Here is a 56,752-nt window from a genome sequence, read left to right as displayed (position 1 = left end):
CCGGCACGGGTCCTCCGGGGCGCCGCATCTGCTCGCGACGTCGGGCTGGATGACGGGCTCGGTGGTGAATGCCGGCGACGGTACACACGAGCACCCGACCCAAGCGTTACTCGACGCGTTCACGATGCGGCGGCACCTCGGCTCGCTGGAGGGCCGCCGGATCACGATCGTCGGCGACGTACTGCACTCCCGGGTCGCCCGGTCGAACGTGCTGCTGCTCTCGACCCTCGGTGCCGACGTGACCGTGGTCGCGCCGCCGACGCTGCTCCCGGTCGACATGACGAGCTGGCCGTGTGCCACGTCGTACGACCTCGACTCGGCGTTGCCGAAGAGCGACGCGGTGATGATGTTGCGGGTACAGCGGGAGCGGATGAACGAGGCGTTCTTCCCGAGTGCCCGGGAGTACACGCGTCGGTACGGCCTCGACGTTCACCGGATGGTGCAATTGCCGGAAGAGGCGATCGTGCTGCACCCCGGCCCGATGAACCGCGGCATGGAGATCAGCGCCGACGTCGCCGACTCCACCCGCTCGGTCATCGTCGAACAGGTCACCAACGGCGTGGCGATCCGCATGGCCGTCCTTTATCTGCTGCTGTCTGGTACCAACGAAACGACTGAGGAGCCCAGCGCATGACCGCGTACCTGATCACCGGGGCCAAGATTCTTGGCGGTGAGGCGGCGGATCTGCTCATCGACAACGGCGAGATCGTGGCCGTCGGCAACACCATCGACCAGCCCGAGGGCGTCGAGACCGTCGACGCCAAGGGCCTGATCGCGCTGCCCGGGCTGGTCGATCTGCACACGCACCTGCGCGAGCCGGGTCGTGAGGATGCGGAGACGGTCCTGACCGGCACCCGGGCCGCGGCGATCGGCGGGTTCACCGCCGTGTTCGCGATGGCCAACACCGACCCGGTCGCCGATACGGCCGGGGTCGTCGAGCAGGTCTGGCGCCTCGGACGCGAGAGCGGGTACGCCGACGTCCACCCGATCGGCGCGGTCACGGTCGGACGGCAGGGCACGCAGCTCGCCGAGCTGGGAGCCATGGCCGATTCGGCCGCTCGGGTGCGGGTGTTCTCCGACGACGGCGACTGCGTCTGGGACGCGGCTCTGATGCGCCGCGCCCTGGAGTACGTGAAGGCGTTCGGCGGTGTGATCGCCCAGCACGCGCAGGAGCCACGGCTGACCCAGGGCGCGCAGATGAACGAAGGCGCGCTCTCCGGCGTGCTCGGCCTGACCGGCTGGCCGAGTGTCGCGGAGGAGGCGATCATCGCCCGCGACATCCTGCTGAACGCGCACGTCGGTTCGAAGCTGCACATCTGCCACCTGTCCACCAAGGGCTCGGTCGAGATCGTCCGCGAGGCGAAGAAGCGCGGCCTCGAGGTGACGGCGGAGGTCACGCCGCATCACCTGTTGCTAACCGAGGACCTGGCCGCCTCCTACAACCCGGTCTACAAGGTGAACCCGCCGCTGCGGACGAGGGCGGACGTCGAGGCGGTTCGTGAAGGTCTGGCCGACGGCACGATCGACATCGTCGCCACGGACCACGCGCCGCATCCGGTCGAGGACAAGGACTGCGAGTGGAGCGCCGCCGCGTTCGGGATGACCGGTCTCGAGACCGCGCTCAGCGTGGTCCAGCACGCGATGGTCGACACCAAGCTGCTGACCTGGGCCGACCTCGCCGACCGGATGAGCTACCGGCCGGCCGCGATCGGCCAGATCACGGACCACGGCCGCCCGTTGGAGGCCGGTGCGCCGGCGAACGTCGTACTGGTCGATCCGACGGTCGAGCGGACCGTCGTGCCGAGTGAAACGGCGTCGCTGTCGCGGAACACGCCGTTCGCCGGGATGACGCTGCCGGGCAAGGTGGTCGCGACGTTCCTCCGCGGTACGCCGACCGTCCTCGACGGAAAGCTCTTCCGGTGAAGGGTTTCCTCGGCGTGGTCGGCACGCTGGTGATCCTGGCGCTCGCCTACCTCGGCATGTGGCGGGGCTGGCGGAACCGCAAGTCCCGGCAGGCCGATCTGGCGCCGCTGCCGGCGGTGCCCGAGGACAAGACGCGCGGCGTGGAAGGCGTGTACGTCGCCACCACGTCGGCCGGCGACTGGATGGACCGGATCGCCGTGCACGAACTGGGAGTCCGCAGTACCGCGGACCTGGCCGTCAGTGAGGCCGGCCTGATCTTCCATCGGCAGGGAGCGGCGGATGTGTTCATCCCGGCGGGCCATCTGACCGGCGTCCGGACCGACCGCGGGATCGCCGGCAAGGTGACCGCGGAGAAGTCCGGCCTGGTCGTGGTCACCTGGAACCACGACGGCCGCGAGCTGGACACGGGCTTCCGCCCGCGCCGCAAGGCCGACACCGCCCCCCTGACCGAATCCATCGCGACTCTGATCGGAGCCGAGCAAAGATGAGTCACCCAGCCCTGCTGGTCCTCGAAGACGGCCGGTCGTTCGCCGGCACGTCGTACGGGGCCACCGGAGAAACATTCGGCGAGGCGGTGTTCACCACCGGGATGACCGGATACCAGGAGACGCTGACCGACCCGTCCTACCACCGCCAGATCGTCACCCAGACCGCGCCGCACATCGGCAACACCGGGGTGAACGACGAGGACGACGAATCGACCAGGATCTGGGTCGCGGGGTACGTCGTCCGCGACCCTGCCCGCGTCCCGTCGAACTGGCGGTCCCGCCGCAGCCTCGACGACCAGCTCAAGGGCCAGGGGATCGTCGGGATCTCGGGGATCGACACCCGCGCGCTGACCCGGCACCTGCGCGAGCGCGGCGCCATGCGGGCCGGGATCTCCACCGAGGTCCTCGATCCGGCGGCCCTGCTCGAGAAGGTGTTGCAGCAGCCGCCGATGACCGGCGCCGACCTCGCGGACGAGGTCACGACGGCCTCGACGTACGTCGTTCCGGCCGAAGGGGAGAAGCGGTTCACCGTCGTCGCGCTCGATCTCGGGATCAAGTCGATGACACCGAAGCGGATGGCCGAGCGGGGCATCGAGGTGCACGTGATGCCGGCGACGGCCTCGCTCGACGAGGTGCTCGCGGTCGATCCGGACGGCATCTTCATGAGCAACGGGCCGGGCGACCCGGAGACCACCGAGCACCCGACCGAGCTGCTGAAGGCGCTGCTGGAGCGCGAGACGCCGTACTTCGGGATCTGCTTCGGCAACCAGGTGTTCGGGCGCGCGCTCGGGCTGGGGACGTTCAAGCTGAAGTACGGGCACCGCGGGATCAACCAGCCGGTGCTCGACCGGGCCACCGGCAAGGTCGAGATCACCGCGCAGAACCACGGGTTCGCCGTGGATGCACCACTTGAGGGGACGGTCGAGACGCCGTACGGGACGGCCGAGGTGTCGCACGTCTCGCTGAACGACAACGTGGTCGAAGGGCTCCGGCTCACCAAGGACGGCAGGGTGCTCGCCTTCTCGGTGCAGTACCACCCGGAGGCAGCCGCCGGGCCGCATGACTCGGCGTACCTGTTCGACCGATTCGTCGAACTGATGGAGGGGAGGGTCTGATGCCACGCCGTACAGATATCGAGTCGGTCCTGGTGATCGGCTCCGGGCCGATCGTCATCGGCCAGGCCTGCGAGTTCGACTACTCCGGCACCCAGGCCTGCCGGGTGCTGCGCGAGGAGGGGTTCCGGGTCGTCCTGGTCAACTCCAACCCGGCCACGATCATGACGGACCCGGAGTTCGCCGACGCGACGTACGTCGAGCCGATCACGCCGGAGTACGTCGAGAAGGTGATCGAGAAGGAGCGCCCGAACGCGCTGCTCGCGACGCTCGGCGGCCAGACCGCGCTGAACGCGGCGATCGCCCTGCACGACAACGGCGTCCTGGAGAAGTACGGCGTCGAGCTGATCGGCGCGTCCGTCGACGCGATCCAGCGCGGCGAGAACCGGGAGTCCTTCAAGCACATCGTCGAGAAGCTCGGCGCGGAGGTCGCGACCTCGCGGATCTGCCACACGATCGACGACGTTCTCGGTGCGGCCGGCGAGCTGGGGTATCCGCTGGTGGTCCGGCCGTCGTTCACGATGGGCGGCGTCGGCTCCGGGATGGCGTACGACGAAGCCGAGCTGCGCCGGATCGCCGGCGCCGGACTGCATGCCAGCCCGACCACCGAGGTACTGATCGAGGAGTCGATCCTCGGGTGGAAGGAGTACGAGCTGGAGGTGATGCGCGACAAGGCCGACAACGTCGTGATCGTCTGCTCGATCGAGAACGTCGACCCGATGGGCGTGCACACCGGCGACTCGGTCACGGTCGCGCCGGCGATGACGCTGACCGACCGCGAGTACCAGGTCATGCGCGACCTTGCCATCGGCATCATTCGCGAGGTCGGCGTCGACACCGGCGGCTGCAACATCCAGTTCGCGGTGAACCCCGAGGACGGCCGGCTGATCGTGATCGAGATGAACCCGCGGGTCTCCCGGTCGTCCGCGCTGGCGTCGAAGGCGACCGGCTTCCCGATCGCGAAGATCGCGGCGAAGGTTGCCATCGGCTACACCCTCGACGAGATCCCGAACGACATCACCAAGCAGACCCCGGCCAGCTTCGAGCCGACGCTGGACTACGTGGTGGTGAAGGTGCCGCGGTTCGCGTTCGAGAAGTTCCCGGCCGCGGACGCCACCCTCACCACGCACATGAAGAGCGTCGGCGAGGCGATGGCGATCGGGCGCAACTACACCGAGGCGCTGCAGAAGGCGCTGCGCTCGCTGGAGAAGCCCGAGGCCCGGTTCTCCTGGGCCGGCGATCCGTCGACCGACCTGGAGTCGTTGCTGGAGGCAATCAAGACGCCGCAGGACGGCCGACTGCGGATCATCATGGACGCGATCCGCGCGGGTGCCACGCCCGAGCAGATCTTCGCGAACACCCGGATCGATCCGTGGTTCGTGGACCAGATGTACTTGATCCACGAGACGGCGCTGCAGGTTGCGGCCGCGCCGCGGTTGACGCCCGACGTGATCAAGCTGGCGAAGCGGCACGGGTTCTCGGATCTGCAGCTGGCCGAGATCCGCGGGTTGACCGAGGACGTCGTCCGGGGAGTCCGGCAGGCGCTCGGGATTCGTCCGGTGTTCAAGACGGTCGACACCTGTGCGGCCGAGTTCAAGGCCGAGACGCCGTACCACTACTCGTCGTACGACGAGGAGAGCGAAGTCGCGCCGCGGACCGAGCCGGCCGTGCTGATCCTCGGCTCGGGGCCGAACCGGATCGGGCAGGGGATCGAGTTCGACTACTCCTGTGTGCACGCGTCGATGGCGCTGCGCGAGGCCGGCTACTGCACGGTGATGATCAACTGCAACCCGGAGACGGTCTCGACCGACTACGACACCTCCGACCGGCTGTACTTCGAGCCGCTCACCTGCGAGGACGTGCTCGAGATCGTGTACGCCGAGATGCAGGCCGGTCCCGTGGCCGGGGTGATCGTGCAGCTCGGTGGACAGACGCCGCTCGGGTTGGCGCAGCGGCTCGCGGATGCCGGCGTACCGATCGTCGGTACGTCGCCTGCCGCCATCCACCTGGCCGAGGAGCGGGGTGCGTTCGGCAAGGTGCTCGCGGATGCGGGATTGCCGGCGCCGAAGCACGGTACGGCGTTGTCGGCCGAACAGGCGCACGTGATCGCCGAGGAGATCGGGTTCCCGGTGCTCGTGCGTCCGTCGTACGTGCTCGGCGGCCGCGGGATGGAGATCGTGTACAGCTCGGCCGAGCTGTCGGCCGCCCTGGAGCGGTTGGGTGGCGGTGAGGCGTTCGAGCACCCGGTGCTGGTCGACCGGTTCCTCGACGACGCGGTCGAGATCGACGTGGACGGGTTGTTCGACGGCGAGGAGCTGTTCCTCGGTGGCGTGATGGAACACATCGAGGAGGCCGGGGTGCACTCGGGCGACTCGTCGTGTGCGCTGCCGCCGATCACGCTCGGGAACGCGGACATCGAGAACATCCGGCGGTCGACCGAGGCGATCGCTCGGGGCGTCGGCGTACGCGGTCTGCTGAACGTGCAGTACGCGCTGGCCGGGGACGTGCTCTACGTGCTGGAGGCGAATCCGCGGGCGTCCCGGACGGTTCCGTTCGTGTCGAAGGCGACCGCTACTCCGCTGGCGAAGGCTGCGGCCCGGGTGATGCTGGGTTCCTCGATCGCCTCGCTCCGTGCCGAGGGCATGCTGCCGGCGGTCGGCGATGGCGGCACCCTGCCGAACTCGACGCCGATCGCGGTGAAGGAAGCGGTGATGCCGTTCAACCGGTTCCGGACCGTCGACGGACGCTCGGTCGACACCGTGCTCGGGCCGGAGATGAAGTCGACCGGCGAGGTGATGGGCATCGACGACACCTTCGGTACGGCGTTCGCCAAGTCGCAGGCCGGGGCATCGCAGCCGCTGCCGGGATCCGGCAAGGTCTTCGTGTCGGTCGCGAACCGGGACAAGCGGCACATGATCTTCCCGGTGAAGCGGCTGGCGGATCTCGGCTTCCAGATCTACGCGACCGAGGGGACGGCGGATGTCCTGCGGCGCAACGGGGTCGAGGCGGTCACGGTCCGCAAGAGCAGCCAGGGTCCGGGTCCGAACGGTGAGCCGACGATCGTGCAGATGGTTCAGGACGGTGAGCTGAACCTGATCGTCAACACACCGATCGGGATCACGCAGGGCGGGTCGCCGCGACTGGACGGGTACGAGATCCGGAGTGCGGCGGTGGCGCGCAACATCCCGTGCATCACCACGGTCCAGGGGCTGGCGGCCGCCGTCCAGGGGATCGAGGCGCAGCGGGCCGGAGATATCGGGGTCCGGTCCCTGCAGGACTGGGTGTCCAGGATCCGCGGTGTATAGGCGGGTCGTCCGGCCGGTTCTGTATCGCCTGGGCAAAGGCGATGCAGAGATCGCACATGAGCAGACGCTGGCCGGGATGCGCCTCCTCGGGCGCATCCCCGGCGGTCGTGCGCTGGGGTCGAAGCTGTTCGGGTCGGCGTCACCGCGTTCGGTCTTCGGGTTGCGGTTTCCTGCACCGGTAGGGCTTGCGGCCGGGATGGACAAGAACGGGATCGCTTTGCGCGCCTGGCCGGCGATCGGGTTCGGGTTCGTCGAGGTCGGGACTGTGACCGCGCATCCGCAACCAGGCAACCCTCGCCCCCGGTTGTTCCGGCTGGTCGAGGCCGAGGCCGTGATCAACCGGATGGGGTTCAACAACCTCGGCTCGGCGGAGTTGGCCGCGCGGCTGGCGGCGTACGGAGATCTCGGTTATCCACTGGGGGTTTCGATCGGGAAGTCCAAGATCACCCCGCTCGAGGATGCGGTCGAGGACTATGTGACCTCGCTGCGACGGCTCTACCGGTACGGCGACTACTTCGCGGTCAACGTGTCATCGCCGAACACTCCGGGACTGCGGTCGCTGCAGGACGCCGGCCAGCTTCGCGAGCTGCTGACCGCCCTGCACACCGAGGCGGCCGGTCTGACCGTTGGCGGGCTGACGCCGAAACCGATCCTCGTGAAGATCGCGCCGGACCTCACGACGTCGGCGATCGACGAGTTGCTGCAGGTCTGCACCGACGTCGGCATCGCCGGCGTCATCGCCACCAACACCACCATCACCCGGCCGGGTGTCGAGTCTCATCCGCTGGCCGCCGAGACCGGCGGCCTGTCGGGGCGGCCGCTGGGAGAGCTCGCGGCGAAGACCGTCGCCCATATCCACAACGAGACCGGGGGAGCGCTGCCGGTCATCGGGGTCGGCGGGATCGTCGATCCCGCTGACGCCACCCGGCTGTTCGACGCGGGCGCCAGCCTCGTGCAGGTGTACACCGGGCTGATCTACCGCGGCCCGGGTCTGATCCGGACCATCAACAGGAGCTTGCCATGAGCAACGAAACCTTGGGGAGCGAGATGCGCAACATGCCGTTCGGGACACGACTGCGGGCGGCCATGGACGCCCGCGGACCACTCTGTGTCGGGATCGACCCGCACCAGCACCTGCTGGACTTGTGGGGAGTGCCGGACACCGCCGAGGGACTGGCGTCGTTCACGTACGGCGTCGTGGACGCTCTGGCCGATCGGGTCGCGGTGTTCAAGCCGCAGTCGGCGTTCTTCGAGCGCTTCGGGTCGGCGGGGATCGCCGTCCTCGAGGAGGCGACGATCCGGCTGCGCGAAGCCGGGGCGCTGGTGATCATCGATGCGAAGCGCGGTGACATCGGATCCACGATGGCCGGGTATGCGTCGGCGTACCTGGCGGAGAAGGGGCCGCTGGCGTGCGATGCGCTGACGGTCAGTCCTTATCTCGGATTCGGGTCGCTGCAACCGGCCGTTGATCAAGCCCGTGAGGCGGGTGCGGGATTGTTTGTACTCGCGTTGACGTCGAATCCGGAAGGTCCGCAGTTCCAGTCGGCACGGACCGTGGACGGCCCGACTGTGGCCGGTGCGGTGCTCGATGGTCTGCTCGAGCTGAACACGGCCGACCTGGGCGATGCCGACGGGCTGGGCTCGTTCGGTGCGGTGGTCGGCGCGACGATCTCGTCGACCTCGGAGAACTTGGAGATCCGCGGTCCGCTGCTGGCGCCGGGGCTCGGTGCGCAGGGCGGTACTGCGGAGGGGTTGACCGCGGTCTTCGGGTCGGCAGTGCGCAACGTCGTACCGTCGAGCTCGCGCGAGATCCTCGGCGCCGGGCCGGATCCGGCCGGACTGCGGAGTGCGGCCGATCGGGCCAATGATGGGTTCCGCGCGGTCCTGGGGTACTGACAGAGCGGGTAATTCGCGATAGAATTTGATTTACCAAATGGCGCGATGAATTTCGCGCCGTTTGGTGTTTTTTCTTGCTTTTCGCATTTCCGGGATGCGATCTTTGTCGGCATGTCCGGGATCGAGTTGTGTCGGCGGTTCTATGTCGAGGTGGTCCGGCCGTTGGTCGACGTTCCGCACAGCGCGGCGTTGATGGGGCGCGGGTCGGAGGTGTTGGGATTCGACGACGAGATGTCGACGGATCACAACTGTGAGGCGAGAGTGCTGCTGTTCGTGGCCGAGGGGGTCGAGGTGCAACTCGACGTACCGGATCGGTTCGAGGGGCGGGCATCGTTCGTCGAGGTGCATACGGTCCGGCAGTATTTCCTCGATCAGCTGGGATTCGATCCCGCGGCGGACATCGAGGCGCGGGACTGGTTTACGTTTCCGGAGCAGAATCTGCGGCAGATGACCGCGGGAGCGGTGTTCCACGATGAGCTGGGATTGCAGGCGATCCGGGATCGGTTGGCGTATTACCCGCCCGATGTCTGGCGTTATCTGATGATCTCCGGGTGGTGGCAGGTCCACCCGGAGATGAACCTGGTCGGCCGGGCCGGGTACGTCGGGGACGAGCTGGGGTCGGCGTTGATCGGTGCGCAGCTCGTGCAGGATCTGATCGGGCTGTGCTTCCTGATGGAGCGGCAGTATGCGCCGTACCGGAAGTGGTTCGGTTCGGCGTTCGGCCGGTTGTCGTGTGGTCCGTCGCTCGAGCCGCTGCTGCGTGAGGTGCTGCGGGCCGAGACGTGGCAGGAGCGCGAGGAGGCGCTGATGGCGTCGTACCGGGCGGTGATTGACGTCTACCACCGGCTGGAGATCGCCGCACCGGTGGAGGTTGGCGTCGAGCAGATGTGCGGGCGCCCGTTCAAGGTGGTCTGGGGTGACTTCATCGGAGCGCTGACCGCCGAGATCTCGGACCCTGAGGTGCGACGGATCTTCGAGCGCTGGCCTGTTGGTGGGATTGAGCGAGTGCGGGACGCGTTCTGGGCCGTTGGCGACCGGCGTCGGGTCTTGAGCTACTTCGACTCGCTGTAAAGGCTAGTCAGGAGGCCGAAGTCGCGGTACGACGACGCCGTAGATCACAGCGTGGTTCCAGTCGGGTCGTGCGATGTTGTTCACGGCGTGCCTGGCGGTTGGTTGACCCCGGCGTTCCGGAAAGGTGTCGGCGACGGGGAGCGACGGTCTTCCCGCGCGACACAGTAAGGAACCGAATGCGTAAGGTGGCGGCCATCGCGGCGGCAGTGATCATGGGTGCCGGCGTCCTGACGGCCTGTTCGGGCGGCGACTACTGCGGCGACCTGAAGAACTACGTCGACGCGTCGAAGGACCTCGACATCAAGAACTCCGACGCCGTCGGCACGATGCTCGACCAGGCGAAGAAGGTGTCGAAGTCGGCGCCGGACGACCTGAAGGACGACTGGAAGGTCGTCATCGACTACGCCGAGAAGGCGAAGGACGCCAACGGCGACACGACGAAGCTGACCGCGCTCGCCACGAGCGACGGAGCGAAGATCCTGCCGGCCATGCAGGCGATCACCAAGCAGGCGAAGGACACCTGCAAGATCGACGTCCCCGGCGCCGGCAGCTGACTCTTCCGACGCGACGGCGGGCCATCCGCCGTCGCGTCGGCCGTCCGGTGGCGGAATGTATTCGTTTCGGATCGGTTGGTGACGGCCGGTAGTGTCGGCCTCGTGAAGCGCACACTCGCCCTGGCCCTGACCGTGATCGCCGGCACCGCCACGCTGACCGCCTGCACCGATGAACAGGCCTACTGCGTCGATCTCGCCAAGTACGCCGCGAGCGCGGTGAACGTGGATCCGCAAAAGGCCGCGGACTACGTGAAGATTCTCGACGACGCGAAGAAGCTGCAGGATTCCGCGCCACCGGACGTGAAGGACGACTGGGGTGTTGTGGTCGCGTTCGCGGAGAAGGCCAAGAAGGCCGGCTCGGACCGGGTCCAGTTGGCCGAGCTGAGCAAGCAGACCGGCGCCGTGATGACGGCGTACAAGGCGATTTCCACCCACGCCAAGGACTCGTGCAAGGTCGACGTACCCGCGCTCAACTGACCGTGAGAGCGTCTATCACACAGCACGTTCCGCCTCTTCGCCGCGCTGACGGCCTGAGCCACCCGCACCCGTGTTAGGTTCCCTAGCGAAGCCATACAACGGGACAGGTGAGACGGTGCCACTTCCTTCTTTGACCCCGGAGCAGCGAGCGGCGGCTCTGGACAAGGCCGCGGCGGCGCGGCGTGAACGAGCCGAGATCAAGAACCGGATCCGGCATTCGGGAGCGTCTCCGACGGAGGTGCTCCACGAGGGGCAGACGAACGACGTGATCGGCAAGATGCGGGTGAGCGCGCTGCTGCAGTGCATTCCCGGTGTCGGCAAGGTCCGCGCCCAGCAGATCATGGACCGGGCGGGGATCTCGGAGACGCGGCGGGTGCGCGGCCTGGGGACGAACCAGATCGCCGCGCTCGAGCGCGAATTCGCCGAGTGAGCGCAACCGGGACCGTGAGCCGAACCGAAACCCGGCCTGGCTCGTTGGACACTGGTGTGACGATGACCATGGACCCAGAGCGCTCGACCCCCTCCGCGGACACGACCCCGACCGGCGATCACGGCCCTGCGCGGCTGACCGTGCTGGCCGGGCCGACGGCTGTGGGCAAGGGCACGGTCGCGGCCGATATCCGCGAGCGCTTCCCGGACATCTGGATCTCGGTGTCGGCGACGACCCGCAAGGCGCGGCCGACCGAGGTCGAGGGTGTGCACTACCTGTTCGTGTCCGACGACGAGTTCGACCGGATGATCGCCGACGGCGAGTTGCTGGAGTGGGCCGTCGTCCACAAGGCCGCCCGGTACGGTACGCCGAAGCAGCCGGTGCTCGACAAGCTCGCCGAGGGCCGGCCCGCGCTGCTCGAGATCGACCTGCAGGGCGCCCGCCAGGTCCGCGAGACGATGCCGGAGGCGCAGTTCGTCTTCCTGGCCCCGCCGAGCTGGGACGAGCTGGTCCGCCGGCTGGTCGGCCGCGGGACCGAATCCGCCGAGGAGCGGGAGCGTCGGCTGGAGACCGCGACGCTCGAGCTGGCGGCCGAGAAGGAGTTCGACGTGACGATCGTGAACGCCTCGGTTCGGGAGGCAGCCGATCAGTTGGTAAAGTTGATTCGATCACCCCATATCTCTGGAAAGAGCTGAACTTGTCTGGCAACCAGCCTGTCGCGATCGGCATCACCTCCCCGCCGATCGACGACCTGCTCACCCACACCGACTCCAAGTACAAGCTCGTCCTGTACTCGGCCAAGCGTGCGCGGCAGATCAACGCCTACTACTCCCAGCTCGGCGAGGGCCTGCTGGAGTACGTCGGACCGCTGGTCGAGACGCACGTCCAGGAGAAGCCGCTCTCGATCGCGATGCGCGAGATCAACGAGGGCGTACTGACCTGCACCGACATCGACCCCGAGGCCGAGGCGGAAGCCGCCGCTGCCGCGGAGAAGAAGTCCGAGTAACTTACTCGGCCTGACCGCCGGGAACGGAGCCACCAGATGTCCGCAACCGGTGAAAACCAGACCCCCGGGCCTTCGCAGGCCGCGGGGGCTTCTGTGGTTCCCGCTCCCGGCAAGCACCGGCCGAATGTCGTCCTCGGGGTCGGCGGCGGGATCGCGGCGTACAAGGTCTGTGATCTGCTCCGGCGGCTGACCGAGTCCGGGCACAGCGTCCGGGTGGTGCCGACGGCAGCTGCGCTCGAGTTCGTTGGCGCGGCGACCTGGGCCGCGTTGTCCGGGCAGCCGGTGACGGCCGACCCGTTCGACAACGTGGAACAGGTGCCGCACGTCCGGATCGGCAAGGCGGCGGAGCTCGTCGTTGTTGCTCCCGCGACGGCCAACCTGATCGCGAAGGCCGCGCACGGACTGGCAGACGACCTGCTCACCAACACCCTGCTGACCGCGCGCTGCCCGATCCTGTTCGCGGCCGCGATGCACACCGAGATGTGGGAGCACCCGGCCACCCAGGCGAACGTCGCTACCCTCCGGTCCCGCGGCATCACCGTTCTCGAGCCTGCTGTCGGCCGACTGACCGGCGCGGACACGGGCCGCGGTCGCTTGCCCGAGCCGTCCGAGATCTTCGCGATCAGCCAGCTGATGCTCGCCGACGAGGCCTCCCGTGCCGCGGGCCAGGCGGTCGCCGACCTGACCGGCAAGGACGTCCTGATCAGCGCCGGCGGGACGCGCGAACACCTAGACCCGGTGCGGTATCTCGGCAACTCCTCCTCCGGCAAGCAGGGCTACGCCCTGGCCCGGATCGCGGCCGCGCGCGGCGCCAAGGTCACGCTGGTCGCCGCCAACTCCGAGCTGCCCGACCCGGCCGGTGTCCAGGTCGTCCCGGTGACGAGCACCCGCGAGCTGTACGACGAGATCACCGGCCGCGCGGGTGGTGCGGACGCGATCGTGATGGCCGCGGCCCCGGCCGACTTCCGGCCCGCCGACGTCGCCGAGCACAAGATCAAGAAGACCGCCGACGGCTCGGTCCCCGCCGTCAATCTGGTGCAGAACCCGGACATCCTGCAGACGATCTCCCACGACCGCGCCCGCCCCGACCAGGTCATCGTCGGCTTCGCCGCGGAAACCGGCGACGCCAACCACAGCGTCCTGGAGCTGGGCCGCGCCAAGCTCGAACGCAAAGGCTGCGACCTCCTCGTCGTGAACGACGTCTCCGGCGGCAAAGTCTTCGGCAGCGACAACAACGAAGCAGTAATCCTCGACCGCGCCGGCACCGCCCTCCCCGTCCCCGCAGGCTCCAAAGACGCCCTGGCAGGAGTCATCTGGAACCTGGTAGCGACCCACTGGTAACCCCCCGCGCACTACGCAGCCGCCAAGTTCGTCGCGCCGCTCCTCACCGCGCTACGCAGCCGCTAAGTTCGTCGCGCCGCTCCTCACCGCACCTGCTCCGCGCGCTGCCCACCCACCCCGGCTCATCGCCTTCCCCACCTGCCGGCCACGCCGGCGAACCGCGGCTACCGCCGCGAACCGGGGCTACCGCCGCGAACCGGGGCTACCGCCGCGATCAACAACGTGAGCTGGTCACGCCTGCACGAACCACCGAGCCAACCGCCCACGGGGGCAATCTCATGGGATAACCCGCCCGCTTGTCCGTTCGCCCCTCGAAATGCGGTGGGAGAACGGACCATTTCATGGGGTATCCCATGACATGGTTATCCACAGGTCGCTGGATCGCAGGTGCGGGTGGCGGGCTGGGGCGTGGATGCTCGACCTGTGAACCCACGGTTGAAGCTGGTTGCGGAACAACAAGGTGGCGTGTTCGCCCGGCATCAGGCCGTCGCGAGCGGCTACACCCCAGGCCAGATCCGCCGTCGGCTCGGCGATGGACGATGGGTTCGGATCCGGTACGGGCAGTACGCCGAGCGGCTCGACCTGAGTGTTCTGCCGTCGTGGGAACGGGCCGAACAAGAACACCGCCGCCTTGTCCATGCGGTAATGAATTCCTGGCATGAGGACACGCTCGCGGTCAGTCACCAGTCTGCGCTGGCCTTGCACCGTATGCCGCTGTGGGGTCTGGACCTCAGAGAGGCTCACGTCAGCCGCAGAGACGGTCGGTCCGGCGGGCTGATCGCCGGCGCACGCCACCATCTCGGCGCCCTCTCCGAGCTCGATCTCACCGAGGTCGATGGATTGGTCACGACCACAGTTGCTCGCGCCGTCTTCGAGACCGCCTGTACGGCGTCGTACGAGGCAGCTGTGGTCACTGTCGACGCGGCGTTGCGCGCTGGTGCCCTGGAGCCGGAGGAGTTGGACCGCCTGCTCGGCGTGATCGAGTTCTGGCCCGGGAGCGCAACGGCTCGCGCCGCGGTGAACTTCGGAGATGGACGGTCAGAGTCGGTCGCGGAGTCACGGCTTCGCGTTGTGATGATGAACCATGGTCTGCCGGTGCCGGTCCCGCAGGCGGAGTTCCGGGACGCAGACGGGTTCATCGCTCGAGTGGATTTCTTCTTCAGGGAGTACGACACCGTTGTCGAATTCGACGGCCGGTTGAAGTACGCCGACGGCTCGGCCGAGCTGTTAGTACAGGAAAAGGTCCGTGAGGATCGGCTCCGAGCACTCGGTCTCCAGGTCGTTCGTGCCGAGTGGGCCGACCTCGACCGCCCGCAGCGTGTCATAGCTGCCATCCGCAGGGCCTTCAACCGAGCCCGACCCGCTGCCTGATCCGCAGCACCTCACCCCCCAGCCCTACACCTGCCCCGTCCCACCAACCTGCCCTCCGCTCGCCGGCAGTCCGGCCGGCGGATCGGCAGCCTGTCCGCCGGACCCGCCGATCTGTCCGCCAGCCACGAACCATCTCAGGGGATATCCGGCTCTTGTGTCGGATGTGTGGGTTGATTGGTCGCCGCTGCGCGGCGGCTGGTCCTGTTGCCGCCTGCGGCGGGGGCGCGGATGGTGGATTCGCCGGCTCGTGTGGTTTTGCGCGAGGCAGCTGTGGTGGCGCGGTCTCCGGGCTGCGTGATCGTGCCAGTCGCGGTGGCGTGCGTCAAGGGCGCCTTCGGCGTCGCTGCGCGATCTTCGACCCTTGACCCACACCACCGCGACCAGGGAAGGATCGCAGCTATTCCGGAGCCGCTCACCCGAGTGGTCGCACGCGCGGGGTCTGGTCACGGGGGTGGACTGTGGTGTGGCTGACGCTCGGGGTCCGTGCGGGGTGGGTGTGATGACGGGGTGGACTGTGGTGAGGGTGGGCTGGGTCTTTGCGGAAGTAAATCTGCGGATAGCGACCAGGAAGTTCCGGAAAGACGGCGGCGGTCGTGGTCGGCGGCGGGCGTGGTGGGCGTATCGAGTCGTGGCGAGTGGTTCGGGCCGGGTTTTCGAGTCGTGGATATCGGCGAATCTCGCCGCCGATTCCTGACCCGGATCCACGACTCGATCACCTGAACCCGGCTCACAGCTCCCCAAGGGGTTCGGAGACCGCGATGACCACATCGCCGGCACCCGCTGTCGCCACACCTCGCTCGCGCACACCACCTGAGCGCACGACAGCCATCCGCGGCGCCCGCCGAAGGCGGCAAACGGACCAGGCGCCGCGAAGCGGTGACCAATCAACTCACACATCCAACACAAGAGCCGGATATCCCCTGGCGTGGTGGGTTCTCTGTTGGTGTACCAGGGGAGAACCCACAACTCAGAGGGATATCCCGCCACTTGGTCGCTTCTCCGGTGAAATTACGGAGGGAGAAGGGGCCATCTCATGGGGTATCCCATGAGATGGCGTCGGGGAGAGGAGGTCAGGGGTTGTCCGCTGCGGGGGTTAGGTTCTGGGGGTGGAGATTGGTTGGCGGGGTGTGGTTGGGCGGCGGATGCGGCGGCATTGGTTGGGGGAGCCGGGGGGTTCGGCGGTTGAGGTTGTGCGGGCTCTGTGTGGGGCGCATGCGCAGGTCTTGGCGGCGGGGGAGTTGTCGGTAGCGCTGCGGCTCAGCGGGGCTACGAGGGAGACCGTGCAGCGGGCTGACGGGCTGGTGAAGACGTTCGGGCCGCGGGGGACTGTGCATTTGTTGCCGCTTGATGATCTGTCGTTGTGGAGCGGTGCGCTGTCCGCGTTACCCACGGGTGCGAAGCCGCCGCAGGTGATGCGGATGACTCCGGAGCAGACGGCTGACGTGATCGCGGCGATCGGGGATGCACTGGCGCACGACGACCTGACCATCGACGAGCTGAGTGTCGAGGTCGTGCGAAGGACGGGGTCGTGGGCCGGCGATCTGGTCATGCCTGCGTTTCAGGGGTACTGGCCGCGGTGGCGGCAGGCGATCTCGGTCGCTGCCAACGCGGGTGTCCTCTGCTACGGACCGACTCGCGGCCGCAAGACGACGTACTCGAATCCGCATCGCCTCAAGCCGTTCGAACCGCTGCCCGGCGAGAGGGCACTCACCGAACTCCTGCATCGGTACCTGTACGCCTACGGCCCCGCGACGCCGCAGCACTTCGCCCGTTGGCTCAAGACCACGCCCACCTTCGTCAAGCCGTACTTCGACGACCTCCCGCAGGTAGAGCTGGCCGGCCAGACCGCGTGGATCGCACCTGGCGACGACGACTTCCCCGACGACACGATCGAAAGCGTCCGTCTGCTCCCGTACTTCGATGCGTACGGCGTGGGCAGCTACCCTCGCGAACTGCTCTTCCCCGGCAAGGCCTTCGCCCGAGCGACCGCCCGCGGCCAGGCCGGCAACTACCCACTGCTCCTGGTCGACGGCATCGTGGCCGGGGTGTGGCACCAGAAGAAGGCAGGTCGCGTGCTGCACGTCACGGTCGAGGCGATCACCACTCTCAACCGCCGCAGGCTTCGGCTGCTGGAGGCCGAGGTGGAGCGGATGGCGACGATCCAGAGCTGTACGCCGGCGCTCGCCGTGGGCGAGGTCACGGTTGGCGCCCACGCCTGAAACCCCACGCCATGACCACTATCTGATCACCTATCTCGTATGATGGATGAATCCGGGCCGCCGCCGGGATTCCGGCCGCAACTGCTGGCATACTTCCGAAGATGCATCGCCATCCGCCGGTGCATTGGGGGGATCGCACGACCGGAACGGTGTCGCGCGATACAAGAGGAACCGAGGGAGAACTGTGGCGAGGCGCCTTTTCACGTCCGAGTCGGTGACCGAGGGTCACCCGGACAAGATCGCTGACCAGATCAGCGACTCCATCCTCGATGCCTTGCTGGCCGAGGACCCGAAGAGCCGCGTGGCGGTCGAGACCCTGGTCACCACGGGTCTGGTCGTCGTCGCGGGCGAGGTCACCACGACGGCGTACGTCGACATCCCGGGGATCGTGCGGGCACGCATCCTCGAGATCGGCTACGACTCGTCGCTGAAGGGTTTCGACGGCGCGTCGTGTGGGGTCACGGTCGCCATCGGGAGCCAGTCGCCCGACATCGCGCAAGGCGTGGACACGGCGTACGAGACGCGCTCGGACGCGTCGAAGGACGCACTGGACCTGCAGGGGGCAGGCGACCAGGGACTCATGTTCGGCTACGCGACGAACGAGACACCCGAGCTGATGCCGCTGCCGATCACGATCGCGCACCGGCTGTCCGCACGACTGTCGGAGGTCCGCAAGGACGGCACGCTGGCGTACCTGCGGCCGGACGGCAAGACGCAGGTCACGGTCGAGTACGACGGTGACAAGGCGGTTCGGATCGACACGGTCGTCGTGTCGAGCCAGCACGCCGCCGACATCAGCCTCGACTCGATGCTGACGCCGGACATCAAGAAGCACGTCGTCGATCCGGTGCTCGAGCAGTTCGACATCGCATCGGACGGCTACCGCCTGCTGGTCAACCCGACCGGACGCTTCGAGGTCGGTGGCCCGATGGGCGACGCCGGCCTGACCGGTCGCAAGATCATCATCGACACGTACGGCGGCATGGCGCGCCACGGTGGTGGGGCGTTCTCCGGCAAGGACCCGTCCAAGGTGGACCGGTCCGCGGCGTACGCGATGCGCTGGGTCGCGAAGAACATCGTCGCCGCCGGCTTGGCCGACCGCGTCGAGTGCCAGGTCGCCTACGCGATCGGCAAGGCCGCGCCGGTCGGTTTCTACGTCGACACCTTCGGCACCGAGAAGGTGTCGGTCGACAAGATCACGGACGCGGTTCGCCAGGTCTTCGACCTGCGTCCGGCCGCTATCATCCGCGACCTGGATCTGCTCCGCCCGATCTACGCCCAGACCGCCCGCAACGGCCACTTCGGCCGGACCGGCGAAGACTTCACCTGGGAGCGCACCGACCGCGTCGAGTCCCTCAAGGCCGCGATCAACGAGTAGTAGTTGTCCACAGGTGGGCGGCAGTGCGTGAACGCACTGTCGTCCGCCCGGACTAGCATTCCCCAGTGACATCGAACGGGGACTCGCCGGAGCAGCTGACGCTGCTGCGGGACACCGTTCGCAAGTCCCGCACCAAGGAGCCGGCCGGAGTCACGTCGGCCCTGCCGGTCGCCCGGGTCGCGGTGGACGTATCGCTGCCGCACCTCGACCGGCCGTTCGATTATGTGGTCCCTGACGACCTGGCCGAGGCGGCCCAGCCCGGCGCGCGGGTGAAGGTCCGATTCGCCGGCAAGGATCTGGACGGGTTCGTCCTCGAACGCCTCGAGTCCTCTGATCACGAGGGCAAGCTGGCCCGCATCCGCAAGGTCGTCTCTCCGGAGCAGGTGCTGACTCCGGAGATCGCGGACCTGTGCCGCTCCGTGGCCGACCGGTACGCCGGAGTCCTCGCGGACGTCACCCGCCTAGCGGTCCCGCCGAGGCACGCGAAGGTCGAGAGCGAGCCGCTGCGCTGCAATCAACCCGCGCAGCCTCCACTGTCCACCTCGCGCTCGGAGTGGTCGTCGTACCCGAGCGGGTTTCTGGACGCGATCGGACGGTCGGAGTCGCCGCGCGCAATCTGGACCGCCGTACCGGGGACCGATTGGGCGCTCGCCTTCGCACAAGCCGCGGCCGTGTGTGCGGCCTCCGGTCGAGGTGCGTTGCTGTTGGCACCGGACGCGCGGGATCTACAACGGTTGGCGGCTGCCTGTACGGCGGTACTCGGCGAGACAGGGTTCGTCGCGCTGTCGGCGGATCTTGGTCCGACAGCGAGGTACCGGGCGTTTCTTGCGGCACTACGCGGCTGCACTCGAGTGGTGATCGGGACCCGGGCGGCCGCCTTCGCGCCGGTGACGGATCTCGGCCTGGTCGCGCTGTGGGACGACGGCGACGAGTCGTACGCCGAGCCGCGTGCGCCGTACCCCAATGCGCGAGAAGTCTTGCTGCTCAGGGCTTTCCGGCAGGACTGTGCTGCGCTGCTCGGGGGGTTCGCGCGGTCCGCGGAGGCGGCGGCGTTGATCGAGTCCGGCTTCGCGCATGAACTCATCGCGGATCGGTCCGTGATCCGGGCGGCGGCTCCGGCGATTCACATCGCGGGGGAGTCGGATACGGAGCTGGCGCGTGATCCGGGGGCTCGGGCGGCGCGATTGCCTCGTCGGGCGTTCGAGATCGCGCGGACGGGACTGCAGTCGGGACCGGTGCTGGTGCAGGTGCCACGGGCTGGGTATCTACCGAGCCTTGTGTGTCAGACGTGCCGGGCGCCTTCGCGGTGTTCGACCTGTGGTGGAACGTTGCGTCGTACGGGCGGATCCGGTCCCGCGAGCTGCAGTGTGTGCGGCAGGCCCGCGACTGACCACCGCTGCCCGGAGTGCGGAGACACCCGGATGCGGGCGGCGGTGGTCGGCGCTCGTCGTACGGCGGAAGAGCTCGGGCGAGCCTTTCCTGGCGTGCTTGTGCGTACGTCGGGGGGCGACAACGTCCTCGACGACGTACCGGACAAGCCGGCGTTGATCGTGAGCACTCCCGGAGCCGAGCCGGTCGCGGAGGGCGGCTACAGCGCCGCCCTCCTGCTGGACACGTGGTTGATGCTCGCGCGGCCGGATCTCCGCGCGCCTGAGGAGGCAGTCCGCCGCTGGTTCAACGCGGCGGCACTCGTCCGCCCGTCCGGCACGGTCATCCTGGTCGGCGACCCGTCCGCCCTGCCCCTGCAGGCAGTCGTCCGCTGGAGTCCGGAAGGCTATGCCACCCGAGAGATCGAGGAACGGCGAGCCGCCCGCCTGGCCCCTGCCGCCAAGCTGGCCGAGCTCACCGGTCCCGCCGAGGCCGTGGCCGACCTCATCACCCGCCTCCGCGACCTGCTTCCCACTACCAGCGGCCTCGAGGTCCTTGGCCCGGTAGACCTCGACGACGAAACAGTCCGAGCCGTAGTGAGAACACCGCGCACTCACGGCGCCACCTTGGTGCGGGCCCTCAAAGAAGCTCAAGCGACCCGCACCGCGAAGAAGAACCCCGGCACAGTCCGAACCCAGGTAGACCCGCCAAGCTTCGGTTAGGGCGTGTCTCGCGATCCCCGGAACGCGGCCCTGGCAGCGTCGGCGGCGGCGGTGAAGTAGTCCGATGGCTCGATCAGCCACCACTCGTCGAACGGCACGCCGTTGTTGACCGCACGCCGGTAACCGAAGCACGCCAGGTACAGCGTCCGGATGTACATCAACCCCTCGAGCCGGTCGAGCTCCTCGTCGGTCACCTCGATGTGTCGTCGGTAGCCGCTGACCAACGCGTCGACCCACTCTTGGTTGGGGGTCCGCGGAGTCCAGTTCCCGGCGCCCCAGAGCACGTAAGCGAGATCGGCCATGCGCGGTCCGCGCCCGGACGCCTTCCAGTTGATTGCCACTGGCCCCTGCTTGCTGATGACCCCGTGATCGGGGGCATGCAGGAGGTTGCCGTGGAGCAAGCCCTCGGGCAGGCCGTCGCCGTCGTCGGTCGTGCGCACCTGGTCCCGCAGTTGCTCGAATCGCTCCCGATCGGCCGGCTTGACCTTCGTGTCCACTGCATCGAGAAATGCCAGCGCCGCCAGCAGGTCCTGCCGCGGGGAGCCCTCCCGGCTGGGGTCCTCACCACTCGCCCCACCGGGCCGGCTGACGGACTCGTCGAGCGGCAGCGCGTGCAGCCGTCCGAGCAGGTCGCCCATGATGCCGAACTTCTGGGGATCCTCATGCAGCGGAGTACCTTTGACGAACTGGGTCACGAGAACAGAGCTGCCGTCGAAGTCGGACACCGCGTCGTCGACCGCCAGCCGCTCCGAGGGGTAGTCGTGCTGCTCGAGGAATCGCAGGATCGCCGCGTCACCCTCGACGCCGCTGTACGGGCGAGCGGGCTGGAATGCACGGGCGATCCACGGTGTGCCGTCGTTCCGGTCGATGCGGAAGACGTAGGACTTGTGCACGCTGACCTTCGTCGCCGCGACCGCGTCGATGCCGTAGCGATCCCGAAGGTGCTCGAGCAGTCGCTCGGCGACGGGCTCGTGTTCCATGCGGGCCCCGAGACCCTCCAGATCGGTGAGCGCCTGGGTGTAGCGCTGCCCCGTCTCGTCGGCGTGACGCCGGACTGCCTTCTTGAAATTCCCGTGCTTGGTCATGACAAGCCTCCTCTGGACACCCTCGCCCCCCAGCGACGTGGTGTTGAGAGATGGCCTGCTGACATCGACGACCGAGAGGGCAGATCCCCTTCGCCGTTGGAACTCCCGCTGGGGTGGATGTTCCACAGCTCGGCGACCGGTAACCGCCGTGACGCCAATCTCCCCGACCGGGCAAGCGATTGTCAAGGGCGCCTAGGCAGTGGTTACCAAGGGAGTCGCGGCGGTGAGGAGCTGGGTGCCCAAGGGCGTGCGGTGGTACAGAACCGCTTTGCCGTCCCGGTGGGAGGTGACAACTCCGGCGTTGCGAAGGATGCCCAGATGGACGCTGAGCGTGGGTGCCGAGAGGCCTAGCTGGTGGGCCAAATGCGTGGTGGACATGGGGAGATCCAGGTGGCTCACGATGGCGGCCCGGGTACGGCCGACCAGGTCTGCCAGGGGCGAGTCCGTGGTGTCCTGACGGTCCTCCCACAGGCGGCCCAGGCCGCGGGGTGGGTAGGTGATCGTGGGGACGTGCGGGGCTGCGGTCACTGCCAAGCCGGCCGGCCAGGTGAAGACGCACGGCACCAGCAGCACACCTTGCCCGGCCATCGGCTCGCCGTCGCAGGCGAACGGGCGATCGACCTCGATCCGATCGTCGCTGAAGCTCACGGACGGATGCAGATTCCGGAACAGTCGCTCGATCCCGCCACTGGCCAACTCGTCCAGGCGGAACGCCAGATCCTCCTGCAGCAGCGAACGCATCCGCCGCCAGTCCGGCTCGAGCGCCCGTCGCCAGTACGTCTCCAGCGCCGACGTGATCAGGTCGAGCGCCTTGCCTGGATGCGCGATCAGATCCGGCAGCATCGGATGTGGAGACTCCCGCTGCAACTTCCCGAGCTCGCTCACCACCAGGTGATGCGGCGTCGCGGCGATCGCCGCCAGACCGGACTCGAGACTCGTCGACCGGCGCGGCGGCGCCGGCGTGATGAAGTCAGGGATATAGCCGTACGGCGGAATCAATGCCTTCAGCAACGTCAGGTCCGGACCGTCGATGATCGGCCGCACCTTCTGCAACCACGGCCCGTGCACACTTCGCGCGGTGTCGTTGCTGAGCGCTCGCACACTCGTCACGGCCTCCCACACCGGCGAGAGCGCGAACCGGATCCGCCCCACGTCACCCGGGTTCAACCTGATCGTGATCACCTCACCACTCTATTAGTCCTGTGCCTAATCGTCGACACCGATCGCGTGACCCCGGAGAGTGGTCACCATGACGACTGCTGCCGCTGTCGGGTCACCCACTCCGACCGCCTTGCCCCGCGCGTTCTGGGCGCTGTGGGTGTGCCAACTGGTCAACCGCCTCGGCAGCTTCGTGCAGCCGTTCCTGGTCCTGTACCTGACCCACGACCGCCACCTCAACGCCGGTACGGCGGGTGCCGTGGCGGCCGCGGTCGGCGCCGGGACCGTGTGCGCACAGCTCGTCGGCGGCTGGCTGGCCGACCGCGTCGGACGCCGGCTCACGATGCTGATCTGCTTCTTCGGTACGGCGGCCGCCCTCATCCTCCTCGGCTCCGCCAGGACGATGCTGATGATCTGGATCGCGGCGTTCCTGGTCGGACTCCTCGGCGACCTCTTCCGCCCAGCGGTCCAGGCAACAGTCGCTGACCTGCTGCAGCCGGGCGAACGAGTCCGCGCGTACGGACTGTTGTTCTGGGCGATCAACCTCGGCTTCTCCGTCTCCACCGTGAGTGCCGGCCTGCTGGCGCACCTTGGCTACGGCGTGCTGTTCTGGCTGAACGCGGGCACTTCGGTCATCGCGGGCGTGGTGATCTGGACGATGGTGCCGGAGAGCCGTCCGGCGCCATCGCAGGATGCTCCGCAACGAGCGTTCCTGCCGGTGGTCCTGCGCGACACCGTGTTCCTGTTGATGATCCTGATCCAGGTCGGGTACGCGACCATCTACTTCCAGGGCTACTCGACGCTGCCACTCGCGATGGCGAACGACGGTCTGCAGCCGCAGATCTACGGCCTGGTGATCGCGCTCAATGGAGTGGTGATCGTCGTGGTCCAGCCGCTGATCGGTAAGTGGCTGGCGAAGTTCGACCGGCCGAAGCTACTCGCGACCTCGATGCTGGTTGTCGGCCTGGGGTTCGGGGTGGGTGCGGTGGTCCACAGCTCGTGGGGATACGGGTTGTCGGTTGTGGTGTGGTCGATCGGCGAGATCGGCTTCGCCGCGACGATCGGCGCGGTCTCCGCCGACCTCGCCCCGGTCGATCTCCGCGGGCGCTACATGGGTCTGGGTGGGATGGCGTTCGGCGTGGGCACTGTCGTCGGACCCTTGGCCGGCACGAACGCCCTCGAACACTTCGGCCCGGCCGCGACCTGGATCGGCTGCGCCCTGCTGGGCGTGGTGATCTTCATCGGCCAGTACGCACTTGCTCCGGCACTCCACGCCCGCGCAGCCGCGAACGCGGCGACCGCATGAGGTGAGCGGTCCCAGCTGCCACCACGAGGACCGCAGCCGCAACCCAGAAGGCACGCTCGATCGTCGCCGGGTCATGCAGGAACAGACTGCCGAACCCGGCGACACCGAGTGTCCCCCCGAACTGCTGCACCGCGTTGAGCAACCCGGCCGCCGACCCGGTCTCGTGCGGCTGGACCCGCTGTAGCGCTTCGGTGAAGAAGGCGGTGGTAAACAACCCGACACCGGCACCACCCACGGCGAGTCCTGGCAGGAGTGCGTACGGCGCCAGCCCGACACCAACCACCAGTACGCCGATGCCGACGTACATGAGCCGGGATCCGAAGCGGCCGACCAGCCATTGACCTGCCGCCAGCGAAGCGAATCCGGAGACGGCCGACCACGGCAGCAGCGTCAGGCTGGAGCGCATCACCCCGTGATGCAGGGTGAGCTGCTGATGCAGTACGACGACCAACGTCAGACCACTCATGACCGCGAAGAACAACGTCGACGTGATGAGTGCCGGCGCGAAGCCGCGGTGGGCGAACAGGCTGAGCTCGATCAGCCGGCGTTGCGGCGAACGGCGTTGCTGCAGCAGGCACAGACCGAGCACAACGATCCCTGCCGGGAGCAACCACCAGTCACGCGATTGCAGGATCGGATCCACAACGAGCGCCGTACCGAGGACGAGCAAACCTGTTCCCACCAGATCGACTCGCGCCGGCGAGGTGGACTCCGGCAGGAGGTGGGACAACGCCAGTACGGCGATCCCCAGCGGTACGTTGACCAAGAAGACCACCCGCCACGAACTGACGTCCGTGATGAACCCGCCCAGCAGCGGACCCGAGATCCCCGCGAGTCCCATCACCGGACCGATCGTGCCGAGAGCTTTGGGCAACTCGGGACCGTGGAAGGCGGTCTTGATCAGGCCGATCGTCTGCGGGATGACGAGTGCGGCCGTGACGCCTTGGACTGCTCGCGCGCCGATGAGTACTCCGGATCCGGGTGCGAGTGCGCAGGCTGTCGACGCCAGGACGAATCCGGCGACACCGATCCGGAAGACCCGGCGCCGGCCGAAGAGGTCGCCGAGCCTGCCACCGGTGATCAGCAACGCCGCGAACGGCAAGGTGTACGCCGCGCTGAACCATTGGAGGTCCGAGGTTCGTCCGCCGAGGTCGGTGTGGATGACCGGTGCCGCGACCTGGACGATCGTGGCGTCGAGGAGGTTCATCGCCTCCGCGACCAGGAGGACGACCAGGCCGATCCATCGCTTCGTGTTCGTCATACCGGCAGGATCGCGTCGCGAGGATCCTGCCTTCCATCAATGCTCGCTGGATTGCAGGAATCTTCCAATCAGAGTGCTTCTGGGCGATGATCTTCACATGCTGGACGAGATCGATCGTGGCTTGATCCACGCGCTGCAGGTCGACGGGCGGGCGCCGTACAGCCGGTTGGGGAGCGCTCTCGGGGTGTCGACGCAGACGGTGGCACGGCGGTACAACCGGCTGCGCGCGGACGCCGGTCTCCGGGTCGCCGGTCTGCCGGATCCGCAGGCGGCGGGCCGATCGTTGTGGCTCGTGCGGCTGACCGCGGCTCCGCAAGCCGCGCAGGATCTGGCCGGCGCGCTCTCCCGGCGACCCGACACCAGTTGGATCAAGCTCGCGTCCGGCGGGACCGAGATCGTGACGATCGTGCACACCACCCCGAACGACGCGAACAGCCTGCTGCTCCACGACATCCCGCGCACCTCCGGAATCACGTCGGTGTCCGCGCACTACCTCCTGCACCTGTACGTCGGGGGCCCGACCGCTTGGCGTGGACGAGCCAAGGTCCTCAGCCCGACCCAGGAGGCTGCCCTTCGCTCCGCGTCCACACACCACGGTCTGGTGCGGCCGTTGGGAGCGGGAGACGGGAAGCTGTTGGGTGCGCTGGGGGAGGACGGACGGGCGACGCTCGCGGATCTCGCCGTACGCACCGGATGGTCGACAGCGACGGTGGCCCGGCGGCTCGAGGAGCTGCAGAGCATCGGCGCGCTGTTCTTCGACGTCGATGTCGACCCGGGAGCGCTCGGCGTCACGACGAGCGCGATGTTGTGGCTATCGGTGCCACCCGCACACGTCGAGTCGGTCGGGCGGGCGATGGCCGAGCACGACGAGCTCGCGTTCGTCGCGGCGACGACCGGGCGTACCAACCTGGTCGCCCATGCACTCTGCGCGAGCCCCGATGCGCTGCACACCTACCTGACCGAACGCCTCGGCGCTATCGATCACATCACCGCCATCGAGACTGTCCCGATTCTGCGTACGCTGAAGGCTGCTGCTCCGTTCGCATTAGGGTTACGGGCATGACTGAGCGGACGATTGACGTGGTCGTGTTCGACATCGGTGGGGTGTTGATGGACTGGAGTCCTGACTACCTGTACGCCGGCCTGATCCCGGACGAGGAGGAGCGCAGGCACTTCCTGACGAACGTCACGACGCCGGCCTGGAACCACCAGCAGGACGCCGGGCGGTCCTGGGCCGAGGCGGTCTCGGAGCTCACCAGCCTGCATCCCGAGCTCTCGGAGCTGATCGAGGCCTATGACAGCAGTTGGCTGAAGACGATCAAGGGAATCTTCGAGGACACCGCCGCCGTACTCACGGACGTGCGCGCGCTCGGGCTTCCGACGTACGCGCTGACGAACTTCTCCGGGGAGAAGTGGGAGGTGGCGAAGGAGGCGTTCCCGATTCTGACCCAGTTCGACGGGGAGGTCGTGTCGGGCGTCGAGCAGACGGTGAAGCCGGACGAGAAGATCTACCGCATCCTGATCGACCGGTTCGACCTCGATCCCGCCCGCACGTTCTACACCGACGACATGCAGTACAACGTGGATGGCGCTCGGGCCGTTGGGCTGGATGCCGAACTCTTCACCGGTGCCGCAAACCTCCGCGAGCAGCTCCGGGCCCGCGGCCTGGCCGTCTAGACTGCGGCCGAAAAGGCTTCCGTGTAGGTCGGTGTCTTGGCCAGGTACGCCGTCTCCACGTAGACGGTGTTGTTCTGGCAGGTCAGCGGCGTGAGGGCCGCACCCGCCGGCGTGGTGTAGATGGGCTGGGGATGCGGCAGCCCGGGACGCCAGCGATTGATCGCGTAGGTCTCGGCGCCCGCCTTGACGGCCCTGGTCTCCCAGAGAATCCAGTTGCCGCAGGCAAGGATCGTGTCGGTGACGACCGTGCCGAGAGCTCGGGCGGGGGAGTCGCCGGATTCACGGACGTAGGCCTTGCTCTGGTACTGATCCGGATCGGAGGCGCCGACCTCGGACCATACCGTTGCCCCACGCAAGGAAGCGCCGCTCCACTGCAGGCAGTTCGTTGCTGCCGGCACCGGACGGACCGCGCCGCCGGAAAGCGTTGCGGTGTAGAGGCTTTTGCAGCGCTGAGCGGTTTCGGGTGCGGTGATCTCGCTGAACGTCACAGTGTCGGTCGACACCACCGGATCCGCGATGTACCCGGGTGCCGCGACACACGTGACTGTGCGGGACTTGAGGGTCGCCAGGTCGGCGAGGATCAGGCAGGAGCGGTTCTTGGCGTCGGTGGTGGTGTACGCGAAGGTCCCGTCGTACGCACCGATCTCGGGCTCGGACACCGGTGGTAGCGAGCCGAGGCTGGTGGTGTGGCCAGTCGTGAGGTCGTAGCGGAAGATCTTGATCTCCGGGTCCGGGCCGTCGGAGCGGATGTCCTCGATCAAGGCCCAGTGGTCGTCGATCACGACCGGGGACTGCGCGACGAATCCGGCCGCCGGGGTGTGCCGGACCACGGGCTTCTGGGTGGTCCGGCTCAGCACCGTGGTGATGCCGGCGTCGTCACTGCCGCGGGTGACGACGTACTTGCTCTGCTGGGTGACCAGGTGCAGACCGTCCACCGGTTGCCGCATCACCTTCGCCCACACTGGGACCGCCGTCCCCGAGTCGGTAGGGCGGCTTGGGGTGCTGCTTGGTGTCTTCGTCGCTGTGCTCGGCATCGACGGGGACGGCGTCTCCTGGCCGGAGTCGTCGGTCGACGAGGAGCATCCGGCCAGGAGCAGGACGGAGACGATGCCTACAGCAACGGTGGTACGGCGCACGCCGGCATCACAACCCTATGTTCTTGAAGGAATTGGCCAGGGTCGCGTTGAACAGCGCGCTCGCCGGGATGTTCTTCGGGCCGTCGGTCACGTTGCCGCGGCTGTTGAACCGGCGTTCGTTGAACACCTCGAAGATCGCGATCGTGCCGTTCGCCTTGTCGTAGCCGCGACCGACCTGGTAGTGACCGCTGTGGTTGAAGGCGAGGTACGGGAAGTACCGCTTCAGCAGCTGGACGTGCTCGATCACCGGTGCCTTGTAGACGCCGAGGTGCTTCTGGTGCACGGTGAAGAAGGTCTGCGCGTTCCAGTCGGACACGTTCTGCACGACGTACGGGCCGGCGGCCTTCGGCCAGGTCGTCTTCAGATTGGTCTGCCGGACCATCGCGGAGATCGCCGTACCGCCGCTGCTCGAGCCGAGGTCCTTCGCCCAGGACGCCTGGGTGTCCTTCTGGTTGTCGTCGGCCCAGTCGATGGACTGGAACGTCGCCGGACCACACCAGTACCCCTTCTCCTGCGAGGTCTGGAACCCCTTCATGATGTACGCCGAAGCCGGCACCTTCACCGGAGCAGGAGCCGCGGGCTTCGTGGGCGTCGGCACGGGAGTCGGCGTGGTCTGGGTCGGAACACTCCGCGTCGGAGTCGGTGTCGGCGTAGGTGTCGGGGCTGCCGTCGGGGTTGTCGGAGTCGACCCGCTCGACTGCGCGTCCTCGCCGGCTGTGCCCGTGATCGACGCCGGCGATCCGCCCGCCGCGAGGAGACGTAGCTCCTTGGCTTTGGCCCGTCCGCCCCACGCGGCCTGCATCTCGTCCAGCTCGGCGGTCACGCGCGTGCCCTTCGGCATCGCCGCTCGCTCCGCCACGAACGCCTCCGGAGTCAGATCACCCGTGGCGATGTCCTGCTCGACGCCAACCTCGCCCTCGGACTGCGCCTGCTGGTCCGGTGGGCTGAGCGTGGCCTGGAGCTGGGCTCCGGTCGGCAGCTGATCGACGAAGCCGAGGCCGAGGCAGTAGTTCTCCTCGTCGAGCTTGAAGCACCGCATGATCGATGAGGCCTGCGCGGACGTGTCGGCCGCGCGGAGCTGGAGGTCGCCTGGCGAGGTGTCGGTCACCTGCTTGACCACGTCGCTCCACGACCGCGCGGCCGGCTGCTCGGGAACGGGATCGCTCGGCGAGGCCGTCGCGGTGGGAGTCGAGGTCGGCGCCGGCGCGGGCTCGACCGGGGTCGAGTCCACCGGAGCTGGGTCTGCCTGAGGCTTGTCCGCCTGAGTTGGTGCCACGCTCGGGGGTGGCGAAACGACGGTCCGCGGTCCGGAGAACTCCGGGTCGCGCGGCTGGTACGCATCGGCTGTCTGGGTCGTCTGGGCCATGAGGGGTGCCTGGGCCAAGAGTGCACCCAGGAGGATCAGAGTTGCCCCCCGTGCTGCTGTGGGCATTGGGTCTCCCGTTGGGCGTGTGACGGTAGTGACTGTGGGTACGCCTGGGAACACAGTACGTGCTTGTGGCAACAATGTGGAGAGGCCCTAGGCCCCGAATCGACTCCGGGCGCGCACTAGACTCGGTTGGTCCCGGTCCGTGGAACGCTGTGGAGAGTCTGTGTCGGTCCAACCCATCCGCCTGTTCGGCGACCCTGTCCTGCTCACGAAGGCCGAGCCGGTCGTCGACTTCGACGCCGAGTTGCGCCGCCTGGTCGCGAACCTGACCGACACCATGCAGGACGCGCCCGGATCCGGCCTGGCCGCGCCGCAGATCGGGGTCGGTCTGCGCGTGTTCACCTACCACGTCGAGGGCGAGCTCGGACACCTGATCAACCCGGAGCTGACGCTGTCGGCCGACGACCAGTTCGGCCCGGAAGGCTGCCTCTCGATCCCCGGCCTGACCTTCGACTGCCGCCGCGCCCAGTCCGTGATCGCCAAGGGCTTCACCATGTACGGCGACCCCGTGGTGATCGAGGGATCCGACCAGCTCGCCCGCTGCATCCAGCACGAGACCGACCACCTGGACGGCATCCTGTTCATCGACCGGCTCGACACCGTGACCCGCAAACAGGCGATGAAGGCGATCCGGGAGTCGGAGTGGTCCGGTCTGGCCGGCCCGCCGCAGCTCAAGGTCTCGCCGCACCCAACGAACGGATTTGGTCTGTGAGACTCGTCTTCGCCGGTACGCCGGAGCCCGCCGTCACCGCCCTCCGGGCGATCGTTGCCAGCCGCCACGAACTCGTCGGCGTCGTCACCCGCCCGGACGCGCCGGCCGGCCGCGGCCGCAAACTGGTCGCCTCGCCGGTCGCGCAGTACGCCGAAGAGCTCGGCGGGATCGAGATCCTCAAGCCGGTGAAGCCGCGTGACCCGGACTTCCTGGCCCGGCTGGCCGAGATCGCGCCGGACTGCTGCCCGGTCGTCGCGTACGGCGGTCTGCTGCCGCAGGCGGCCCTGGACATCCCACCGCACGGGTGGATCAATCTGCATTTCTCGGTGCTGCCTGCCTGGCGTGGTGCCGCGCCCGTGCAGCACTCGATCATCTCCGGTGACGACGTGACGGGTGCGAGCACGTTCCGGATCGTCAAGGCGCTCGATGCCGGCCCGGTGTACGGCGTACTGACCGAGCCGATCGGACCCGAGGACACCGCTGGCGATCTGCTCGACCGGCTGGCGGTGTCTGGTTCGAAGCTTCTCGTCGACACGTTGGACGGGATCGAGGCGGGCGTTCTGGAGGCTCGTGAGCAGCCGGAAGACGGGGTCACGCTGGCGCCGAAGCTCACGGTCGAGGATGCCGAGCTGGATCTGACCGCGCCCGCCCAGCGGGTGGATCGGTTGGTGCGTGGGTGCAACCCGGCGCCGGGGGCGTGGACGACGTTCCGGGGTGAGCGGTTGAAGGTGCTCGCGGTCCGGCTGACCGACGAAGAGCTCAAGCCCGGTGAGCTGCAGGCGAGCAAGTCGAGCGTGAAGGTCGGCACGGGGAGCAAGGCGGTCGAGCTGGTGACGGTTCAGCCGCAGGGCAAGAAGCCGATGCCCGCGGCCGACTGGGCGCGCGGTGTGCGGCTCGCCGACGAGGATCACCTGGGGCCGGTCGCGTGACTGATCGGTCTCCTCGGAATCGGGCGCCGCAGCGGCGGCCGGACAAGGTTCGGCAGGTTGCTTATCGGGTGATCCGGCAGGTCAACGGCGAGAGCGGGTACGCGAATCTCGTTCTGAACAAGGCGCTTCGTGAGGAGCGGCTGAGCGGTCGGGACGCGGCATTCTGCACCGAGCTGGTGCACGGCACGCTGCGCTGGCAGGGCACGTACGACGCCTTCCTCGCGCGCAGCGTCTCCCGCCCGCTGGCCGACGTCGATCCCGACCTCCTGGATCTGCTCCGCCTCGGCGCGCACCAACTCCTGCGCATGCGAGTCGACTCGTACGCCGCGGTGAACGAGATGGTCACCCTCACCCGCGCCGAGATCGGCCAGAAACGCAGCGGCATCGTCAACGCCGTCCTCCGCAAAATCAGCCAACGCACCCTCGACCAGTGGATCACCACCGTCGCACCACCTGTCGAAGAAGACGCCTTCGGCTACCTGGCTATCGCCAAAGCACATCCCCGGTGGGTGATCGAGGCGTTCGATCGAGCCCTTGAAGACCAGGGACAGGCTGCAGGGCTGGAGCGGTTGTTGGATGTTGATAACGAGGCTCCGCGGGTGACGTTGGTGGCTCGGCCCGGGGTGGCTGATTTGGGGGAATTGGTTGCGGTGGGGGCTACGCCTGGGCGGTGGTCGCCGTATGCGGCTGTGCTGCAGGGTGGTGGGGATCCTGGGCGGATTGATGCGGTGGCTACTGGTCGGGCGGGAGTGCAGGACGAGGGGTCGCAGTTGGTGGCGATTGCGCTGGCTTCGGCGCCGATCGAGGGCACGGATGCGAGCTGGCTTGATTTGTGCGCGGGACCGGGTGGGAAGTCGGCGTTGCTTGCCGCTCTGGTCAACGAGCGCGAGGGGCAGCTGACCGCGGTTGAGCCGCTCAAGCATCGAGCTGAGCTGGTGCGGGCGAACCTGCGAGCGATCCCCGGTGACCACAAGGTGCTCGTCGGTGACGGGACCAAGCCGACCTGGCCGGCCGGCTCCTACGATCGCGTCCTGGCGGACGTCCCGTGTACCGGGCTGGGAGCGCTCCGACGCCGTCCAGAAGCACGATGGCGTCGTACGCCGGAAGACGTCAAGGAGCTGCGGCCGCTGCAGGAGGACCTGCTGGACTCGGCGATCACCTCGGTCCGACCGGGCGGTGTGGTCGCGTACGTGACCTGCTCTCCGCACCCCGACGAGACCCGTGGCGTGGTCGACGCCGTACTGGGTCGGCGCGACGATGCCACCCTCGAGGACGCGCGCCCGCTGTTCCCGGGCGTACCGGAGCTCGGCGCGGGTCCCGACGTACAACTGTGGCCGCACCTGCACGGGACCGACGCGATGTATCTGGCGCTGATTCGGCGTTCCTAGGCTGGACCCCACTGTCAGGTGCAACCGATCGAACGGTCATGATAGTGACGTGACAGCGACCGCGATCCGACCGACCTCGACGCGCCGGCACCACGTCATCGGCCTGGGTGCGGCCTTCGGTATCGGTCTGCTCGTCGCGGTGCAGTCCCGCATCAACGGCGAGCTCGGCCACGTCCTCGGTGACGGCGTCGCGGCCGCCACCATCTCGTTCGGCACCGGTCTGCTCATCCTGCTGCTCGGTGCGGCGTTGATCCCGCCGATCCGCGCCGCGCTGAACCGGGTCTGGCAGACGATCCGCCAGCCGGGCCACGATCGCCCGGTGAGCGGTCTACGCGGCCTGCGATGGTGGCAATGCCTCGGCGGGCTCGCCGGTGCCTACCTGGTCACCACCCAGTCGATCACCGTCTCCGTGATCGGCGTCGCGGTCTTCACCGTCGCGGGCGTCGCCGGCCAAGCGGTCAGCAGCCTGGTGGTCGACCGCCTCGGCTTCGGACCGGCCGGTCCACAACCGTTCACCACGCTGCGCGTCGTCGGCTCGGCGATCGCGGTGGTTGCCGTCGTACTCGCGGTGTCGGACCAACTGCGCCATCCACACGGCCTGCTCCTCGCCATCCTGCCTGCACTCGGTGGCGTCGGCACCGCGGTCCAGCAAGCCATCAACGGCCGGGTCGCGCGCACCGCCGGGCCGAACACGTACGGCGCAGTCGCCGCCGGTGTGGTCAACTTCTTGGTCGGGTTCGCCGCGCTCGTCGTCGTCCTCCTCATCGACCTCGTCTTCCGAGGAGCACCGCACCACCTCCCGACCGAGCCCTGGCTCTACTTCGGCGGCTCGTGCGGAGTGATCTTCATCAGCGCGGCAGCGGCTGTGGTCCGCGTGGTCGGGGTGTTCGTGCTCGGGCTCGCGACCATCGCGGGTCAGCTGATCGCGAGCCTGTTCATCGACCTGTTCATCCCGGCGGCCGACAAGCCGGTCACGCTCCCGGTCGTCGCCGGCACCTTGCTCGCCCTGGTCGCCGTCGTGGTCGCCGCGGTCCCCAACCTGCGCCGCGCTTAGGCGGCAGCTTCCACCACGACACCCTGCTTACGTCGCAGTGACCCCAGCAGACCCTGCGAGACCGCGACCCCGAGCAGTACGACGAGACCGCCGACCGGCTGGTACCAGGTGATGTGCTCGTGCAGCACGACGACGCCGACGATGATCGAGAAGATCGGCATCAGGTACGTCACCATCGAGGACCTGCTCGCGCCGATCAGCCGGATGTTCCGCATCGCCAGGACGAACGCGAGCCCGCTGCCGAGGGCGCCCAGTGCGACCACGCTCAGCACCACGTTCAGCGACAACGTCCACGGCATCGGCGGCGCCTGCCGGGTCGCGATCGGCGCCACGATCGCCAGCTGAACCGTTGCACACAGCAACAAGGTCGCCGACAACGCCGTTCCGGACAAGGCGGTCCCCGCGAGGAACCGCTTCTGGTATGGAATCGCCAGCCCGTAGAAGACCGCCGCGAGCATGCACAACCCTTGCCCGAGCAGATCCGCGCCACCCTCGATCCGCCAGGCGCCGAGGACGACGAGCATCCCGGCGAACCCGACCAGCAGCCCGACCACCTTCTGCGGCGAGAACCTCTCGGTCCGGAACAGCAGCACCGCGATCGGGAGCACGATCAGCGGGGTGATCCCGTTCCAGATCCCGGCCAGCAGGGACGGGATGCGCTGCTCGCCGTACCCGAACAGCGTCCACGGGACCGCTGACCCGATCGCGCCGGCCACGAACGAATGCGCCCAGACCCGCCGGCTGCGCGGCAGCGCCTCGCGCTTCACCGCGAGGATCGCGAGCAGTACGACGGCGCCCGCGACGACTCGTCCGAGCGCCAGGTAGAGCGGCGGGAGCTCCCGCACGCCGACGGAGATGAAGAGAAAGCTGCAGCCCCAGATCGCGGCCAGGGCCAGCATCGTCGGGAGCCAGGTCTGGACGGGAGGCTTGTCAGGAGTCGTCACGGTGCTCACTCCTGACATCCTGCACTACCGCACCGACATTCCGGAGACTTTTATCCGGGATCGGGCAGCGCGAGGTGAGAAATGGACAACCGATAGCAGGAGGGTCCTCGCCGGGAGAGGATGGCGGGTATGGGTGCCTTCGATGTCATCGCCGTCCGGAAGCAGTTCCCCGCGCTGGATGAGGGTGCCGCGCACTTCGACGGGCCAGGCGGGTCCCAGACGCCGCAAGTCGTCGCCGACGCGGTCTCCCGGACGCTCACATCGGCATTGTCGAACCGCGGCACGCTCACCCCATCCGAACGGCGGGCTACCGAGGTCGTCGTGTCGGCTCGCCAGGCGGTGGCCGATCTGCTCGGGACGCAGCAGGACGGGATCGTGTTCGGCCGCAGCATGACCCAACTGACGTACGACTTCTCCCGCACGCTCGCCAAGAGCTGGTCCGAGGGCGACGAGATCATCGTGAGCCGCCTCGACCACGATGCCAACGTTCGTCCGTGGGTGCAGGCCGCCGAGGCTGCCGGTGCGACCGTGAAATGGCTCGGCTTCGACCCGGCGACCTCCGAGCTGGACGACATCGCGCCGCTGCTGACCGACCGCACCCGGTTGGTCGCGGTCACCGGCGCATCCAATCTGCTTGGCACTCGGCCGGAGGTCGAACGGATCGCGGATCAGGTCCACCAGGCCGGCGCACTGATCTACGTCGACGGAGTTCACCTCACTGCGCACGCGTCGGTGGACGCGTCGTACGCCGACTTCTACGTGTGCTCGCCGTACAAGTTCTTCGGGCCGCATCTTGGTGCCTTGACCGCGAAGCCCGAGCTGCTGGAGACGCTGCGGCCGGACAAGCTGCTGCCGTCGACGAACGACGTACCGGAGCGGTTCGAGTTCGGCACGCTGCCGTACGAGCTGCTGGCCGGGACGACCGCGGCCGTGGACTTCCTCGCGAGTCTGGGTGGCGCGGGGGCGAGTCGACGGGAGCGGCTGGTCGGCTCGTTGCAGTTGGTCGAGGAGTACGAAGACAGCCTGTTGGTCGATCTCGAGTCTCGCCTGGCTGCGATCCCCGGGATCACGCTCTACGGCCACGCGGCTCGCCGTACGCCGACCCTTCTGTTCAGTCTCGACGGTCACTCGCCGGCCGCGGTTTCCGAGCATCTCGCGAAGGCGGGAGTGAACGCACCGGCCGGATCGTTCTACGCCTACGAGCCGGCCCGCCACCTGGGTCTCGGTCCCGCCGGAGCCGTCCGCGCCGGGCTCGCGCCGTACGTCGACCAGGCAGACGTGGACCGGCTGGTCACGGCGGTCGAGAGTCTTGACCGTTCTTCCGAGCACTAACTAACGTCTGTGGGGAAAGTAATCTTCGAGGGAGCCGAGTGAGAGCACCGAACGCCGTCTTCGTCCAGGCGAACCCCTCGGACGGGCTGACCGCCGCCGTCCGCATCGGCCCCGGGTGGTCGGCGAGTGGCGTCGAGGTCGGCTGGTCGGACGGCGTCGTCGAGGTCACCGCCGCGACGATCTGCCGGGTCGCGCTCCGCTGGTCCGAGCCCGTGCCCGCCGACGCGACCATCCTCGGCGACGCCTGGGAACGCTCGTACGGAGATCTGCAGTGGCGGCACCACCAACCCGAGCGGTTCCTGCCGTGGTACTTCCTCGCCCACGATCCCGGCACGGGGACAACGAGCGGCGCGGGCGTCGACGTACAGCCGAACGCGTTCTGCTCGTGGACCGTCGACCTCGACGGCTTCACGCTCTGGCTCGACCTGCGCAACGGCGGCGGCCCGACCCAGTTGAACGGGCGGACCGTGACTGCAGCGTCCGTCCGAACCTTCGAAGACCGCGGCACACCGTGGCAGACACTGAACGCGGCAGTCGCCACCATGAGCACCCGGCTACCGGCGCGACCTGAGCCCGCGCCGGTAGTCGGGGCCAACAACTGGTACTACGCGTACGGCGAGAACTTCGACGAGAAGGCGGTCCTCCAGGACGCGACCACGATCGTCGAGCTCGCCGACGGGCACCCGGTCAAACCGTTCAGCGTCGTCGACGACGGGTGGTATCCGGGCGGCAACGCGTCCGGTGGTCCCTGGGACACCGGCACGCCAGGTGTCTTCGACGACCTGGCCGGCACGGCGGCCGCGATCAAGGCGATCGGGGCTCGGCCGGGGTTGTGGTTCCGGCCGCTGCTGATGCGCGCGTCCACCCGGTGGGCCAGTTCAGGTCCGCACGACAAACCCGGGCGCGCGCTCGATCCGTCGTACCCGGAGGTGCTGGACCAGGTCCGCGCGGACCTGCAGCGGTTCAAGGGCTGGGGGTTCGAGCTGGTGAAGCACGACTTCAGCACGTACGACGTCTTCGGCCGGTTCGGGCCGGCGATGGGGTCGCGCCTGACGAGCGACGGGTGGCAGCTCCACGATCCGACTCGGACCACGGCCGAGATCGTGCTCGCGTTCTACCGCGAGATCCGGTCCGCGGCGAACGACGTCGTACTGATCGGCTGCAACACGGTCGGGCATCTTGCCGCCGGGCTGGTCGACGTCCAACGGACCGGGGACGACACGTCCGGTCGGGACTGGGAGCGGACTCGGAAGATGGGCGTGAACACGCTCGCGTTCCGCCTGCCGCAGCACAACCGGTTCTTCACCGTGGACGCCGACTGCGTCCCGAGTACTCCGCAGACGCCGTGGGAGCTCAACCAGCGCTTCCTGGATCTGGTCGCCCGATCGGGCACCGCGCTGTTCCTGTCGATCGATCCAACCACGCGCACGGATCGGTCGGACCAGGCGCTGCGAGACGGTATACATTTGGCGCTCAGTGGTGGCGACGCGTCGGGAATCGAGCCGCTGGACTGGCTCGTGAACACCACCCCCAATCGGTGGCGGACGGGGGCCGAGTCGCTGCACTACGACTGGTCGCGTCCGTGGGGTGCGGATCCACGTGCGGACTGACAGTGTTGGTGACTGTGTTCATTGACTGGGGGAGTTTGTGAGCGTACGCCGGGGCACGAACCTCGATCGCGTCGGCGGCTTCAACGACGCGGTCGTGCTGGACGCGATCCGGCGCAGTGAGCACCTGAGCCGCGTCGAGCTGGCCGAGGTGACGGGCCTGTCCGGGCAGGCGATCTCGAACATCATCCGCAGGCTCCTCGTGGCCGGCCTCGTGCGCGAAGCGGGCCGCTTGCGAGGCGCCGGCCTCGGCAAGCCGCGCACGCTCCTCGAGCTCGAACCCACCGGCCAGTACGCCGTCGGTGTCCACCTCGACCCAGCCGTCGTCACCGTCGTACTGCTCGATCTCACCGGCGACGTGATCGCGCGCCGCCGGGTCGAGACGCCGTACGCCGACGACCCCGTCGTACTCATCGACGGCATCGGCTCGATGATCGAGGACGTGATCATCGCGGCCGAGGCACCGCGCGACCGGATCATCGGGGTCGGGATCGCCGCGCCGGGTCCGGTCGATGTGGACCGCGGGGTCGTGGTCGATCCGCCGAACCTGTCCGCCTGGCACCTCGTGCCGCTGCGCGACGAGCTGCACGAACGAACCGGACTGCCGGTGTTGCTGGACAAGGATGTGACTGCCGCCGCAGCCGCCGAGAAGTGGGCCGGGGGAGGCGGGAGCTTCGTCTTCTTCTACCTCGGGACCGGCGTGGGTGCGGGCCTGGTGATCGGTGACGAGGTCGTCCGCGGAGCGTCCAGCAACGTCGGCGAGATCGGCCACGTGATCGTCGAACCGGACGGACCGGTCTGCTTCTGCGGGCGACGCGGGTGTGTCGGTCCGACCAGTCAACCGCGATACCTCGTGCAGCAGGCGATCCAGGCCGGAGTGGTTGCCCAGGGCATCGACCTCGAGGACCGCCGGGCGGTGGATGCAGCCCTCGCCCAGCTGTGTGCGGACGCGGCGGCGGGCCCGGGTGCGGCGCGTGAGATCCTGACCGCATTGGCCGGGCGGATCGCCAAAGTGGTCGAGGACATCGCGAACCTGCTGGACCTGGAGCGCGTGGTGTTCGGTGGTCCACACTGGGAGGAGCTCGCGCCGTTGCTGGCCGACGGTGTCCGGGCCGCGCTGGACGGACGCTTCCTGGTCCGGGCGGTGCACCCGTTCGACGTCGCCGGTACGGCGCTCGGCGTCGATGTCGCCGCGATCGGGGCGGCCAGCCTGGTGCTCGGCCAGACGTTCTCGCCGAATCCTTCGGTGTTGCCCCCAGTGTTCATGGAAAGCCGCGAACTCGCCGCTGAAAGGTGACTGTGTTGATGATCGATCCCGAGGTCCTGGCCCGGGCCACCGCGGCGGTACAGCGGGCGACCGGCGACGAGACGATCGCGGAGATGTTCCGGGCCTCGATGGCCGAGAACCTGCCCGCTGTCGCGGAGCGGTTGCCGGACGGGACGACGTTCGTACTGACCGGGGACATCCCGGCGATGTGGCTGCGTGACTCCGCCGCTCAGCTCCGGCCGTATCTGCTGCTGTGCAAGGACGATCCGGCGCTGCAGGAGGTGCTGATCGGCGTGCTGCACCGGCAGCTCGAGTACGTCGTACTCGATCCGTATGCGAACGCCTTCAACCGCGAGGCGAACGGCGCCGGGCACATCCACGACGAGACCGAGATGTCGCCGTGGGTGTGGGAACGCAAGTACGAGATCGACTCGCTGTGCTTCCCGCTCGAGCTCGCGTACCGGTTGTGGCGCATCACCGGACGGGCCGACGTGATCGACGAGCGCCTGCGGGCCGCGGGGTTGGCGATCATCGAGCTGTGGACGGTGGAACAGGATCACGAGGCGAGGTCGCCGTACCGGTTCCAGCGGCACCACTCGGTGCCGTCGGACACGCTGGTGCGTGACGGTCGTGGTCGGCCGACGCAGCCGACGGGGATGTCGTGGAGTGCGTTCCGGCCCAGTGACGATGCGACGGAGCTCGGGTTCAACGTGCCCGGGAACATGTTCGCGTCGGTCGTTCTCGGGTATTTGCAGGAGATGGCGGCCGAGGTGTTCGGGGACGAGTCGCTGGCGGCGCGGGCCAAGGAGCTCAAGGCCGGCATCGACGACGGCATCGCCCGGTACGGCGCTGTCGACCACCCGGTGCATGGGCGCGTGTACGCGTATGAGGTCGACGGCACCGGCGACGCGTTGCTGATGGACGACGCGAACATGCCAAGCCTGCTGGGGATCCCGCTCACCGGGTACGCTGCCGCCGACGATCCGACGTACCTGGCGACCCGGAAGCTGCTGCTCAGCCCGGAGAACCCGTACTACTACAGCGGCACCCACGCAGCCGGCATCGGCAGCCCGCACACTCCACCCAACTACATCTGGCACATCGCCCTCGCCGTACAAGGCCTGTCCAGCACGTCCGCCGACGAACGCCAGCACCTCCTCGAGCTCCTCCGAGACACCACCGGCGGCACTGGCAAAATGCACGAGGGCTTCGACGTCAACGACCCCACCCACTACACCCGAGAGTGGTTCTCCTGGGCCAACGCCATGTTCTGCGAACTAGCCCTCGCCCACGCCGGAGTTGAGTAAGCACGAGCGGACACCCCTCCGCGGCGGTTGACTTCTACCGCCTCCGGCGGCGCGCGCGGACTGGTGTCCGGCCGCTCACCTGGTCTGCGCCGAACCCGGGCGGGGTTCGCCTTGTGGGGAAGGGGTTTGGGAGGATCTTCAGCCCGGAACGGGAAGAGATCCGCCCCAACGTGGGTGTTGCGGATCGGTGGATCAGCAGATGGAAGGTTCTGTCCGGGGGTGAGATTAGGTGATGTCTCGGCGGCGGGTGGACCAGGCTGCCAAGGTGGCGAAGATTGTGCTGTAGAGCAACAGAGTCAGCAGGGCTCGGCCGCCGCCTACTGCGTCCCTGACTCCGGGTGGGGCGCTGTCGGCGGACATGCCGGTGAGGCTGAGGACGAGGGATCCGGCGTTGGTGCCGGGGAGGACGTTGGCCAGGAACTTGAGGCTTGGCAGGAGGCTGTTGACCACGCCTGCGAGCAGGGTTTCGATGCCCAGGATCCAGACGACGCCCAGGCCGATCGGTAGCGCTACGTTGCGGAAGGCAACGGCTAGGAGGGCGCCGGCCAGGCACCACATCATCAGCACCAGCCAGCCGCCGGCCAGACCCTTCACGAGTGCCGAAGGACCCGGCCAGTTCATCGAACCGCCTTCTGCGGCGGCGATTCCGATGCTGCAGAGTGCACACGCGACGAAGATTCCGAGCACCCAAACGAGGATTATGGTCGCGAGGGCGAGGAACTGCGACGCCAGCACCGTGCCACGGCCGGGGCGTTGGGTCAGGATCGTCTTGAGCGTGCCCCAGGTGTACTCACCGCCGATGACGATCGCGCCCAGGACCAGCGCGAGGGCGCCGGCGAAGATCGGGTAGCCGCCGATCGTGTTGTCCAGGACGCGTGCAGGCAGCATCCCGCGGAGGATCTCGCCGCGCGGAATCCCAGTGGTCTCCGGGTTGTCGTCGCCGGTCGCATAACCCAGGTACGGCAGGACGTAGCCGAAGATGAGACTCAGCACCAGCCCGGCGCCGAAGAGCACCCAGACCGCTGATCGCTTGCGGAGCTTCAGCACCTCGGCTCGGTAGCTACCCAACATCGGCCTTCTCCTTCGTGGTGGTGAGCTCGAAGAAGATGTCCTCCAGAGCCCGTTCGGTGCTGTGCAGCTCGGACACCGCGATGCCGGCCTCGACCAGGACCCGGTTCACGTCGGCGGCCTTGCCCGGTTCCACTTGCACCCGCAGCGTGTCGTCGTACTGATGAACCGCGCCGAAGCCGGCCAGGATCGCCTGAGCCTTGTCCTTGGGCGTCGCCCGGACGACGAGCTCCTGTTCGGCGCGCAGGTCCTCGACGTTGTGCTCGGCAACCATTCGGCCGGAGTTGATGATGCCGACCCGATCGCAGATCTGTTGCACCTCACCGAGCAGATGACTGGACAGCAGGACGGTCCGGCCGTCGGAGCCGAGCTCGCGAATCAGCCGGCGCATGTCCCGCATGCCCGCCGGGTCGAGCCCGTTCGTCGGCTCGTCGAGGATCACCAGCTCGGGATCCTTCAACAGCGCGGCCGCGACCCCGAGCCGCTGCTTCATCCCCAGGGAGTACGTCGAGAAGCGGTCCCGCGCCCGGTCCGCGAGATCAACCAGCTCGAGGACCTCATTGACCTTCGCCCGCGGCACGTCGGCGTACTCGGCCAGCAATCTCAGGTTGTCCAGCCCGGACAGGTACGGATAGAACGCCGGCGACTCGATCATCGACCCGGTCCGCCCGAGGACGTCGGCCTGCCCCGGCCGCCCCCCGAGCACCCGCACGCTCCCACTGGTCGGCGCGATCAACCCGGTCAGTATCCGCAGAGTTGTCGTCTTGCCCGCACCGTTCGGCCCGAGAAACCCGTAGACCTCTCCAGGCAAAACTGTCAGATCGACACCATCGACCGCGAGGGTGTCGCCATAGCGTTTCGTCAGCCCTGTCACCTCTACCAACGCATCCATACGACGAGCCTGCCGGTCGCACCCCCGCCAGCACGTCGCCCAGCAGGAGTCACTGCGTCTACCTCAGCTGGAGTACTGGGCCTGGCCCTGTGGAGGTGTTTCATGGTGCCGGGAGGGGATCATGGCCAAAGGAACCGGCACGCACACTCGCCGCTCAGTCATCCTGGCGGTCGTCTTCGCGGCAGTGACGGCGTGGATCTGGTGGAGCCTGCGGCCCGGCTACAGGCCACGCTGCGGTCTCAAGCCGATGTACCCGGGCGACAGCTGCATCAGCTACGGCTCAGGCGGAGGTGGCGGTACCTACAACGAATTGGTCCACGCCCACTACCACGACTTCCGCATCCTCTTCTGGATCGGCCTGGCCCTGACGCTGTTGTTCGTCGGCCTCGCGATCCGCGCATTCGTCCGCGGCCGCCGCCCGCGAGCCCGCCGATAGCTGAGGGTCAGCCGAGCCAGCCCGGGCGGACGAGGCCGGTCTGGTAGGCGACCACGACGAGTTGGGCGCGGTCGCGGACGCCCAGTTTGATCATGGCTCGGCTGACGTGGGTTTTGGCCGTGGCGGGGCTGAGCACGAGTCGCTCGGCGATCTCGTCGTTCGAGAGGCCCTCGCCGACAAGCGCGACGATCTCCCGCTCGCGTTCGGTCAGTACGTCGAGCTCCTTGCTGGCATGGGGTTGCCGGCTCCGCGACGCGAACTCGGCGACGAGTCGCCGCGTGACGCCGGGGGAGAGGAGCGCATCGCCCCGCGCGACCACCCGGACCGCGTACAGCAGCTCGACGGGCTCGGTGTCCTTCACCAGGAATCCGCTGGCCCCGACCCGCAGCGCCTCGAACACGTACTCATCGAGGTCGAACGTCGTCAGGATCACCACATGCACGTCGGTCAGCTCAGGGTCCGCGCCGATCGTGCGAGTCGCCTCCAACCCATCGGTGCCGGGCATCCGGATGTCCATCAGTACCACGTCGGGCTTCTCCGCCCGCGCCACCCGGACCGCTTCGGCTCCGTCGGACACCTCGCCGACCACGGTGATGTCGTCCTCGGAGTTCAGCAACGACCGGAACCCCGCTCGCACCAACGCCTGGTCGTCTGCCAGCAGCACCCTGATCATGCGCCCACGTTAAAGCATCGTTCAGGCCAGGCCGGCGTCGTGGGCGAGCAGGGCGATCTGGGTCCGGTTGCCGAGCTCGAGCTTGGTGAGGATGTGCGAGATGTGCGCCTTCACCGTCGCCAGGCTCATGTAGAGCTCCGACGCGATCTGCGCGTTCGCCTTGCCCTGGGCGACGGCCAGCATCACGTCGTACTCGCGCGGTGACAGTCGCTGCAGCGACTGCTGCGCAACGGTGTGTGCATCGGCCTGGGTCGCGGCTCGGTCCATCAAGCGCCGGGTGATCGCAGGCGACAGAATCGGGTCTCCGGCCGCGACTCGCCGTACGGCGTCGACGATCTGGGCAGGCGGGGTGTCCTTCAGCAGAAACCCGCTCGCTCCCGCGCGCAGGGCGTGCAGCACGTTCTCATCGGTGTCGAACGTCGTGAGCACGACGACCTCCGGTGGATTGGTCCGCGCCCGCAGCCGTCGGGTCGCGACGATCCCGTCCACACGCGGCATCCGCAGGTCCATCAGCACGATGTCGGGGAAGTGCGCGTCCACCGCGGCCGGGACCTCGTCGCCGTCCGCTGCCTGACCGACCACGGCGATCCCGTTCGCGCCGTCGAGCATCATCTCCAGACTCGCCCGCACGAGTGCGTCGTCGTCCACCACGAGTACCCGGATGATTGTCTCGGTCATGCGGGCCACGGTAGCGAGGCCTCGAGGCGGAAGCCGCCACCGGGGACCGGGCCGTGGTCCAGCGTGCCGCCGGCGAGCTGGACGCGCTCCGTCAATCCAACCAATCCGGTCCCGCTGCCCGGGGTGAGCGACGTTCCGTTCGAGGCCGGGTTGGTGAGTTCGATGCGCAGACCGTCGCCCGGCGCGCCGACCACCCTGATCGTGACCGGCCGCCCGGCCGCGTGCTTGCGCGCGTTGGTGAGCCCTTCCTGCACGATCCGGTACGCCGTCCGCCCGGTTGCCGGGGGCAACGAGGCGGCGTCGCCGACCGAGTCGTCGTACGCGATCGTCGTACCCGCCTCGCGCGACTCCTCCACCAGCGCGGGCAGATCGCCGAACGTCGGCTGCGGCCGCCCACCCGGGAGATCGTCGATCTCGGTGTCGCGCAGCACGCTGATCACCTCCCGCAGCTCGTCGAGTGCCTGATGCACCCCGGTGCGGATCACGCCGGCCGCCTTGGCCAACCGCTCCGGCGACGAATCCGGCCGATACTCCAGGGCCCCGGCGTACGTCGCGAGCAAGGACAGCCGGTGCGCGAGTACGTCGTGCATCTCGCGCGCCATCTGGGTCCGTTCGAGAGTGCGGGCCTCGGCGACCCGGCGACCCTGCTCGGCCTCGGCGCGGAGTGCGCGTTCACGCAGCGAGTTCAACACCCGTTGGCGTTCCTGGATCCACTGTCCCCAACCGAAGAGGGCCGCGTGGACGGCGACATCGAGGATCGCGAACCAGAGGAAAGGAAGGTTGCCGATCGGGTGCAGCCACCCTTGAAGGAGATGTGCCACGGCCGCCATCAGTGCAACCAGTCCGGCAGTCCGTGCGCGGAACCGGAACGCGATGGTCAGTGTGGTGGCGGTCGACGCCGGCGTTGCGGCAGGGGAGAGAACCACAAGCACCGCAAGCGCGATCGCCGTGGGTATCGGGCGGCGCGGCAGCAACAGCATCAGCCCCGACGCGACGACTGCGACCGCGATGTCGACCGCAAGCCACTTGTGGTGCGCGGGGTCGGACGCCCGTCCGATCAGCGTCATCGCCGACAACAGCCCGATGACGACGACCACCGACACGTTGGCAGCCCGGCTGGGCCGCCTCGTCACACAACTCTCCATGCCGCCGACCCTAGGCCGAGCCGCCCCGGCTCACCACCGACCAAAGTAGATGCCCCACCAACTCGCGGCCGATGCCCACACCCCTCACCGTCCAGGATCTTTGGCTCATCGCCACTCACCCAAGGAGCCCAGAAATGAGTCCCGAAATGTCCACCGCGAAGCCCGCCCTCAGCCCCGTCACTCCCGCCGATCCCAAGCCCGTTCGTGTCCCCGGCCGCAGCCGTCTGGCCGTCGTCGGGATCACCGTCGTCGCTGCGCTGGCCTGGTGGGCGATCCTCGCTCATGTCGCCGGCATCACGCTGGACGCTCGGCAGGGCAGCCTGATGCACATCGGCGCCGGCCAGGTCGTCTTCGCCTCCGCCGCGCTGGCCTTCCTCGGCTGGGGCCTGCTCGCGATCCTGGAGCGTCGTACGCCGAACGCCCGCACCGCCTGGACCGTCGTCGCCACGATCGTCTGCCTCACCTCACTCGGTAGCCCGCTCTCCGGCGGCATCGGTATCGGCGCCAAGCTCGGCCTCGCGTCCCTCCACCTCGTCGTCGGCGCGATCGTCGTCCTGGGCCTGCGTCGTACCGCCCTCAGCGCCGCCGAACGCTGCTAGTCCTGAAGCTGGGCAGCCTGGTAGAAGCCCCGGATATGCGCGGCCACCAACTCGGCCGCGCGATCCGGTTCACCGGTCCGGATCGCCGTCACGATCCCGCGATGCTCGGCCCGCAGCCTGACCGCGGTCGCCTCCCAGTCCGGCAGATTCGGTACGGCGGCCAGCACGTACTCATGAATCGCCGACCGCAACGACGTCATCACCGCGGCGATCAACACATTCCCCGCCAGCACCGACAACGCAACATGGAACTCCGCATCGAGCAGATGGAACTCCTCCGGCGAAAGCCCGGCCACATCCATCCGGTCCAGCAACTCCTCGGCCGCCTCGAGCTCATCGGCGGCCACGTCCCGCCCGGCGGCCTCGTGGGCCGACCATGACTCCAGCAGGATTCGAGTCTGTACGACGTCGCCCATCGGCAAATGATTCGTTGCCAAGTGCAACCGCAGTACCGCGGTCAACGGCGACACCGGCTCCGCCACGATCACCGCCCCCGCCTCGGGTCCGGACCCGGTCGCGGTCCGTACGACGCCCATCGCCTCGAGCACCCGGACCGCCTCCCGCACCGACGGCCGGCTGATCCCCAGTTGCTCGGCGAGCACCCGCTCACCCGGCAAGCGCCCGCCGATCCGCAGCCGCCCGGCCGCCAGATCCGCTTCGACCCGGTGCAGGACCACCTCGTAGTTCTTCACCCAGCTCCTCCCGACACCACTTGGTGGTCGACTCTACCCGTGTGGTCGGACCACAGGGTATGGTGTGGTCCGACCACATGATCCGGCGTGCCACGTCGTACCGCCCGATCGACCGTCCTGCCGGCCCCGGAGTGCTGATGACCGATCGCCAACTGCCCAAATGGTCCGAGCTCAAGCCGCTCCTGCGGACGAAGCCGATCGAGACGAACCCGACCGACCGTCGGCTCGCGAAGGCGCTCACCATCCCCGATCTGCGCTCGATCGCCAAGCGCCGTACGCCGCGCTCGGTCTTCGACTACACCGACGGCGCGGCCGAGTCGGAGATCAGCCTGCGCCGGTCCCGCCGGCTCTTCGCCGAGATGGAGCTGCAACCGTCGATCCTGCACGACGTCTCCGACATCGATCTCGGGACGTCGATCCTGGGACGACGCTCCGAGCTGCCGTTCGCGTTCGCGCCGACCGGGTTCACCCGGATGATGAACCACGAGGGCGAGACCGCGGTCGTCCGGGTGGCCGACCGGATCGGCATCCCGTACGCGCTGTCCACGATGGGCACGACGTCGATCGAGGATGTCGCCGCGGCGGCGCCGGACGCACGGAAGTGGTTCCAGCTGTACGTGTGGAAGGACCGGGACTCGGGGGAGGACCTGGTGAAGCGATCGGCCGCCTCCGGGTACGAGGCGCTGGTGCTGACCGTCGACGTACCGGTTGCTGGTGCCCGGCTTCGCGACACCCGCAACGGCTTCACGATCCCGCCGTCGCTGACCGCCAAGACCGTGCTCGACGCGTCGCTGCACCCGGCCTGGTGGGCGAACCTGTTGACCACACGGCCGCTGACGTTCGCGTCGCTGTCCAGCTGGGACGGGACTGTCGCCGACCTACTGGACGCGCTCTTCGACCCGACCATGACGATCGACGACCTGAGCTGGCTGCGGTCGATCTGGCACGGGCCGTTGATTGTCAAAGGCATCCAAACCGTCGAGGACGCCCGCCGCGTCGTCGATGCGGGGGCCGACGCGATCGTGCTGTCGAACCACGGGGGCCGACAGCTCGACCGCGCGCCGACACCGCTGCGCATCCTCCCCGACGTCCGCAAGGCCGTCGGTACCGATGCCGAGATCTACCTGGACACAGGGATCCTGTCCGGCGCGGACATCGTCGCGTCGATCGCCCTCGGAGCTGATGCCTGCCTCGTCGGCCGCGCGTACCTCTACGGCCTGATGGCCGGTGGCGAACGCGGAGTAGCCCGCGCCGCCGAGATCCTCACCAAGGAGATCCGCCGCACCATGGCCCTCCTAGGCGTCTCCAAGGTCTCCGACCTCAACCCAGACCACGTCCGCCTGCCGTAGCGTGCACGCCGACAGGACGTGTGCTTATGCGTAGCTAGTGCACCTGAGCGTCGCCGTGCCGGTGCGTACAGCGTCTCGTGGGTGCACTACCTGTCGAATTGCACGCATTACAGCGGCAGAGTCGCGGTGACGCGGAGGCTGCCGCCGGGGGTGCGGGTGGCGGTGAGGGTTCCGCCGAGGGCGGTGGCTCGTTCGCGCATGCCGATGATGCCGTTGCCCTCGGTCGGTGGACCGGCGAGTGACTTGCCGTCGTCGTCGACCTGGAGTACGAGCGATTGTTCGCCGTACTGGATCCTTACCGTGGCGGCGGTCGCCTTGGCGTGCCGCACGATGTTGGTGAGCGACTCCTGGATGATCCGGAAAGCGGCCCGGTCGAGCCCGGTCGGCAGAGGGAGGGGATCGCCGTGGATGATCGTGTGTACCTCCAGTCCGGCGCGGGAGGTCCGCGTGACCAGGTGCTCCAACCGCTCCAGCCCGGCCACTGGCTGGCGTGGTGCTGACTCGTCGGACTGGCGCAGGATCCCGACAATCGACCGCAGCTCGACCAGCGCCTCCTTGCTGGCGTCCTTGATCGCGGACAGCGCCGGTACGGCCTGTTCGGGCTGCCGATCGGCCAGGTGCAGCGCAGTCGAGGCCTGAACGTTGATCAGCGAGATGTGGTGCGCCACGACGTCGTGCAGCTCCTGTGCGATCCGCAGCCGCTCCTCGCCGGCCTGCCGCAGCTCGGCCTCCTTCCGGGTCCGCTCTGCTGCGTTCACCCGATCGCGATGCGCGCGGAAGAGCTCGGCGACGAACCCGAGTACGACGAAGCACGTGCCGACGAGGAGGATCTGGTACACGCCCTGCGCGTTGATCCCGAGCACCATCCGGCCGCCGACATGTCCGACGTACAAAGCGGTCAACGCGGACCAGCCGGAGAGCCGATGGCCCATCCGGATCGCGTTGAAGACGGCGATGATGAAGGCGAAGACGACTGGGCCATACGGGTACTGCATGAGCATGTAGATGAGCGTCGAGACGACCGTCACCCACAGCACCGGGATCGGGTGGCTTCGCAGCCAGTAGAGCGCGAGCGATCCCTTCAGGACCAGCAGGACCATGAACCAGTCCGCCGCGCGGTGCTGGTAGTGCACGTTGTTGGCCGCGCCGAACGAGCCCACCAGCGCGACGATCGAGATCACCAGCGGCAGGGCGATCCGGCGCGCCCGGGACCCGAACGTGGGTGCCGCGATCGGCTCAGACGTGCTCACAGTACGAAACCGTAGAGGGCGGCCGGGCCGGTGTCATCGTCGCCACGGAGTATCCGGGCCTGCTCCCTGCGTGGTACTTCAGTATTTGACTTTGTAGATCTTCTCTTCGTAGCTCTGGCCGTAGTACTGCTCGAGGTCGGTCAGGTCCTCGTCCTGCCGCTCCAGGGCCTTCGCGATCTTGGCGCGGCTCGGCATCGCGTCCGGCTCCCAGGTCTCCGGTTTCCACAACTGTGAGCGCAGGAACGCCTTCGAGCAGTGGTGGAAGATCTCTTCGATCTCCACCAGCAACGCCAGCTGCGGCCGGTTGCCCTTCACGATCAGCTCGTCGAAGAACGGCGCCTCCTTGACGATCCGGGCGCGCCCGTTGATCCGCAGCGTGTCGCCGCGGCCGGGGATGAAGTAGATCAGCCCGACGTGTGGGTTGGTCAAGATGTTGCTGAAGCCGTCGACGCGACGGTTGCCGGCTCGCTCCGGAATCGCGATCGTGGTGCCGTCGAAGATCTTCGTGAACCCGGCCGGGTCGCCCTTGGGGGAGACGTCGCAACTGCCGTCGGCCGCGGCGGTCGCGATCAGGCAGAACGGCGACGCCGCGAGCCACTGCCGGTCGAGGTCGTCCAGCTCCTTACGGGCCTTGCCGGCCGCGGCTGCCAAGGGCGGCGGGACCACGGCGCGCAGGTCGTCGTACGTCGTGATCTCGACCAGACCGGGGATCTCCATCAGGCCGCGTCTCCTCTGCCGGTGACGGTCAGGCGGTCTCGCTGACAGCCCTTGTCCGCGCAGCCCATCGTACGGCGGGACCAGTTGCGCAACTGGTCCCCAGGAACAGGGCACCGACCGCGATCCAGCCGATCGGACCCCACCCGAGGATCACTGTGGTGAGCAGCGCCGGGCCGAGCATGCGGGCGATGGCGGGTCCGGTGCCGAAGAAGCCTTGGTACTGCCCCTGCTTGTCGGCCGGCGCGAGTCCGAAGCTGATCTCCCATGCGCCGGACGCGAGCTTCATCTCGCCGATGGTCAGCAGGGCGGCGGCGACCACCAGTACGGCGGCGGCCGCGGCGGGACTCGTCCTGTACGACGAGGCCGCGAAGACTGCGCACGCGGCCAGCATCGCGAGACCGGCCCACCGGATCGAGCGGGTGGCGGTGCGGAGATCCTTGACACCCTTGGCGATCCGGACCTGGAAGAACATGACGCCGAGGGTGTTGACGATCATCAGCGACGCCACGGCCCAGCTCGGTGCGTTGGTCCGGGTCACGATCCACAGCGGACCGACCAGGCTGATGAGCGGCATGAAGAGCAGCATGATCGCGTTCAGGAGCGCGAGGACGGCGTACGGGCGGTCCCGGAGGACTGCGAGGCGCGGTTCGCCTTGGACCCTCGTGCTGATCGCGATGCGGGGGACCCGGCGGATCAGGACGGCCGCGATCAGGAAGCTCACCGCATCCACCCCGAAGACCGCCAGGTACGCCGTCTCGGTGTCGAAGCGGAGTGCGATCCCACCGAGCAGCGCGCCGACCGCGAGTCCGCCGTTCACCGTGGACTGCAGGAACGCCCGGATCCTCGTGCGCTCGGCCGGCTGTACGAGGCCCGCGAGTAGCGCCTGGCGCGCCGCGGTGAGGCCGGTCTGACTGCAGGCGTAGACAATCGCTGCGATCAGGAAGAACGCGAAGCTCCGGACCAGCAGAAACGAGCCCACTGCGGCTGCGGTCGTGAGCGCCAGGGCCACAGCGACACCTCTGGCTCCTCGGCGATCGGCGAGATTTCCTAGCGGCACGCCGGCCAGGAATCCCAGTAGCCAGGCGACCGTCAGGCCCAGGCCCACCTCGGCGGTCGACAGCCCGACGACCCGGGTGAAGAACAGCGCGGACGTGACGACGAACGCTCCGTCGCCGACCGAGTTGGCCAGTTGGGCCATCGCCAGATCCCGCGGAGCCCCGGCGGGCGGCAGCATCCGGCCGATGCGGCTCCCGGTCCGGGTGCGATCGGTCCGGGTGCGATCGGTGGTGGTACTCATCGGGGTCTCCTCGGCTCGGTGTGTCTTGAGCCTATGGGTGCAGCGGCCCAGCAGGCAGGTCCACTTCGGGGCAACTTATCTGGGCCACATTGCCCTGTGGACAACTCCGATCCGGGGGCGGAATCTCGGCACCTTTAGGAGTATGAGCTTCAAGAACCTGACCCTGGCCTGGACCACCCAACCCCTCTCCGATCCCGCTCTCGCCGCCGACGTCGTCGACCTGATGATCACCCTCGGCGAGCGCCAACGCGGCACGTTCACCGTGCTCCTCTGCGACCCCGACGACACCTACCGAGCCACGATCTCGATCGACCTACCCTCCGAGTTCGACCAGCCGACGCTCGAGACCACCGACGTCTGCTCAGCCGCCCTGGCCCCGATCATCCCGGCGGTCCACACCGCCCCCGGCACCTCGCTCATCCTCGCGCTAGGCCGCCCCGGCCCCCCATCCTGGCCCGACCTAGATGTCGAGTGGGCCCACGCCGCCACCCACATCTGCCAAGCCGCCAACGTCCGTCTCCTGGGCTTCTACATAGCCACAGCCACCGGCATCCACCAACCACTCCTCCAATCCCGTGCCGCAGCTTGAATGGAGGTCGAGCTGCACATTGTCCCGCCCGGCGTGGCCGGAATACCGGCCAGCCGAGCGTGACGACGGCCGGTTGCTCAGTAAGCCATCTTCTCCCAGAGTTCCCACTCGCCGGAATACCTACAGTCGAAGGCGACGATTTTTGGACCACCCATGTCCTGTTGTCCGTCCCGCAGGCAGGTCTCGTAATTCAACTCGCCGCGGACCAATTGCCACCCTGCAGTAGCCGGCGCAGCCGACGCCGCCACCCCACCACTCAGCAACAGCCCAAGTGCCGCTGCAGCCGTCGCAATCACCCTTCGTCCACTCATAAACCCTCCAATTTCCAATCCCACGTCACCCCCGCCAAGCGACAGGAGCGGCCAGAGCCTCTCACGCCAAACGGCCACCAGCCACCCAATCCCAGAAAATCCAACGACCAGATCCAGACAAGCATTCAGGCCAACTCAAGAAATGGTCTAAAACCCCCATGAAAAGGTTTGACTGCAACCGAACCAACATTCCCCAAAACAAATACAATTACCCACCCACCCGAGCGCCCCACCACCACCCACACCCGCGACCTGCACCTGCACCTGCACCCGCACCCGGCGACCCGCACCCGCAACCGGCGACCTGCGCCCGCAACCTGCACCCCGCGACCTGCGCCAGCGATCTGCACTTGCGACCTCCGCCTGCAACCCGCACCCGCAACCGGCGACCTGCGCCCACAACCTGCAGCCCCGCGACCTGCGCCCGCGACCGGCGACTGCGACCTGTGCCCGCGATCTGCATCTGCGCTCCCACCGCCCGACGCGTCGCGACACCGCGTGAGCGGCGTCCGTTCTCACCGCGCGCCGTGTCGGACCACCGCGTGAGCGGCGTCCGCTCACATCGCTCGACGGATACCGCGAGCCCATCTCCCATCGGGGCCCCGACCCACCGCCCGTCGGCTACCTCAACGCGCGACAGGCAGTTCGGCCCTCGCCGCTCGACGGGCAGTTCGGTCGCGCTGCGCGTCCGGCAGGTCGGGTTTGCGGTTCGACGGGTAGCTCGATCTCGCTGCGCTTCCGGCAGGTCGGTCTTGCCACCCGGCGCCTTGGTCGGGGGCGGGAGCCCGCAGCCGGGGTTCGTCAGGTCAGGTCGAGGGATCGCGGCGTCGGCGCGGATGGAGTTAGCGGACGCCGCGGGGGCGGAACTGGATGCTGATGCGGGGGCCGATGCGTCCGGAGGCTTTGGGGATGGCGTGTTCCCAGGTGCGCTGGCAGGAGCCGCCCATCACGATCAGATCGCCGTGACCGAGCGGATAACGAATGGTCGAGCTCACCGGCCCACCACCAAACCCACCGGTCGGCGTCGGTTCTGGTGTGGGTTGTGTTGCTGGGGTTGGGCGGGGGCGGAGGGCGAGGACTCGGGGTTCGCCGACGGAGATGATTGCGACCATTGTGTCTTCGCGGTCTCCTCGGCCGATGCGGTCGCCGTGCCAGGCGACGCTGTCTCGGCCGTCGCGGTAGAAGCACAACCCCGCGGTCCGGAACTGCTCGCCCAGCTCCTCGGCATACCGCGCGCTGAGAGCGTCGCGAGCCTCGTCGAGGATGGGCAATGGCAGCTCTTCGGTCTCGCCGTAGAAGCAGAGCAGTCGCGGTACGTCGACCACCCGGTCGTACATCTGCCGCCGCTCGGCCTGCCACGGTACGTCGCGCGCCAGCCGCTCGTACACCTGGTCCGCCCCGGTCAACCACCCCGGCAACACATCGATCCACGCACCACGGCCGAGCTCGGTCCGCTCGAGCCCGTCCAACGACCCCAACCCCGGATCCTCGAACGCACCAAGCAACGAGCCCTGAAGATCAGCACCCATAAACCCCACCATACCCGAAACTCGAACACATGTTCCCCTGGGTTCTATCGCGCCCCTCAGCTCTCGCCGCGTGGTGCCTGACGGTAGGCGCTGGTCCCGGCGGTCGGCGTCCACTTGCTTGGCGGTAGGCGGGCTGTGCCTGTGGGCGGGATTGCGGTGTGTCGAAAACGTTCGATCTGGGTCGACGTCCCGGACATGATGAAGCACGGTCGAGTAGAGGAGACAGGTCATGGAGCAGGGTGAAACGAGTCCGCGCGAAGGGCCGTCGGGTGCGCGCGGCGCTACTGCGATTCCGGTGGTGGTGGAGCGGGACGATTTTCAGGCTCGGTTGGACGAGTTGCGGATCCGCGAGAAGGCGCACACCCGGGAGGGTGACGCCATCGCCGCAGCTCGGCGGCGGTTGCCGATGGTTGAGGTTGACGCGAGTACCCCGCTGGTCGGAGCGGATGGGCCGACCACGCTGCTCAGCGCGTTCGAGGGACGTAGACAGCTCCTCGGCTATTTCTGGATGTGGCACACCGGCCTGCCGGCAGCCGATCAATGTCCGGGCTGCACGTGGGACAACGCGCATCTCACCGAGCTCTCCTACCTCCACTCACGTGACATCACCTACGCGGTCCTCGCCCAAGGTCCGTACGGCGAAAGCCGCAGCTACCGCGACTTCATGGGCTGGGACATGCCGTGGTACTCGGCCGAGGACTCACTCGAGACACTGCTGGTCGGACGCCGGATCGGCCAGATGTACCTGAACTCGTACCTACGTGACGGCGATCGTGTCTACGAGACCTACTGGACGACCCGGCGCGGCGTGGAGGCGATGGAGGCCAGCTACTCCCTGATGGACCTGACCGTGTACGGACGCCAGGAGCCGGCCGAGGACTCGCCTGACGGCTGGCCCAAGCCCTGGACCGAAAACGGCGGCACCAGCCTGATGATCGACGGTCGCCCGATCCCGCAATGGCGACGCGTCAACGCCGGCCGATCCGACTCCCTCACTCCATAGCCTCAGGCGGGCAGGCACAGAAGATGCAAGCTGACGCGACCAAATACGCGATTGTTGAGGGGTGCAGGGCTGGGTGGTGCGACGCGCTCACCCCGTAGCCTCGGGGACACACGATGGCTGGAGGGTGGATGGCTGGGCTGGTGATCCGTAACGTCTCGGTTCTGGTCGTGCCCGAGACGGACGACTGCCGGGTGGACGAAGCCCAGGACATCCACATCTGGGACGGGCAGATCACCGCGATCACTCCGACGGGCAGTGGACCGGTCGAACCGGCGAACGCCGCTGAGACAGGGGAGTGGGAGGTCATCGAGGGGCGTGGGCTGCTGGCTGTGCCTGGGTTGATCAACGCCCATACCCACAGTCCGATGGTGATGATGCGGGGCGCCGCTGAGGACCTGTCCATCGACGACTGGTTCAACCGGCGGATCTGGCCGATGGAAGTGAATCTCACCCCGGAGCGCGTACGAGTGGGCGCCCGACTCGCCTGTGCGGAGATGTTGCTGGCCGGCGTGACGACGTTCGTCGACCACTACTTCCACGCTGACCAGATCGCGGCTGCCGCTCTGGAGTCCGGCATCCGCGCGGACCTCGCACCCACGTACTTCTCCTCGAGCGACGACGCCATCGAGGCCGCGATTGCCACCACCCGCGAGCTCCGCACGCTGGATCCGAGGATCACCGCGAGTCTGGGACCGCACGCGACGTACACGGTGAACGACGACGACCTTCGGCGTACGGCGGAGATCGCTCGCGCCGAGGGATTCCGCGTCCACCTGCATGCCGCGGAGACCGAGGACCAGACCCGATCGTCGGTCGACAAGTACGGCGTGACACCGATACAGGTCCTCGAACGCACCGGCGTCCTGGAGGGAGGCGCCCTGATCGCGCACGGCTGCGGGATCCGCGACTCCGACTTGCCGATCCTCGAGCGGTACGCCGATCGCGTCACGGTCGCCAGTTGCCCGAAGGTCTACCTCAAACTCGCAATGGGCGCGGTCACGCCGATCAAGAGCCTGCAGTCCGCCGGCGTGCGGGTCGGCGCCGGTACGGACGGAGCCGCCGCGAACAACACGCTCGACGTGTGGGAATCACTGCGCATGGTGGCCCTGACCCAGAAGCAACGCGAAGACGATGCCGAGTGGATGACGGTGTCCGACACCCTTCGACTGGCCACCAGGGGAGGCGCCGCGGCGGCCGGCCTCGAGGATCGCGTCGGTGCGCTCGAACCCGGCCGGCAGGCCGACCTCGCACTGGTCGACCTGTCCGGTCCGCACAACCAACCGCTGCACGACCCGCGCGCAGCCCTCGTGTACTCCGTCCGGGCGTCCGACGTGGTCACGGTCGTTGTCGACGGCAACGTTGTGGTCCGCGACCGGCAGCTCACCACGATGGACCTGGACGAGGTACTCGCCGACGCCCGAGCCCTGGCGCACACCCTCGTCGACCTCTCCAAGGGCGGCGCCATCCAGCACTACGCGCCCTGACTTACCGGGCGGTGAGTGCCTGCACGATGAGTTCGTTGCGGGAGTCCTGTCCCTGCGGGATCGTCGTGTGCACGCCCTGGCGCAGGTAAGTGTTGAGACGCGACGGCTTCGCCGCGAGGAACTCGGCCCACTTGACGATCCGCAGGTTCGAGTACCTGCCCTGTGCCTCCGACAGCTGCGAGTTCACCCACGCGCTGTTCCGCTGGTCCGCGACCTGCACCGCCGACGACTGGGTCGTCCGGGAGATCTGCGTGTTGACCCAGATCACCGTCCGCGACGAGCCGACGATCCTCATCGCACGGTCGATCTGCGCGGCCATCGCCGGTGGGTTGAAGATGTCGTTCGTCCCTGTGGCCATCAGGATGCGCCGCGGGAGCCCGTACGTCGTCGCCCAGCTCTGCAAGGCATCGACGGCGGGAGCGGTCGGCCGTCCCGACCAGTTGTGGACCGCGAGGCTGGATCCGTCGCGGCCGTTGAGCCGGGTTCCCAGCGCCTTGCCGTCCTGTACGGCGATGCTGTCGCCGAACATGAAGACGCCGTCGTTTTCCAGGACGTACGCGATCGTCGCGGCGCTGGAGATCGCCTTGCCCTGCTGCGTCCAGGCGCCGAGCTGACCGGAGCCGTACAGGTCGGCGGCGAAGGAGAGCTCGGTGTTCGCGACGGTCGCTGCCGCGGCCACCGCCCCTGCCATCAGGAGCTGCCGTCGGTTTGCCTTCACAGTAAAAAGTCCTCACAAAATATGGAAAGCGGACCCGGCGCGATGCCGCGGTCGAAGCGACCGCGGCAT

General features: G+C 68.1%; 52 protein-coding genes (1 of these 52 cut by a window edge). 35 read left to right on the top strand and 17 right to left on the bottom strand.

What is annotated here, in order from left to right:
• The 18 genes from ACWF4Z_RS29225 to ACWF4Z_RS29140 all read left to right on the top strand — a co-directional run.
• Positions 1–634: the 3' portion of an aspartate carbamoyltransferase catalytic subunit gene (locus tag ACWF4Z_RS29225; RefSeq protein WP_452246367.1), read on the top strand. It extends 308 nt beyond the left edge of the window; 634 of the gene's 942 nt are visible here — the last part of the coding sequence; its start codon lies beyond the left edge, outside the window; its stop codon occupies positions 632–634.
• Positions 631–1,923, top strand: a complete 1,293-nt coding sequence (locus ACWF4Z_RS29220; protein WP_452246366.1) for a dihydroorotase — start codon at positions 631–633, stop codon at positions 1,921–1,923. Before ACWF4Z_RS29225 ends, ACWF4Z_RS29220 begins: the two co-directional genes overlap by 4 nt.
• Entirely contained in the window at positions 1,920–2,411 is a 492-nt protein-coding gene (locus ACWF4Z_RS29215) for a PH-like domain-containing protein (protein WP_452246365.1), read from the top strand. The genes ACWF4Z_RS29220 and ACWF4Z_RS29215 overlap by 4 nt, the downstream gene beginning before the upstream one ends.
• Entirely contained in the window at positions 2,408–3,526 is a 1,119-nt protein-coding gene (gene carA / locus ACWF4Z_RS29210; protein WP_452246364.1) for a glutamine-hydrolyzing carbamoyl-phosphate synthase small subunit, read from the top strand. The genes ACWF4Z_RS29215 and carA overlap by 4 nt, the downstream gene beginning before the upstream one ends.
• A complete protein-coding gene (gene carB / locus ACWF4Z_RS29205) occupies positions 3,526–6,828 on the top strand; it encodes a carbamoyl-phosphate synthase large subunit (protein WP_452246363.1) in 3,303 nt (1,100 codons plus the stop codon). The genes carA and carB overlap by 1 nt, the downstream gene beginning before the upstream one ends.
• Positions 6,821–7,852, top strand: a complete 1,032-nt coding sequence (locus ACWF4Z_RS29200) for a quinone-dependent dihydroorotate dehydrogenase (RefSeq protein ID WP_452246362.1) — start codon at positions 6,821–6,823, stop codon at positions 7,850–7,852. The genes carB and ACWF4Z_RS29200 overlap by 8 nt, the downstream gene beginning before the upstream one ends.
• Positions 7,849–8,724, top strand: a complete 876-nt coding sequence (gene pyrF, locus ACWF4Z_RS29195) for an orotidine-5'-phosphate decarboxylase (protein ID WP_452246361.1) — start codon at positions 7,849–7,851, stop codon at positions 8,722–8,724. Before ACWF4Z_RS29200 ends, pyrF begins: the two co-directional genes overlap by 4 nt.
• Positions 8,725–8,835: 111 nt before the next feature.
• Positions 8,836–9,795 (top strand): DUF4037 domain-containing protein, encoded by a 960-nt coding sequence (locus tag ACWF4Z_RS29190; RefSeq protein ID WP_452246360.1) that lies wholly within the window; start codon positions 8,836–8,838, stop codon positions 9,793–9,795.
• A 176-nt stretch (positions 9,796–9,971) separates the two neighbouring features.
• A complete protein-coding gene (locus ACWF4Z_RS29185; protein ID WP_452246359.1) occupies positions 9,972–10,349 on the top strand; it encodes a hypothetical protein in 378 nt (125 codons plus the stop codon).
• Between the two features lie 102 nt (positions 10,350–10,451).
• Positions 10,452–10,826: a hypothetical protein gene (locus ACWF4Z_RS29180; protein ID WP_452246358.1), complete on the top strand. Its 375-nt coding sequence runs from the start codon at positions 10,452–10,454 to the stop codon at positions 10,824–10,826.
• Positions 10,827–10,941: 115 nt separating this feature from the next.
• Entirely contained in the window at positions 10,942–11,256 is a 315-nt protein-coding gene (gene mihF, locus ACWF4Z_RS29175; protein WP_452246357.1) for an integration host factor, actinobacterial type, read from the top strand.
• A gap of 68 nt (positions 11,257–11,324) precedes the next feature.
• Positions 11,325–11,951 (top strand): guanylate kinase, encoded by a 627-nt coding sequence (gene gmk / locus ACWF4Z_RS29170; RefSeq protein WP_452246458.1) that lies wholly within the window; start codon positions 11,325–11,327, stop codon positions 11,949–11,951.
• Positions 11,952–11,953: 2 nt separating this feature from the next.
• Positions 11,954–12,262: a DNA-directed RNA polymerase subunit omega gene (rpoZ, locus tag ACWF4Z_RS29165; protein ID WP_363688809.1), complete on the top strand. Its 309-nt coding sequence runs from the start codon at positions 11,954–11,956 to the stop codon at positions 12,260–12,262.
• 36 nt (positions 12,263–12,298) lie between these two features.
• On the top strand, positions 12,299–13,603 hold the full coding sequence (gene coaBC, locus ACWF4Z_RS29160) for a bifunctional phosphopantothenoylcysteine decarboxylase/phosphopantothenate--cysteine ligase CoaBC (RefSeq protein WP_452246356.1): 1,305 nt from the start codon (positions 12,299–12,301) through the stop codon (positions 13,601–13,603).
• Positions 13,604–14,026: 423 nt separating this feature from the next.
• A complete protein-coding gene (locus tag ACWF4Z_RS29155; protein WP_452246355.1) occupies positions 14,027–14,974 on the top strand; it encodes a type IV toxin-antitoxin system AbiEi family antitoxin domain-containing protein in 948 nt (315 codons plus the stop codon).
• Positions 14,975–16,116: 1,142 nt separating this feature from the next.
• Entirely contained in the window at positions 16,117–17,193 is a 1,077-nt protein-coding gene (locus ACWF4Z_RS29150) for a winged helix DNA-binding domain-containing protein (protein ID WP_452246457.1), read from the top strand.
• A gap of 184 nt (positions 17,194–17,377) precedes the next feature.
• Entirely contained in the window at positions 17,378–18,571 is a 1,194-nt protein-coding gene (metK, locus tag ACWF4Z_RS29145) for a methionine adenosyltransferase (RefSeq protein ID WP_452246354.1), read from the top strand.
• A gap of 65 nt (positions 18,572–18,636) precedes the next feature.
• Positions 18,637–20,661 (top strand): primosomal protein N', encoded by a 2,025-nt coding sequence (locus ACWF4Z_RS29140; RefSeq protein WP_452246353.1) that lies wholly within the window; start codon positions 18,637–18,639, stop codon positions 20,659–20,661.
• Here ACWF4Z_RS29140 and ACWF4Z_RS29135 read toward each other — a convergent pair.
• Together ACWF4Z_RS29135 and ACWF4Z_RS29130 are read right to left on the bottom strand one after the other, a co-directional pair.
• On the bottom strand, positions 20,658–21,746 hold the full coding sequence (locus ACWF4Z_RS29135) for a phosphotransferase enzyme family protein (RefSeq protein WP_452246352.1): 1,089 nt from the start codon (positions 21,744–21,746) through the stop codon (positions 20,658–20,660). The two genes, ACWF4Z_RS29140 and ACWF4Z_RS29135, sit on opposite strands and share 4 nt — an antisense overlap.
• Before the next feature lie 192 nt (positions 21,747–21,938).
• Complete coding sequence (locus ACWF4Z_RS29130; RefSeq protein ID WP_452246351.1) at positions 21,939–22,928, bottom strand: DUF5937 family protein; 990 nt, start codon at positions 22,926–22,928, stop codon at positions 21,939–21,941.
• Between the two features lie 67 nt (positions 22,929–22,995).
• Between ACWF4Z_RS29130 and ACWF4Z_RS29125 the strand changes: the two genes are divergently transcribed.
• Entirely contained in the window at positions 22,996–24,210 is a 1,215-nt protein-coding gene (locus tag ACWF4Z_RS29125; protein ID WP_452246350.1) for an MDR family MFS transporter, read from the top strand.
• Here ACWF4Z_RS29125 and ACWF4Z_RS29120 read toward each other — a convergent pair.
• Positions 24,143–25,471 (bottom strand): MFS transporter, encoded by a 1,329-nt coding sequence (locus ACWF4Z_RS29120; protein ID WP_452246349.1) that lies wholly within the window; start codon positions 25,469–25,471, stop codon positions 24,143–24,145. The two genes, ACWF4Z_RS29125 and ACWF4Z_RS29120, sit on opposite strands and share 68 nt — an antisense overlap.
• Positions 25,472–25,568: 97 nt before the next feature.
• Here ACWF4Z_RS29120 and ACWF4Z_RS29115 point away from each other — a divergent pair, with 97 nt between their 5' ends.
• Together ACWF4Z_RS29115 and ACWF4Z_RS29110 are read left to right on the top strand one after the other, a co-directional pair.
• Positions 25,569–26,534 (top strand): Lrp/AsnC family transcriptional regulator, encoded by a 966-nt coding sequence (locus tag ACWF4Z_RS29115; protein ID WP_452246348.1) that lies wholly within the window; start codon positions 25,569–25,571, stop codon positions 26,532–26,534.
• Positions 26,531–27,148: an HAD family hydrolase gene (locus ACWF4Z_RS29110; RefSeq protein ID WP_452246347.1), complete on the top strand. Its 618-nt coding sequence runs from the start codon at positions 26,531–26,533 to the stop codon at positions 27,146–27,148. The genes ACWF4Z_RS29115 and ACWF4Z_RS29110 overlap by 4 nt, the downstream gene beginning before the upstream one ends.
• Here the strand turns inward: ACWF4Z_RS29110 and ACWF4Z_RS29105 are convergent.
• Both ACWF4Z_RS29105 and ACWF4Z_RS29100 read right to left on the bottom strand, forming a co-directional pair.
• Complete coding sequence (locus ACWF4Z_RS29105) at positions 27,145–28,284, bottom strand: hypothetical protein (protein WP_452246346.1); 1,140 nt, start codon at positions 28,282–28,284, stop codon at positions 27,145–27,147. The genes ACWF4Z_RS29110 and ACWF4Z_RS29105 overlap by 4 nt on opposite strands.
• Positions 28,285–28,291: 7 nt before the next feature.
• Positions 28,292–29,650 carry a C39 family peptidase gene (locus tag ACWF4Z_RS29100; RefSeq protein ID WP_452246345.1) on the bottom strand — a complete coding sequence of 453 codons (1,359 nt, stop codon included), beginning with the start codon at positions 29,648–29,650 and terminating at the stop codon, positions 28,292–28,294.
• A 226-nt stretch (positions 29,651–29,876) separates the two neighbouring features.
• On the opposite strand from ACWF4Z_RS29100, the gene def reads away from it, so the two are divergent.
• The 4 genes from def to ACWF4Z_RS29080 are packed head-to-tail and all read left to right on the top strand — an operon-like array spanning position 29,877 to position 33,796.
• Positions 29,877–30,425 carry a peptide deformylase gene (gene def, locus ACWF4Z_RS29095; RefSeq protein ID WP_452246344.1) on the top strand — a complete coding sequence of 183 codons (549 nt, stop codon included), beginning with the start codon at positions 29,877–29,879 and terminating at the stop codon, positions 30,423–30,425.
• Positions 30,422–31,354, top strand: coding sequence for a methionyl-tRNA formyltransferase (fmt, locus tag ACWF4Z_RS29090; RefSeq protein WP_452246343.1), 933 nt, complete (start codon positions 30,422–30,424; stop codon positions 31,352–31,354). The genes def and fmt overlap by 4 nt, the downstream gene beginning before the upstream one ends.
• The gene (locus tag ACWF4Z_RS29085) at positions 31,351–32,742 is read left to right on the top strand and encodes an RsmB/NOP family class I SAM-dependent RNA methyltransferase (RefSeq protein WP_452246342.1); all 1,392 of its coding nucleotides are present in this window, start codon (positions 31,351–31,353) and stop codon (positions 32,740–32,742) included. The genes fmt and ACWF4Z_RS29085 overlap by 4 nt, the downstream gene beginning before the upstream one ends.
• Positions 32,743–32,791: 49 nt before the next feature.
• Entirely contained in the window at positions 32,792–33,796 is a 1,005-nt protein-coding gene (locus ACWF4Z_RS29080) for a DMT family transporter (RefSeq protein WP_452246341.1), read from the top strand.
• Here ACWF4Z_RS29080 and ACWF4Z_RS29075 read toward each other — a convergent pair.
• Complete coding sequence (locus tag ACWF4Z_RS29075) at positions 33,793–34,740, bottom strand: DMT family transporter (protein WP_452246340.1); 948 nt, start codon at positions 34,738–34,740, stop codon at positions 33,793–33,795. The genes ACWF4Z_RS29080 and ACWF4Z_RS29075 overlap by 4 nt on opposite strands.
• Before the next feature lie 129 nt (positions 34,741–34,869).
• Here ACWF4Z_RS29075 and ACWF4Z_RS29070 point away from each other — a divergent pair, with 129 nt between their 5' ends.
• The 4 genes from ACWF4Z_RS29070 to ACWF4Z_RS29055 are packed head-to-tail and all read left to right on the top strand — an operon-like array spanning position 34,870 to position 40,253.
• Entirely contained in the window at positions 34,870–36,072 is a 1,203-nt protein-coding gene (locus ACWF4Z_RS29070; protein ID WP_452246339.1) for a cysteine desulfurase-like protein, read from the top strand.
• Between the two features lie 38 nt (positions 36,073–36,110).
• Entirely contained in the window at positions 36,111–37,682 is a 1,572-nt protein-coding gene (locus tag ACWF4Z_RS29065) for a hypothetical protein (protein ID WP_452246338.1), read from the top strand.
• 37 nt (positions 37,683–37,719) lie between these two features.
• Positions 37,720–38,976 carry an ROK family transcriptional regulator gene (locus ACWF4Z_RS29060; RefSeq protein WP_452246337.1) on the top strand — a complete coding sequence of 419 codons (1,257 nt, stop codon included), beginning with the start codon at positions 37,720–37,722 and terminating at the stop codon, positions 38,974–38,976.
• Positions 38,977–38,984: 8 nt separating this feature from the next.
• Positions 38,985–40,253, top strand: coding sequence for a glycoside hydrolase family 125 protein (locus ACWF4Z_RS29055; protein WP_452246336.1), 1,269 nt, complete (start codon positions 38,985–38,987; stop codon positions 40,251–40,253).
• A 225-nt stretch (positions 40,254–40,478) separates the two neighbouring features.
• On the opposite strand, the gene ACWF4Z_RS29050 is transcribed toward ACWF4Z_RS29055, so the two are convergent.
• The gene (locus tag ACWF4Z_RS29050; protein ID WP_452246335.1) at positions 40,479–41,324 is read right to left on the bottom strand and encodes an ABC transporter permease subunit; all 846 of its coding nucleotides are present in this window, start codon (positions 41,322–41,324) and stop codon (positions 40,479–40,481) included.
• Entirely contained in the window at positions 41,314–42,213 is a 900-nt protein-coding gene (locus ACWF4Z_RS29045) for an ABC transporter ATP-binding protein (RefSeq protein WP_452246334.1), read from the bottom strand. The genes ACWF4Z_RS29050 and ACWF4Z_RS29045 overlap by 11 nt, the downstream gene beginning before the upstream one ends.
• A gap of 121 nt (positions 42,214–42,334) precedes the next feature.
• Here ACWF4Z_RS29045 and ACWF4Z_RS29040 point away from each other — a divergent pair, with 121 nt between their 5' ends.
• Entirely contained in the window at positions 42,335–42,649 is a 315-nt protein-coding gene (locus ACWF4Z_RS29040; protein ID WP_452246333.1) for a hypothetical protein, read from the top strand.
• Between the two features lie 7 nt (positions 42,650–42,656).
• On the opposite strand, the gene ACWF4Z_RS29035 is transcribed toward ACWF4Z_RS29040, so the two are convergent.
• The 3 genes from ACWF4Z_RS29035 to ACWF4Z_RS29025 are packed head-to-tail and all read right to left on the bottom strand — an operon-like array spanning position 42,657 to position 45,133.
• On the bottom strand, positions 42,657–43,322 hold the full coding sequence (locus ACWF4Z_RS29035; RefSeq protein WP_452246332.1) for a response regulator: 666 nt from the start codon (positions 43,320–43,322) through the stop codon (positions 42,657–42,659).
• 21 nt (positions 43,323–43,343) lie between these two features.
• Positions 43,344–44,000 carry a response regulator gene (locus ACWF4Z_RS29030; RefSeq protein WP_452246331.1) on the bottom strand — a complete coding sequence of 219 codons (657 nt, stop codon included), beginning with the start codon at positions 43,998–44,000 and terminating at the stop codon, positions 43,344–43,346.
• Positions 43,997–45,133, bottom strand: a complete 1,137-nt coding sequence (locus ACWF4Z_RS29025) for a sensor histidine kinase (protein WP_452246330.1) — start codon at positions 45,131–45,133, stop codon at positions 43,997–43,999. Before ACWF4Z_RS29025 ends, ACWF4Z_RS29030 begins: the two co-directional genes overlap by 4 nt.
• 146 nt (positions 45,134–45,279) lie before the next feature.
• Here ACWF4Z_RS29025 and ACWF4Z_RS29020 point away from each other — a divergent pair, with 146 nt between their 5' ends.
• Entirely contained in the window at positions 45,280–45,744 is a 465-nt protein-coding gene (locus tag ACWF4Z_RS29020; RefSeq protein WP_452246329.1) for a DUF6069 family protein, read from the top strand.
• Here ACWF4Z_RS29020 and ACWF4Z_RS29015 read toward each other — a convergent pair.
• Entirely contained in the window at positions 45,741–46,436 is a 696-nt protein-coding gene (locus ACWF4Z_RS29015; RefSeq protein ID WP_452246328.1) for a FadR/GntR family transcriptional regulator, read from the bottom strand. The two genes, ACWF4Z_RS29020 and ACWF4Z_RS29015, sit on opposite strands and share 4 nt — an antisense overlap.
• A gap of 77 nt (positions 46,437–46,513) precedes the next feature.
• On the opposite strand from ACWF4Z_RS29015, the gene ACWF4Z_RS29010 reads away from it, so the two are divergent.
• Positions 46,514–47,785 (top strand): alpha-hydroxy acid oxidase, encoded by a 1,272-nt coding sequence (locus ACWF4Z_RS29010; RefSeq protein ID WP_452246327.1) that lies wholly within the window; start codon positions 46,514–46,516, stop codon positions 47,783–47,785.
• Between the two features lie 107 nt (positions 47,786–47,892).
• Here the strand turns inward: ACWF4Z_RS29010 and ACWF4Z_RS29005 are convergent, their stop codons facing one another.
• The 3 genes from ACWF4Z_RS29005 to ACWF4Z_RS28995 all read right to left on the bottom strand — a co-directional run bounded on the left by ACWF4Z_RS29005 (position 47,893) and on the right by ACWF4Z_RS28995 (position 51,049).
• Positions 47,893–49,035 (bottom strand): sensor histidine kinase, encoded by a 1,143-nt coding sequence (locus ACWF4Z_RS29005; RefSeq protein WP_452246326.1) that lies wholly within the window; start codon positions 49,033–49,035, stop codon positions 47,893–47,895.
• Positions 49,036–49,113: 78 nt separating this feature from the next.
• Positions 49,114–49,752: a pyridoxamine 5'-phosphate oxidase family protein gene (locus ACWF4Z_RS29000; RefSeq protein WP_452246325.1), complete on the bottom strand. Its 639-nt coding sequence runs from the start codon at positions 49,750–49,752 to the stop codon at positions 49,114–49,116.
• Between the two features lie 28 nt (positions 49,753–49,780).
• The gene (locus ACWF4Z_RS28995) at positions 49,781–51,049 is read right to left on the bottom strand and encodes an MFS transporter (RefSeq protein WP_452246324.1); all 1,269 of its coding nucleotides are present in this window, start codon (positions 51,047–51,049) and stop codon (positions 49,781–49,783) included.
• A gap of 142 nt (positions 51,050–51,191) precedes the next feature.
• On the opposite strand from ACWF4Z_RS28995, the gene ACWF4Z_RS28990 reads away from it, so the two are divergent.
• Positions 51,192–51,638, top strand: coding sequence for a hypothetical protein (locus tag ACWF4Z_RS28990; protein WP_452246323.1), 447 nt, complete (start codon positions 51,192–51,194; stop codon positions 51,636–51,638).
• A 1,153-nt stretch (positions 51,639–52,791) separates the two neighbouring features.
• Here the strand turns inward: ACWF4Z_RS28990 and ACWF4Z_RS28985 are convergent.
• Complete coding sequence (locus ACWF4Z_RS28985; protein WP_452246322.1) at positions 52,792–53,478, bottom strand: alpha-ketoglutarate-dependent dioxygenase AlkB; 687 nt, start codon at positions 53,476–53,478, stop codon at positions 52,792–52,794.
• 229 nt (positions 53,479–53,707) lie between these two features.
• Here ACWF4Z_RS28985 and ACWF4Z_RS28980 point away from each other — a divergent pair, with 229 nt between their 5' ends.
• Together ACWF4Z_RS28980 and ACWF4Z_RS28975 are read left to right on the top strand one after the other, a co-directional pair.
• Entirely contained in the window at positions 53,708–54,481 is a 774-nt protein-coding gene (locus ACWF4Z_RS28980) for a DUF899 family protein (RefSeq protein ID WP_452246321.1), read from the top strand.
• A 128-nt stretch (positions 54,482–54,609) separates the two neighbouring features.
• Positions 54,610–55,965, top strand: a complete 1,356-nt coding sequence (locus ACWF4Z_RS28975; protein WP_452246320.1) for an amidohydrolase — start codon at positions 54,610–54,612, stop codon at positions 55,963–55,965.
• A 1-nt stretch (position 55,966) separates the two neighbouring features.
• On the opposite strand, the gene ACWF4Z_RS28970 is transcribed toward ACWF4Z_RS28975, so the two are convergent.
• Positions 55,967–56,683, bottom strand: a complete 717-nt coding sequence (locus tag ACWF4Z_RS28970; RefSeq protein ID WP_452246319.1) for a hypothetical protein — start codon at positions 56,681–56,683, stop codon at positions 55,967–55,969.
• Positions 56,684–56,752: the final 69 nt, after the last annotated feature.

The sequence above is a fragment of the Kribbella sp. NPDC055071 genome, from assembly GCF_053608045.1.
This window is presented reverse-complemented; position numbering and strand designations above follow the sequence as displayed.

What these genes read in the sequence shown, in the direction of transcription:
- ACWF4Z_RS28995 (WP_452246324.1), bottom strand. Translation starts at nt 51,049, where the DNA reads ATGAGTACCACCACCGATCGCACCCGGACCGATCGCACCCGGACCGGG.
- carB (WP_452246363.1), top strand. Translation starts at nt 3,526, where the DNA reads ATGCCACGCCGTACAGATATCGAGTCGGTCCTGGTGATCGGCTCCGGG.
- ACWF4Z_RS29125 (WP_452246350.1), top strand. Translation starts at nt 22,996, where the DNA reads ATGACGACTGCTGCCGCTGTCGGGTCACCCACTCCGACCGCCTTGCCC.
- ACWF4Z_RS28975 (WP_452246320.1), top strand. Translation starts at nt 54,610, where the DNA reads ATGGCTGGGCTGGTGATCCGTAACGTCTCGGTTCTGGTCGTGCCCGAG.
- ACWF4Z_RS29035 (WP_452246332.1), bottom strand. Translation starts at nt 43,322, where the DNA reads ATGATCAGGGTGCTGCTGGCAGACGACCAGGCGTTGGTGCGAGCGGGG.
- ACWF4Z_RS29150 (WP_452246457.1), top strand. Translation starts at nt 16,117, where the DNA reads ATGCGGCGGCATTGGTTGGGGGAGCCGGGGGGTTCGGCGGTTGAGGTT.
- ACWF4Z_RS29050 (WP_452246335.1), bottom strand. Translation starts at nt 41,324, where the DNA reads ATGTTGGGTAGCTACCGAGCCGAGGTGCTGAAGCTCCGCAAGCGATCA.
- ACWF4Z_RS29100 (WP_452246345.1), bottom strand. Translation starts at nt 29,650, where the DNA reads ATGGCCCAGACGACCCAGACAGCCGATGCGTACCAGCCGCGCGACCCG.
- ACWF4Z_RS28980 (WP_452246321.1), top strand. Translation starts at nt 53,708, where the DNA reads ATGGAGCAGGGTGAAACGAGTCCGCGCGAAGGGCCGTCGGGTGCGCGC.
- gmk (WP_452246458.1), top strand. Translation starts at nt 11,325, where the DNA reads ATGGACCCAGAGCGCTCGACCCCCTCCGCGGACACGACCCCGACCGGC.
- ACWF4Z_RS29115 (WP_452246348.1), top strand. Translation starts at nt 25,569, where the DNA reads ATGCTGGACGAGATCGATCGTGGCTTGATCCACGCGCTGCAGGTCGAC.
- ACWF4Z_RS29055 (WP_452246336.1), top strand. Translation starts at nt 38,985, where the DNA reads ATGATCGATCCCGAGGTCCTGGCCCGGGCCACCGCGGCGGTACAGCGG.
- ACWF4Z_RS29190 (WP_452246360.1), top strand. Translation starts at nt 8,836, where the DNA reads ATGTCCGGGATCGAGTTGTGTCGGCGGTTCTATGTCGAGGTGGTCCGG.
- pyrF (WP_452246361.1), top strand. Translation starts at nt 7,849, where the DNA reads ATGAGCAACGAAACCTTGGGGAGCGAGATGCGCAACATGCCGTTCGGG.
- ACWF4Z_RS29045 (WP_452246334.1), bottom strand. Translation starts at nt 42,213, where the DNA reads ATGGATGCGTTGGTAGAGGTGACAGGGCTGACGAAACGCTATGGCGAC.
- ACWF4Z_RS29120 (WP_452246349.1), bottom strand. Translation starts at nt 25,471, where the DNA reads ATGACGAACACGAAGCGATGGATCGGCCTGGTCGTCCTCCTGGTCGCG.
- ACWF4Z_RS29010 (WP_452246327.1), top strand. Translation starts at nt 46,514, where the DNA reads ATGATCCGGCGTGCCACGTCGTACCGCCCGATCGACCGTCCTGCCGGC.
- ACWF4Z_RS29000 (WP_452246325.1), bottom strand. Translation starts at nt 49,752, where the DNA reads ATGGAGATCCCCGGTCTGGTCGAGATCACGACGTACGACGACCTGCGC.
- ACWF4Z_RS28985 (WP_452246322.1), bottom strand. Translation starts at nt 53,478, where the DNA reads ATGGGTGCTGATCTTCAGGGCTCGTTGCTTGGTGCGTTCGAGGATCCG.
- ACWF4Z_RS29135 (WP_452246352.1), bottom strand. Translation starts at nt 21,746, where the DNA reads ATGACCAAGCACGGGAATTTCAAGAAGGCAGTCCGGCGTCACGCCGAC.
- ACWF4Z_RS29110 (WP_452246347.1), top strand. Translation starts at nt 26,531, where the DNA reads ATGACTGAGCGGACGATTGACGTGGTCGTGTTCGACATCGGTGGGGTG.
- ACWF4Z_RS29070 (WP_452246339.1), top strand. Translation starts at nt 34,870, where the DNA reads ATGGGTGCCTTCGATGTCATCGCCGTCCGGAAGCAGTTCCCCGCGCTG.
- ACWF4Z_RS29185 (WP_452246359.1), top strand. Translation starts at nt 9,972, where the DNA reads ATGCGTAAGGTGGCGGCCATCGCGGCGGCAGTGATCATGGGTGCCGGC.
- ACWF4Z_RS29220 (WP_452246366.1), top strand. Translation starts at nt 631, where the DNA reads ATGACCGCGTACCTGATCACCGGGGCCAAGATTCTTGGCGGTGAGGCG.
- ACWF4Z_RS29030 (WP_452246331.1), bottom strand. Translation starts at nt 44,000, where the DNA reads ATGACCGAGACAATCATCCGGGTACTCGTGGTGGACGACGACGCACTC.
- ACWF4Z_RS29040 (WP_452246333.1), top strand. Translation starts at nt 42,335, where the DNA reads ATGGCCAAAGGAACCGGCACGCACACTCGCCGCTCAGTCATCCTGGCG.
- ACWF4Z_RS28990 (WP_452246323.1), top strand. Translation starts at nt 51,192, where the DNA reads ATGAGCTTCAAGAACCTGACCCTGGCCTGGACCACCCAACCCCTCTCC.
- ACWF4Z_RS29020 (WP_452246329.1), top strand. Translation starts at nt 45,280, where the DNA reads ATGAGTCCCGAAATGTCCACCGCGAAGCCCGCCCTCAGCCCCGTCACT.
- coaBC (WP_452246356.1), top strand. Translation starts at nt 12,299, where the DNA reads ATGTCCGCAACCGGTGAAAACCAGACCCCCGGGCCTTCGCAGGCCGCG.
- carA (WP_452246364.1), top strand. Translation starts at nt 2,408, where the DNA reads ATGAGTCACCCAGCCCTGCTGGTCCTCGAAGACGGCCGGTCGTTCGCC.